The sequence below is a fragment of the Streptomyces sp. NPDC003284 genome (assembly GCF_053589675.1).
The window spans coordinates 115,344-173,014 of sequence record NZ_JBSFSI010000014.1; the positions used below are offsets into that span (position 1 = coordinate 115,344).

Here is a 57,671-nt window from a genome sequence, read left to right on the forward strand (position 1 = left end):
GCTCAAGGAATCGCTGCTGCCGTACATGTACACGTACGCGGCCGAGGCCAACCGCACCGGCGTCGGCGCCGTGCGTCCGCTGGCGCTGGAGTACCCCGACGACCCGAAGGCGGCGGGCGACGCCGCCAAGTACGAGTTCCTGACCGGCAAGGACTTCCTGGTCGCGCCGGTCTACAGCGACACCTCGGTCCGCGACGGCATCTACCTGCCCAAGGGCGACTGGGTCGACTACTGGACCGGCAGGACGTACCACGGGCCGGTCACCGTGAACGGCTACCAGGCGCCGCTGGACACCCTGCCGCTGTTCGTCAGGGCGGGCGCCACGATCCCGATGTGGCCGGGCGTCAACTCCTACCAGGACCGCACCGCCGGCTCCCCGCTGGCCTGGGACGTCTACCCGCAGGGCCGCAGCACCTTCACCCTGTACGAGGACGACGGCGTCACCCGGCAGCACCGCGCCGGGAAGTACGGCGAGCAGCCGGTGACGGTGACCGCTCCGCGCAGCGGCGCCGGTTCCGTGCGCATCGCGGTCGGCGCCGAGTCCGGTGACTTCACCGGCAAGCAGAAGAGCCGCCCGTACGCCTTCACCGTGCACACCGGTTCGGCCCCGGCCCAGGTGGGTCTGGACGGCCGGACGCTGCCCCGCCTGACCTCGAAGGCCGCCTTCGACGCGGCTGGCCAGGGCTGGTGGTACGACCCCTCCGACCGGGCCGGGGTCGTGCAGGTGAAGACCCGCGCGCTGAGCACCGCGCACGGCTTCCGGATCGACCTCGCCGGGGCGAGCGCGCTGGGCGGCAAGGTGCCCGGGGCCACCGGCGACCTCGCGGTCACCGCGCCCGAGGAGCTGGGCGCGGGGGTCTCCGCCGAGGTGAACGTGGACTTCACGGCGGGACGCACCGGCGCCACCGCGACCCGGCTGTCCCTGACCGCGCCCGAGGGCTGGACGGTGTCACCGGCCAAGGAGCTGGGCCGCGTCGCGCCGGGCCGCCGGGTGAGCGCGCGGTTCACCGTGACCGCCCCGGCCGGTGCCACGGCGGGCGAGGCCGTGCTGAGCGGCGGCGCGCGCTACCGGGCGGCGGGCGAGGAGCACACCGCCACCGCGCGGACCGCGCTGCGCACCATGCCCGCGCCGCCCAAGGGCGACAGCTGGGCCAGTGACCTGGCCTGGCTGGGCTCCACCAACGGCTACGGACCGGCCGAACGCGATCAGAGCAACGGCGAGTCGGCGGCGGGCGACGGCCGTCCGCTCACCCTGAACGGCACCACGTACGCCAAGGGCATCGGGGTGCACGCGGACTCCGACATCGAGTTCTGGCTCGGCGGGCAGTGCTCCTCCCTGACCGCGACCGCCGGTGTCGACGACGAGATCAACGGCTACGGCGGGGTGTCGTTCTCGGTGGTCGCCGACGGCAAGAAGGTGTGGTCCTCCCCCACCGTCAGCGGCGCCTCGGACCCGCTGCCGGTGAACGTGCCGCTGGCCGGGGCCCGCCATGTCCACCTGGTGGTGACCGACACGGACGGCACCAAGTCCGGTGACCACGGGGACTGGGCGGACGCGAAGTTCCACTGCGCGGGCTGACCGGTCCGCCGCGCTACGGTGCCCCGGCCCCCCGGGCCGGGGCACCGGCCTGTGCGGTGCTGGCCCGGACGATCAACTGCGGGTCCACCGAGGCCGGTTCGGGCACCGCGCCCGGGTCGGCGATCAGCCGCAGCAGATGCGCCACGGCGAGCGTGCCCATCTGGCTGAACGGCTGGGCGACGGTGGTCAGGGACGGCGAGCAGTACTCGGCCAGCTCGATGTCGTCGACCCCGACCACGGAGATGTCCTCGGGCACCCGGCGCCCCAGCTCGTGCAGGGCCCTGATGGCGCCGAAGGCCATCTCGTCGCTGGCGACGAACACCGCCGTGGCGTCCGGGATCCGGCCCAGGATCAGCCCGTTGCGGTAGCCGGAGGCCGGGGACCAGTCGCCCTCCAGCGGCGGCGGCACCGGGCGGCCCGCCTCCTGAAGGGTGCTGCGCCAGCCGTCGCGCCGCGCCGCGGCCTCCAGCCACTCCTCGGGGCCCGCGATGTGCCAGACCGTGTCATGGCCGAGGTCGAGCAGATGCCGGGTGGCCAGCCGGGCGGCCAGGCCCTGGTCGATGGCGACGACCTCGGTGGCGTCGGTGCGTGAGCCGTCGATGGTGATGGTGGGCGTGGCCCGGGTGAGCTGCTCGATGCGCGGGCTGCCGTGGATCAGCGGCACCGACAGGATGACGCCCTCCACGTCCTGGTCGGCCAGGCGGGACAGGGCGGCCTCGATGGCGGAGGTGTCCAGCGAGGTGGTGGTCGCGGTGCTGACCGCGTACCCGGCGGCCTCGGCGGCGTGCTCGATGCCCGAGGTGACCGCGGCCCGCGAGTAGAAGTTCGTCTGGAGCGTCACCACGCCGATGGTGCGGCTGCGGCCCGAGGAGAGCATGCGGGCCGCGTTGTTGCGGCGGTAGCCGAGCTGCTCCACCGCGGTCAGGACCTTGGCGCGCGTCTTCTCCTGCACATTGGGGTGGCCCGACAGCACCCGGGACACGGTCTGCGCCGACACCCCCGCCACCCGGGCCACGTCCGCCATCCCCGGCGGCCGTCCCCCGCCGTCCTTGAGCTTCGCCATGGGTTCCTTCCTCGTACCGGACGTCGATGATATCGCCCACACGGCCGTTCATCAGCTCTTTCACCGGGTCGGGGCTTTCTCTGGACCCCACTATTGGCATCGATAACATTCTCTGCCATAGTTTCGGCATTCAGCGCGCCGGCCCACGGCCGGGCCTCTGCCCCGTGCCGTGCGCCTGGCCTCGCGGAGGCACCTCCTCCGCACCACCCAAGCCCTTCAGGAGGAGCCGTGAAGCGATCCATTGCCCGAATTGCCGGGATAGCGGGAGCGTTGGGCCTCGCCCTCACCGCCACGGGATGCGGCGGATCCGACGGCGGCTCGTCCTCCGCCTCCGGCAAGGGATCGATCACATTCTGGGGCTGGGCGCCCGGTTACGAGGACGCCGTCGCCGCCTTCAACAAGAGCCACCCGGACCTCAAGGTCACCTACCAGGCCGTGCAGCCGGGCGCCAAGGGCGGCTACCAGAAGATGCTCAACGCGGTGAAGGCGGGCAACGCGCCCTGTCTGGCCCAGGTCGGCTACGAGACGCTGCCCAGCTTCGCCGCCCAGGGCGCCCTGAAGGACGTGACCAAGTACGCCTCCGCCGACCAGGGCGACTACCAGAGCGCGGCCTGGCAGTCCGTCTCCCTCGGCGGCGCCGTCTACGGCGCGCCCGTGGACACCGGCCCCATGGCGCTCTTCTACAACAAGAAGGTCTTCGACTCGCTCGGTCTGAAGCCGCCCGTCACCTGGGACGAGTACCGCAAGGACGCCAAGAGGATCCACGCCTCGGACCCGCACCGCTACATCTCCTCGCCCTACCTGGACTACGACTACGCGGGCCTCGCCTGGCAGACCGGCGCCGGGTGGTTCGGCGTCCAGGGCGACGCCTGGCAGGTGACCATGGCGTCCGCGGCCAACAAGCGGGTCGCCGACTACTGGCAGGGCCTCGCCGACGACAAACTGATCAGCGGCGCCCCGATGTACGACCAGGCCTGGTACACGGGCATCGGCAACGGTGACATCGCCACCGTCGTCGGCGCGGTCTGGCAGGCCGGTGTCATCAAGGGCGGTGCCAAGAGCGGCTCGGGCCAGTGGGCGGTGGCACCGCTGCCGCAGTGGAGCAAGGGAGCCGGCCAGGTGGGCAACGCGGGCGGGTCCGCGACCGCCGTCCTGAAGGGCTGCGACAACCCCGAGGGCGCCTGGGAGTTCGCGCACTGGCTCGGCACCGACCGCGACGCCTTCGGCGGCCTCGTCGAGAAGGCCGCGCTCTACCCGGCCGCCAAGAAGCTGCTCGACCTGCCCCAGCTGAAGGGCGGCGACCCGTACTTCGGCGGCCAGAAGATCTACGACGTGTTCGCCGCCGCCGCGCCGCAGGTCAACTCCAGCTGGACCTGGGGCCCGCTGATGACCAAGACCGCCGCCGACCTCGACGACGGCCTCGGCAAGGCCTGGGCGGGCAAGGGCACGATCGCCGGGGCGCTCAGCGGCGCGCAGGACAAGACCGTGTCGGAGATGAAGAAGCAGGGCCTGAAGGTCGCCGAGTGAACGAGTCCGTGATCGACGGGGCTCCCGCGGCGCCGGCCGTCGGCGGCGGCCGGCGCACCGCCGGCGCCGCCCGGCCGGCACCCGCCGCCGCGCCCGCGCGGGCGGCCCGCTCACGCCGCCTGCGGCCCCTGCTCTTCTGCGCCCCCTTCCTGGTCCTGTTCGCCGCGATGTACGTGGCGCCGATCGTCTACGCGGCGGTCAGCAGCCTGTTCACCGTGCACCGCTCCGGCCTCGGCCTGACCGCCCCGACCAAGGTCTTCGACCCGCTGGGCAACTACAGCAGGGCGTTCGGCGACGGCGCCTTCCTGTCCTCGCTCGGCCGGGTCGCGCTGTTCGGCGTGGTCCAGGTCCCGGTGATGCTCGGCACGGCCCTGGCCCTCGCCCTGCTGATCGACTCCCGCTCCGCGCGCGGCAAGGGCTTCTTCCGGCTCTCCAGCTTCCTGCCGTACGCCATCCCCGGCGTGAGCGCCGCGCTGGTCTGGTCGTTCATGTACTCCTCGCAGTCCAGCCCGATCAACCGGCTGCTGCACCCGGTCGGCTTCTCGATCCCGTTCTTCCACAGCGAGGTGGTGCTGTGGTCGGTGGCGAACATCGTCACCTGGAGCTGGGCCGGGTACAACATGATCATCATCTACGCGGCGCTCCAGTCGATCCCCGCGGAGGTGCTGGAGGCCGCCCGGATGGACGGCGCCTCGGCCCTGCGGATCGCCTGGAGCATCAAGATCCCGGCGGTGCGCGGCGCGCTGGTCCTCACCGCCGTGTTCTCCATCATCGGCTCGGCGCAGCTCTACAACGAGCCGACCGTGCTCCAGCCCGTCTCCGACGGCTCGATCTCCTCGGCGTTCACCCCGATCATGTCCGCGCAGAACGCGGTCGCGGCGGGCAACTACCCGTACGCCGCCGCGCAGTCCGTCCTCCTGGCCCTCCTGGTGGGTGTCGTGTCCTTCGTGTTCTTCAAGCTGACCCACCGCGGGGAGGAGCAGGCATGAGCGCACTGAGCACCCGGCCCGCGCCGGTCCGCTCGCGCCGGGAGAGCCGCCCGGCGAGCCGCGTCACCGTCATGGCGCTGCTGGGCCTGTCGGCCTTCTACTTCCTCTTCCCGCTGTGGTGGCTGCTGGTCTCGGCGACCAAGCCGTTCGGCGAGCAGTTCTCCGGCAACGGCCTGTGGTTCGACGGCTTCGGGCTGTTCGGCAACATCTCCCGGCTCAGCTCCCAGGACGGCGGCATCTTCTGGCGCTGGATGCTCAACAGCGTGCTGTACTGCGGGGTCGGCGCCCTGCTCGGCACCGCCTTCTCGGCGCTGGCCGGGTACGCGCTCGCCAAGTACGACTTCCCCGGGCGCGGCGCGGTGTTCGGCGCGGTCCTGGCGGCCGTGCTGGTGCCCAAGGTGCTGTTCACGCTGCCGCTGTACCTGATGTTCTCCGGGGTGCATCTGATCGACAACCCGCTGGCCGTGCTGCTGCCCAGCGTGGTCAGCCCGTTCGGCGTCTACCTCTCCCGGGTGTTCGCCGCGCAGACGGTGCCCGACGAGGTGCTGGAGGCCGGACGGCTGGACGGCGCGGGCGAGTTCCGCATCTTCCGTACCATCGGGGTGCGGATGATGCTGCCCGCGCTGGTGACGATCTTCCTGTTCCAGTTCGTGGAGATCTGGAACAACTACCTGCTGCCCGCGATGGTGCTCGGCGACGACCGGCTGCAACCGGTCACGGTCGGCCTGGTCGGCTGGAACGCCAGCCATGTCGCGGTGCCGCCCCCGCTGGTCGTCATCGGCTCGCTGGTGTCCGTAGTCCCGCTTCTGATCGCCTTCCTCGCGCTCCAGCGGTTCTGGCGCGCGGGCATGACCGCCGGAGCCGTCAAGTGACCACCTCAGCACCGCAGTCCGCGGACACCGCCGCCGTCCCGGAGGCGGCCCCGCCCCTGCTCACCCACGCGGACGGCACCCTGCTGCGGGCGGGCCGCCCGCACCGCGTCCTGGCCGGCTCGCTGCACTACTTCCGCGTCCACCCCGCCCAGTGGGCCGACCGGCTGCACCGGCTCGCCGCGCTCGGCCTCAACACCGTGGACACCTACGTCCCGTGGAACTTCCACGAACGCGTGCCGGGTGAGGCCGGGTTCGACGGCTGGCGGGACCTGCCGCGCTTCGCGGCCCTGGCACAGGAGGCGGGACTCGACGTCATCGTGCGCCCGGGTCCGTACATCTGCGCCGAATGGGACAACGGCGGTCTTCCGGCCTGGCTGACCGGTACCCCGGGCATGCTGCTGCGCACCTGCCACGGGCCCTTCCTGGACGCCGTCGCCCGCTGGTTCGACGAACTGGTCCCGCGCGTCGCCGCACTCCAGGCGGGCCGCGGCGGACCGGTCGTCGCGGTGCAGATCGAGAACGAGTACGGCAGCTACGGCGACGACCAGGACTATCTGCGCTGGGTGCGCGACGCCCTGGTGGCGCGCGGGATCACCGAGCTGCTGTACACGGCGGACGGGCCGACGGCACTGATGCAGGACGGCGGCAGCGTGCCCGGCGAGCTGGCGGCGGCGACGTTCGGCTCGCGTCCGGCCGAGGCGGCGGCCCTGCTCCGCTCGCGGCGCGCCGACGAGCCGTTCGTCTGCGCCGAGTTCTGGAACGGCTGGTTCGACCACTGGGGCGAGAAGCACCATGTGCGGTCCGCCGTCAGCGCGGCCGAGGACGTGGGCCAGATCCTCGAAGCGGGCGGTTCGGTGAGCCTGTACATGGCGCACGGCGGCACCAACTTCGGGCTGTGGGCCGGTGCCAACCACGACGGCGAGCGCCTCCAGCCGACGGTCACGAGCTACGACTCGGACGCGCCCGTCGCCGAACACGGCGCGCTCACCCCGAAGTTCCACGCCCTGCGGGAGAAGCTGGCCGCGCCCGGCGCCGGTGCGGTCCGGGAGCTTCCCGACCCGCCCGCCGACCCCCCGCTGCTCGCGCCGCGCACCCTGGAGGTCACCCGGCACCCCGGTCTGCTGAGCGCGCTGCGCGCGGTGGCCGAGCCGGTGCGCGCGCCGCTGCCGCTGAGCTTCGAGGAGCTGGGCCAGGCGTCCGGTCTGGTGCTGTACTCGGCCGAGCCGCTGCTGCCGCCGGGTCCCCAGGAGCTGACCGTCACCGGGCTGCACGACCGCGCCCAGGTGTTCGTCGACGGCGCCCCCGTGGCCGTGCTGGACCGCGAGACGGCCTCCTTCACGGTGCCCGGCGCCGGGGCCCGGGTGCGTCTCGAACTGCTGGTGGAGAACCAGGGCCGGATCAACTACGGGCCGCTGCTCGGCCAGGGCAAGGGCATCCTGGGCGGGGTCCGGGTGGAGCGGCGGCTGGTCCACGGCTGGACCATGCACCGGCTGCCGCTGGACGAGTGGGGGCGGCCGGAGACCGGCCGGGCGCTCGCGGCGGCGTCCGGCGAGGACCGGGCCGGATTCGCCACCGCCCGGCTCACCGTGACCGAGCCGGCCGACACCTTCCTGGCCCTGCCGGGCTTTTGCAAGGGCTTCGTCTGGGTCGGCGACACCCTGCTGGGCCGCTACTGGGAGACCGGCCCGCAGACCACGCTCTATCTGCCCGCTCCGCTGCTGAGGGCCGGGGAGAACACCCTCACCGTGCTGGAGCTGGAGCGCTTCGGCGACCGTCTCGCCCTGCTGGACGCTCCCGTGCTCGGACCGGCCGAGGAGTACGTCGAGACCTTCGACTGACCGCGCACCGCACAGGGGGGGCCACCGACCGGACCGGCACCGACACCGGTCCGCAGCACCGCACAGGAACCACACCCAGGGGCCGGCGCACCGCGCGCCGGCCCCCTCCCGAGAAGGAGAACCTGTGTCCACTCACCGCAAGAGACTGGCCGGAGCGCTGCTCGCCGCGGTCCTCGCCACGGCGACGGCCGTCACCGGCGGCGAAGCGCTCGCCGCACCGCGGGCACCGGCGGCCGCCGCCCCCTCCTACACCGTCACCGTCGGCGCGAAGGGCTCCTGGACCCACCCGGACGACACCCCGGCCGCCCCGTACCTCGACAAGGACGGCACGTTCCACTTCCAGCAGGCCCACTCCCTGTACGGCGCGAACGACGGCCGCGCGTGGACCTTCTTCACCGGCAAGGACCTGGACAGCGCCACCCGGGACGGCGCCCTGAGCGACGCGGTGGACCCGGCCGAGTCCCGCGACCGCAACAACGACACCACCTGGCGCTGCAACAACAGCCCCACCGGCCGGGAGTCGAGCTACGCGCCCTCCGGTTCGAGCTACGCGCAGAAGAACTACTGCGACCTGGCGGGCGTGTGGGTCGACCCGGACACCGGCGACTGGTACGGGCTGGTCCACAACGAGTTCACCCCGCAGCCCTTCGGCGACGGCCTGCACTACGACGCGATCGACTACGCCGTCTCCAAGGACCAGGGCCGGACCTGGACCGTCAAGGACCATGTGATCACCTCGCCGTACAGCACGAAGCGCGGTGACACGGCGGCCTTCCCGCAGCAGACCTTCGACTACGGCGACGGCGACCCGCGCCTGTTCGCGGACACCGCCTCCGGCTACTTCTACGTCTTCTACGGCTCGCGGATCGTGGACAAGGGCGGCAGCTGGAAGGCGTTCCACGCGCATGTCGCCCGCGCGCCGATCGCCTCCAAGATGGCGCCGACCTCGTGGCAGAAGTGGTACGACGGCGCCTGGTCCCAGCCCGGCACGGGCGGCCGGGAGAGCAACATGGTGCCGGTCGACTCCGCGCACCCCACGGGCTACACCCCGGCGGACAAGGAGTACGACCCGACGCGCACCGGCACGGTCGCCCAGCAGGTGGCGGCGGGCACCACGCCCCCGACCTCGCCCCTGTTCGTCATGGACATCACCTACAACGCCTATCTGGGGCTGTACATCGGAGAGCCCCAGGCGGTCGACCAGAGCGGCAGCGCGCCGCAGCAGTTCTACGCCACCGACGACCTGGCCTCGCAGAAGTGGCGGCTGATCGGTGACACCGGCGGGCACACCACCGCCTCCTGGTACCGCTGGTTCCTGGACCCGGCGAACCGGACCAGCTCGGCGGTGGTCGGCAAGTCGTTCCGCTCCTACTGCTCCTTCGGCTGCTCGGGCGGCTCGTCCGGCGAGTACGTGAACGTCACCATCGGCTCCTCGGCACCGGCCGCTCCCCTCGACACGAGCCGCGCCTACCGCGTCTCCAGCGGCGGCGGCCGGGTCCTCGCCCAGGTCACCGGAGGCTCGGCGGCCACCTCCGAGGCGAGCGCGAACGGCTCCGCCCTCCAGTCGTGGATCTTCACCGGCAACGGCGACGGCTCGTACCGCGTCGCCAACGCCTCCACCGGCGGCCTGCTGGGCGTGGACTCCTCCGCCACCGCCCAGCGCGCCTGGGGCACCCGGCCCACCGTCACCCCGGCGGGACCGGGCGGCGCCACCGTGGGACAGCAGTGGTGGGTCGTGCCCGGCACCTCGGCGGACGGCCGGGCGAACGGCACGTACCGGCTGGTCAACCGCTACAGCGGTCTGGTGGTCGGTCTGTCGGGCGAGTCGGCGCGGACCGCCGAGACCACCCCGGCCCGCTTCTGGAACGCCGGCGGCGGGGTCGGCGGCACCCGCACCGGGGCCGAGCAGACGCTGACGCTCACGGCGACCGGGGCGGCCCCGGCGCCGCTGGAGGGCACGCACACCCTCACCACCGGCCAGAAGGTGCTGGAGAGCCCCGGCCGCAGCACCAGCGCGGGCACGGCGCTCGGCATCTGGACGCCGAACGGCGGCGACCACCAGAAGTGGCGGTTCACCCGGCAGGACGACGGCTCCTACGAGCTGGTCAACCTCACCTCGGGGCTCTGCGCCGACGTGGAGAGCGGCTCCACCGCGTCGGGCGCCCGGGTGATCCAGTGGACCTGCACCGGCGGCACCAACCAGCGCTGGACGGTCGGTGCCGCGGCGGACGGCACCTCCACCCTGGCCTCGGTGCGCAGCGGGCTGCTGCTGACCGCCGGTTCGACGGCCGACGGCGCCGCGGTGACGCAGCGTCCCGCGGCGGACTCGCCGCTCCAGCGGTGGCTGATCGGCTGAGCGCGCCGCCCCGCGCCCGTCCGGTCCCCGGTCCTCCCGGGGGCCGGGCGGGCGCCGCCGTGTTTACGGGTGCCGTGTTCGCGCCAGTCGTGTTTATGGCTCGGAGCGTTTATGGCCCGGAGCGCCGGGTCACTCATCGGTACGACGGCAGGGAGCAGACATGATTCGTTCAGCGGACCTCCGCGAATGGCGCAACCACGACGTGGTCGACCAGGAGGGTCACAAGATCGGCGCGCTGGAAGCGGTCTATGTGGACACCAGCACCGACGAACCGGCCATGGTGACCGTCCGCGCGGGGCTGCCCACCCGGCAGCGCCTGTTCTTCGTCCCGGTCGACGACGCGGTCGTGGGGCCCGGCTACCTGAAGGTGGCCCAGCCCAAGGGGCTGGTCAAGAAGGCCCCCTCCATCGGCACCGACGACGTCCTGCCCGCCGAGCAGGAGGCCGCGATCTTCCAGCACTACGACCTGCCCTACCGCCCCGGCGCCGGCGGAGAGCGGCGGCTCGCCCGCCGCTGACCGGTGGGGCCGTGCCCCGAGGAGGAGCAGATGGCCATCGACACCGTCGAACGGTTCCTGATCGCCCTCGATCCGCGCCACCGGGAGCAGGTGCGGGGGCTGCCCCGAAAGGAGCGGGACCGGCTCGCCGCCACCTGGGAGGACGAGCTGCGCGAGGACACCGACCTCGACACCCTGAGCGAGCTGTCGCCCGCGGCGGCCGAGAGCGAGGCGGCGGCGCGGGTCGCCCGGAAGGTCCTCGACGGGCCTCGGGACTGAGGGCCGCGCCCCTCGCGCCCGGCGCCCGCCGCGCCTACAGTGCGCCCATGGTCAAGTCGCGCAGGGTACGGGAAGAGGACGCCTGGGACGGCGTCGTGGCGGACAAGACCCGGCGGTCGACCGACGGTTCCGGTCTCTACCACTACGTGGAGGTGCGCCTGTCCGGCGGCGGGACCGGGAGATTCCGTGTCGACAAGGCGCTGTGGGAGACCCTGTCCGTCGGTGACCGCCTGGTGAAGGAGGCGGGCGCCGCCGCCCCGGCCAGGGTGTGAGCGTGCGTCCGGGCCGGCCGCGGCGGGCCGGCCCGGAGGCGCGGGCGGTCAGGACAGGTCGAACCGGTCCAGGTTCATGACCTTGGTCCAGGCCGCGACGAAGTCGGCCACGAACTTCTCCTTCGCGTCGTCGCTCGCGTACACCTCGGCCAGCGCGCGCAGCTCGGAATGGGAGCCGAAGACCAGGTCGGCCCGGCTGCCGGTCCACCTGACCTCGCCGGTGGCCGGGTCGTAGCCCTCGAAGGTGCCCGCGTCGGCGGAGACCGCCCGCCACTGCGTGCCGAGGTCGAGCAGGTTGACGAAGAAGTCGTTGGTGAGGACGCCGGGCGTGGCGGTGAGGACGCCGAGCGACGACCGCTGGTGGTTGGCGCCCAGCACACGCAGGCCGCCGACCAGGACGGTCATCTCGGGGGCGCTGAGCGTCAGCAGGTTGGCCCGGTCGATCAGCAGGTACTCGGCGGGCAGCCGGTTGCCCTTGCCGAGGTGGTTGCGGAAGCCGTCGGCGGCCGGTTCCAGCGCGGCGAACGACTCGACGTCCGTCTGCTCCTGCGCGGCGTCCACCCGGCCGGGGGTGAAGGGGACCTCGATCTCGAACCCGGCCTGCGCGGCGGCCCGTTCGACGCCCACGCCGCCGGCCAGGACGATCAGGTCGGCCAGCGAGACGCCCTTGCCGTCGCTCCGCCCGGCGTTGAAGGACTCCTGGACGCCCTCCAGGGCGCGCAGCACGGCCGCCAGGCGGTCGGGGTCGTTGGCCTCCCAGCCGCGCTGCGGCTCCAGCCGGATACGGGCGCCGTCGGCGCCGCCGCGCTTGTCGCTGCCGCGGAAGGACGAGGCCGACGCCCAGGCGGTGAAGACCAGTTCGGACACCGGCAGGCCGGTCCCGGTGATCTCCGCCTTGAGGGCGGCGACGTCCTCGGCGTCCAGGAGCGCGTACGTCCGCTCGGGCAGCGGGTCCTGCCAGAGCAGGACCTCGGTGGGCACCTCGGGGCCGAGGTAGCGGGAGACCGGGCCCATGTCGCGGTGGGTCAGCTTGAACCAGGCCCGCGCGAAGGCGTCGGCGAACTCGTCGGGGTGCTCCAGGAAGCGCCGCGAGATCGGCTCGTAGACCGGGTCGAAGCGGAGCGAGAGGTCGGTGGTCAGCATGGTGGGGGCGTGCCGCCTGGACGGGTCGTGCGCGTCGGGGACCGTACCGGCGCCCGCGCCGTCCTTCGGCCGCCACTGCTGGGCGCCCGCGGGGGACTCGAACAGCTCCCACTCGTAGCCGAACAGGGTCTCGAAGAAGCTGTTGTCCCAGGTCGTCGGGGTGGCCGTCCAGGTCACCTCCAGACCGCTGGTGATGGCGTCGCCGCCCTTGCCGGTGCCGAAGGCGTTCTTCCAGCCGAGGCCCTGGTCCTCCAGGCCGGCGGCCTCCGGGTCGGGTCCGACGTGGTGGGCCGGTCCCGCGCCGTGCGTCTTGCCGAAGGTGTGGCCGCCCGCGATGAGCGCGACGGTCTCCTCGTCGTTCATCGCCATCCGGCGGAAGGTCTCGCGGATGTCGCGGGCCGCGGCGATCGGGTCCGGATTGCCGTTCGGGCCCTCGGGGTTGACGTAGATGAGTCCCATCTGCACGGCGCCGAGGGGGTTCTCCAGCTCGCGGTCGCCGGTGTAGCGCCGGTCGCCGAGCCAGGTGGTCTCGGGGCCCCAGTAGACGTCCTCCTCGGCCTCCCAGACGTCCGCGCGGCCGCCCGCGTAGCCGAACGTCTCGAAGCCCATGGTCTCCAGGGCGACGTTCCCGGCGAGGATCAGCAGGTCGGCCCAGGAGAGGTTGCGGCCGTACTTCTTCTTGACCGGCCACAGCAGGCGGCGCGCCTTGTCGAGGTTGGCGTTGTCCGGCCAGCTGTTGAGCGGGGCGAAGCGCTGCTGCCCGGCACCCGCGCCGCCACGGCCGTCGCTGATGCGGTAGGTGCCCGCGCTGTGCCAGGCCATCCGGATGATCAGCGGGCCGTAGTGCCCGAAGTCGGCGGGCCACCAGTCCTGGGAGGTGGTGAGCACCTCGGCGAGGTCGCGTTTGACGGCCGCCAGGTCGAGGCCGGCGAACGCCTCGGCGTAGTCGAAGTCCGCGCCGAGCGGGTTGGCCACGTCGGGGTTCTTGGCGAGGATCCTCAGGTTGAGCCGCTCCGGCCACCACTGGCGGTTTCCGCCGCCCTGCGTGGGGTGCGCGGCGCGCCCGTGCGCGACCGGGCAGCCGTCACCGGTGTCCTGAGTCTTCGGATCGGTGACGATGGCCTCGTGGTTCTCGGACATGGAAATCCTTCCGGGCTGGCGGATCACGGTGCTCAGGTGCGGGGCGCGCCGGAACAGGCCGGGCAGCGGCCCCAGTAGACGACCTCGGCCTCGTCGACGGTGAAGCCGTGGCCCGCGGACGCGGTGAGACAGGGCGCGCGTCCCGTCGCGCAGTCCACGTCGGCGACGGCACCGCACGAGCGGCACACGGCGTGGTGGTGGTTGTCCCCGACGCGGCCCTCGTAGCGGGCCGGGCCTCCGGCGGGGGCGATACGGCGTATCAGTCCGGCCGCGGTGAGGGCGTGCAGCGCCTCGTACACGGCCTGGAGGGAGATGTGGCCGACGCGGGCGCGCACCCCGGCGGCGGCGGCCTCCGCCGCGAGGTGGTCACCGGCGCGCACGGTCTCCAGGAGGGCGACGCGGGCGGCCGTCACACGCAGGCCGGCACCGCGCAGCTCCTCGGCGGTGGTCGGGGGCCGGGCTGCCGTCATGGCGCAGAACCTACCGCCGCAAAGACGAACCGTTCAAGAAAACGTACGGTCAAGATCCGGTCGGGCGGCGGGACCGGGCGGGGCCGCGGTGAGTCCGCGCTCCAGGTCGTCCAGGGCGCGCCGGGCCGCGCCGATCCGTTCCAGCAGGTCGCGGTGGTCCTCGGCGGGCGCGGGGACGCTCGGGGGTGCGGGCGGGTCGTCCCGTTCCATCTCCCGGGCCTCGTCCAGGGAGGTCAGGACCACGCCGATGAGGACGTTGACCAGGACGAAGGAGGCCAGGAGCACATAGGAGGCGTAGTAGAGCAGGCTCCAGCGCGACACCTCCAGACCGGCGTGCACCGCGTCGCCGATGCCGTCCAGGGTCATCAGCAGGAAGAGGGTGAGGACGGCGCGGCCGATGGAGCCGTAGTGCTGCGGGTCGGCGTGGCCGAAGAAGACCCAGCCGACCATGGCGTAGACGTACAGCAGGAGGGTGCCGACGAGCAGGAAGCTGAGGGTGCCGGGCAGGCTGCGGGCCACCGCGACGAGCACGACGCGCAGTTGGGGCAGGAAGCGGGCGGTGCGCAGTACGCGGGCCAGCCGCAGCAGCCGCAGCACGGTGGCGTTCTCGCGGACCAGGGGCAGGAAGGCGCAGAGCACCACGGCGAGGTCGAAGAGGTTCCACGGGTCCTTGAGGAAGTCCCGCGGCCGGTCGGCGTGGGCGGCCAGGCGCAGCAGGATCTCGGCGGTGAACACGGCCAGGCAGGCGTGTTCGGCCAGGCGTAACCCGTGGTGCCGGCGGGCGGCGAGTCCGGGGTAGGTCTCGACGCCCAGCAGGGCGGCGTTGAGGAGGATGACGGCGAAGACCGCGAGGGCGAACCACCGGGCCTCGGTGAGGTCGCGGCAGCGGTGTGCCAGCCGGGTGCGGGCGGTGTCCGGTGCGGTGACGGTCTCCCGGGGGTGCTGCTGCGGCATCTGACGCCGTCGCTCCTTCGCGCAGGGGTCGCCTGCGGGACCCGTGATGATCTTCTACAGCACTGTAGATGATCACGGGCGGGCCGGGTCCGCTCCCGGCCGGCGCCCGCACCCGCGGGGCACCGGCCGGGGACGCGGCGCGCGGTTCAGCCGCCGAGCGCCGCCAGGACGACCTGCTTGGCCTCGTCCTGGACCCGGCCGAGGTGGTCGGCGCCCCGGAAGGACTCCGCGTAGATCTTGTACACGTCCTCGGTGCCGGACGGGCGGGCCGCGAACCAGGCGTTCTCGGTGGCCACCTTGATGCCGCCGATGGCGGCGCCGTTGCCGGGCGCCTCGGTGAGCACGGCGGTGACCGGCTCGCCCGCGAGGGTGTCGGCGGTGACCTGGGCCGGGGACAGCCTGGCCAGGCGCGCCTTCTCCTCGCGGCTCGCCGGGGCGTCGATCCGGGCGTAGGCGGGCTCGCCGAAGCGCTCGGTGAGGGCGGCGTAGTGCTGGGAGGGCGTCCGGCCGGTGACGGCGGTGATCTCGGAGGCGAGCAGGGCCAGGATGATGCCGTCCTTGTCGGTGGTCCACACCGAGCCGTCGCGGCGCAGGAAGGACGCCCCGGCCGACTCCTCGCCGCCGAAGCCGAGCGAGCCGTCGGCCAGCCCGTCCACGAACCACTTGAAGCCGACGGGCACCTCCACCAGGGGCCGGCCCAGATCGGCGGCGACCCGGTCGATCATGCCGGAGGACACCAGCGTCTTGCCCACGCCCGCCGCCGACGGCCACTCGGTGCGGTGGGCGTAGAGGTAGGAGATGGCCGTGGCCAGGTAGTGGTTGGGGTTCATCAGACCGGCGTCCGGGGTGACGATGCCGTGCCGGTCGGCGTCGGCGTCGTTGCCGGTGGCGATCTGGAACCGGTCGCGCTGTCCGATGAGCGAGGCCATGGCGTACGGCGAGGAGCAGTCCATGCGGATCTTGCCGTCCCAGTCCAGCGTCATGAACCGCCAGGTGGGGTCGGTGAGCGGATTGACCACGGTCAGGTCGAGCCGGTGCTGCTCGGCGATCCGCCCCCAGTACGCCACCGAGGCGCCGCCCAGCGGGTCGGCGCCGATCCGCACCCCCGCGCCGCGGATCGCGTCCAGGTCCAGCACGCTCGGCAGGTCCGAGACATAGGCGCCGAGGAAGTCGTGGCGGCCGGTGGTCTCCGCGGCGAGCGCCCGGGTGTACGGGATGCGCCGTACGTCCTTCAGGCCGCCCGCGATGATCTCGTTGGCGCGGTCCTGGATCCAGGAGGTGGCCTCGGAGCCGGCCGGGCCGCCGCTGGGCGGGTTGTACTTGAAGCCGCCGTCGGCGGGCGGGTTGTGCGAGGGGGTGACGACGACGCCGTCCGCGAGGCCCGAGGAGCGGCCGCGGTTGTGGGTGAGGATGGCGTGCGAGACGGCCGGGGTGGGCGTGTAGCCGTCGGCCGCGTCGATGAGCACGGTGACGCCGCCCGCCGCGAACACCTCCAGGGCGGTGACCCGGGCGGGCTCGGACAGGGCGTGGGTGTCGGCGCCCAGGAAGAGCGGGCCGTCCGTGCCCTGGGCCGCGCGGTACTCGCAGATCGCCTGGCTGGTCGCGGCGATGTGGTCCTCGTTGAAGGCCGCCGCGAGGGAGGAGCCGCGGTGTCCCGAGGTGCCGAACGCCACCCGCTGGCCCGGCTCGGCCGGGTCCGGGTGCAGCGCGTAGTACGCGGTCACCAGGCGGGCCACGTCGATCAGGTCGTCCGGTGAGGCCGGCCCGCCCGGTGCGCCCGCTCGTTCCTGCTGCATGACTGCCACTCCTCGAATTCGGTGTACTCGCTGCACTCGCTGTCCGGTGACCTGGGGTCCAGGTGTTCCGGTGTTCGACGGCCCTGTGTCCACTCGCGATCTCCATCTTCCCCCGCTCGCGACCGGCCGACGCACCCGAGTCCGAGGAGCGGGACCCGGGTGCGGGACGGGCGGGGGCGGCGCACCCGGCCCCCGCCGGTCGTTCAGTGCCGCGCCACCAGATGGGAGAGGGCGATGTTGAGTTCGAGGACGTTCACCCGGGGTTCGCCCATGAAGCCCAGGGTGCGGCCCTCGGTGTGGTCCGCGACCAGCCGCTGCACCCGGGCGGGCGGCAGGCCGTTGCGCTCGGCGACCCGGTACACCTGGATCCGCGCGTACTGCGGGGAGATGTCGGGGTCGAGACCGGAGCCGGAGGAGGTGACCGCGTCGGCCGGGACGTCGGCGGGCGAGACGGGGTGGCCGGGCACCGAGTTGTCCTTGACGACGGCCGCCTGGGCCTCCCGTACCTGGTCGACGAGGGTCTTGTTGTCGGCGGCGAGGTTGGTGGCGCCGGACACCAGCAGCTTGTAGCGGGTGTTCAGGGTGTTGGTGGCCAGCCCGTTGGCGGGCCGGCCCTGGAACCACTTCAGGTCGGCGGCCGGTGTCCGCTGCCCCTGCTTGAGCGGGAGGTCGTAGGACTGGCCGATGAGGGCGGAGCCGACGACCCTGCCGTCCGAGCTGACCTCGGAGCCGTTGGCCTTGCCGGGGAACAGGCCCTGGGCGATGCCGGTGACCAGGAGCGGATAGAGGACGCCGGTGACCAGCGTCAGCACGAGCAGCGCGCGCAGGCCCGCGCCCAGCAGCCGGGCGGTGTTCGGGAGGGTGTTGTTCATGGCCGTCAGCCGATTCCGGGAATGAGGGACAGGACCAGGTCGATCAGCTTGATGCCGATGAAGGGGGCGATCAGCCCGCCGATGCCGTAGAGGCCGAGGTTGCGGCGGAGCATCCGGTCGGCGCTCATCGGCCGGTAGCGCACGCCCTTGAGGGCGAGCGGCACCAGCGCGACGATGATCAGCGCGTTGAAGACGACGGCGGACAGGATCGCCGAGCTGGGCGAGGACAGCTGCATGACGTTGAGCTTGTCCAGGCCCGGGTAGACCGCGGCGAACAGCGCCGGGATGATCGCGAAGTACTTCGCCACGTCGTTGGCGATGGAGAAGGTGGTGAGCGCGCCCCGGGTGATCAGGAGCTGCTTGCCGATCTCCACGATCTCGATGAGCTTGGTCGGGTTGGAGTCGAGGTCGACCATGTTGCCGGCCTCCTTGGCGGCCGACGTGCCGGTGTTCATCGCCACGCCGACGTCCGCCTGGGCGAGGGCCGGTGCGTCGTTGGTGCCGTCGCCGGTCATCGCGACCAGCTTGCCGCCCGCCTGCTCCCGCTTGATGAGGGCCATCTTGTCCTCGGGGGTGGCCTCGGCGAGGAAGTCGTCGACGCCCGCCTCCTCGGCGATCGCCTTGGCGGTCAGCGGGTTGTCGCCGGTGATCATGACGGTTCTGATGCCCATGCGGCGCAGCTCGGAGAATCGTTCCCGCATGCCGTCCTTGACGACGTCCTTGAGGTGGACGACGCCCAGCACCCGGGCCCCGCGCCCGTCCTCGACGGCGACCAGCAGCGGGGTGCCGCCCGCCTCCGAGATGCCCGCGACGATCGTGTCGGCGTCCTCGGCCACGGTGCCGCCGCGCCCGGTGACCCAGGCGGCGACCGAGCCGGCCGCGCCCTTGCGGATGCTGCGGCCGTCGACGTCCACCCCGGACATCCGGGTCTGCGCGGTGAACGCGACCCACTCGGCGCCGGCCAGTTCGCCCTGGTGGCGCTCCCTGAGCCCGTACCGCTCCTTGGCCAGGACGACGACGGAGCGGCCCTCGGGCGTCTCGTCGGCCAGCGAGGAGAGCTGGGCGGCGTCGGCGAGTTCGGCCTCGGTGGTGCCGCGCACCGGCACGAACGCGGCCGCCTGCCGGTTGCCCAGGGTGATGGTGCCGGTCTTGTCCAGCAGCAGCGTGGAGACGTCGCCCGCGGCCTCGACCGCCCGGCCGGACATGGCCAGCACATTGCGCTGCACCAGCCGGTCCATGCCCGCGATGCCGATGGCCGACAGCAGCGCGCCGATCGTGGTCGGGATCAGGCAGACCAGGAGCGCGACCAGCACCACGAGCGTCAGCTGGGTGCCCGCGTAGTGGGCGAAGGGCGGCAGGGTGGCGCAGGCCAGCAGGAACACGATGGTGAGCGAGGCCAGCAGGATGTTGAGCGCGATCTCGTTGGGCGTCCGCTGCCGTGCGGCGCCCTCGACCAGGCCGATCATCCGGTCGATGAAGGTCTCCCCCGGCCGGGTGGTGATCCGTACGACGATCCGGTCGGAGAGCACCTTGGTCCCGCCGGTCACCGCGGACCGGTCGCCGCCGGACTCCCGGATGACCGGCGCGGACTCGCCGGTGATCGCGGACTCGTCGACGCTCGCCACACCCTCGACGACGTCGCCGTCCCCGGGGATGATGTCACCGGCCTCGCAGACCACCCGGTCGCCGATGGCGAGGGCGGTCCCGGCGACCTGCTCCTCGGTGCCGTCGGCGGCCAGCCGCCGGGCCACGGTGTCGGACTTGGCCCGGCGCAGGGTGTCGGCCTGGGCCTTGCCGCGGCCCTCGGCGACGGCCTCGGCGAGATTGGCGAAGACCACGGTCAGCCACAGCCAGACGCTGATGGTCCAGCCGAACCAGTCGCCCGGGTGGACGCAGGAGAAGGCGGTGGTCAGCACCGAGCCGACCCAGACCACGAACATCACGGGCGACTTGACCTGCACCCGCGGGTCGAGCTTGCGGAAGGCGTCCGGCAGCGACCTGAGCAGCTGCGCCGGGTCGAACAGGCCCGCGCCGACCCGGCCCCGTTCCGGGGAGTGCCCGGTGGGCAGGTCGGGGTGCGGCGCACGGGCGGGGGTGACGGTGGACATGGAGTCCTCTTGGCTCTCGGAACGGCTTTCGGTACGCGGGGTCATCACGCCAGCCCTTCGGCGAGCGGGCCCAGCGCCAGGGCCGGGAAGTAGGTCAGCCCGGTGATGATGAGGATGGCGCCCACGAGCAGCCCGGCGAACAGCGGCTTCTCGGTGCGCAGGGTGCCCGCGGTGACCGGTACCGGCCGCTGCTCGGCCAGCGATCCGGCCAGCGCCAGGACGAACACCATCGGCAGGAAGCGGCCGAGCAGCATGGCCAGTCCGGTGGTGACGTTGAACCAGTCCGTGTTCGCGTTCAGACCGGCGAAGGCCGAGCCGTTGTTGTTGGCCGCCGAGGTGAAGGCGTACAGGACCTCGGAGAAGCCGTGCGCGCCCGGGTTGAGCATCGAGTGCGGCGGGGTCGGCAGCGCCATGGACAGCGCGGTGAAGACCAGGACGAGCGTCGGGGTGACCAGGATGTAGCAGGCGGCGAGCTTGATCTCGCGGGCGCCGATCTTCCGGCCCAGGTACTCGGGGGTGCGGCCGACCATGAGGCCCGCGATGAACACCGCGATCACGGCCATGATCAGCATGCCGTAGAGGCCGGATCCGGTGCCGCCGGGCGCGATCTCGCCGAGCATCATCCCGAGCAGGGTGATGCCGCCGCCCAGCCCGGTGAAGGAGGAGTGGAAGGAGTCCACCGCGCCGGTCGAGGTGAGGGTGGTGGCCACCGCGAAGATCGAGGAGGCGCCCACACCGAAGCGGGTCTCCTTGCCCTCCATGGCGCCGCCCGCGAGTTGCAGGGCGCCCTCGTGGTGGGCGAACTCGGTCCACATCATCAGGGCCGTGAAGCCGAGCCAGATGGTGGCCATGGTCGCCAGGATCGCGTAGCCCTGGCGCACCGAGCCGACCATCAGGCCGAAGGTGCGGGTCAGCGAGAACGGGATGACCAGGATCAGGAAGATCTCGAACAGGTTGGTGAACGGCGTGGGGTTCTCGAAGGGGTGGGCGCTGTTGGCGTTGAAGTAGCCGCCGCCGTTGGTGCCCAGCTCCTTGATGGCCTCCTGCGAGGCGACCGCGCCGCCGTTCCACTGCTGCGAGCCCCCCATGAACTGACCGACCTCATGGATCCCGGAGAAGTTCTGGATCGCACCGCACGCCACCAGCACGACCGCGGCGAGCGCGGCGATCGGCACGAGGATGCGCACGGTGCCGCGCACCAGGTCCACCCAGAAGTTGCCCAGCTCACCGGTGCGGGACCGGGAGAAGCCGCGGACCAGGGCGATGGCCACGGCGATGCCGACCGCGGCCGACACGAAGTTCTGCACGGCCAGACCCGCGGTCTGCACCACATGCCCCATCGTCTGCTCACCGGCGTACGACTGCCAGTTGGTGTTGGTGACGAAGGACGCCGCGGTGTCGAACGCCTGCGCGGGCTCGACGGAGCGGAAGCCGAGGGAGAGCGGCAGCACCCCCTGGATCCGCTGGAGCAGGTACAGGAACAGCACACCGGCCGCGGAGAAGGCGAGGACCGCGCGCAGATAGGCGGGCCAGCGCATCCGCGCGCCGGGGTCGGCACCGATCCCCCGGTAGATCCACCGCTCGACACGCCAGTGCCGCTCGGTGGTGTAGACCCGGGCCATGTAGGAGCCGAGGGGTATGTAGGCCAGTGCCAGTGCGCCCATCAGGGCGAGCAGCTGGAGCACACCGGCAAGTACGGGACTCATGGCGGGGCTCAGAACCTCTCCGGGAAGATCAGGGCGAGGACGAGATAGCCCAGCAGGGCGACGGCCACGATCAGGCCGACGACGTTCTCGGCGGTCACAGCTTCGTCACCCCCTTGGCGACGAGGGCCACCAGCGCGAAGACCGCGAGTGTGGTGACGACGAAGGCCAGATCGGCCATCGTGAGCTCCTGGAATGGTGCGGATGCTTCGGACCCCTAGAGGAAATCCCCTCTCCGGCCGGATCCGACCGTCCGTTGACGCCTCTCATACGGCGCCCGCCCCGGCCTTGACGCCGCCCTGACGTGGCCCTGACGCACCCCTGACACCGGCCGTCACCTCGGCGTTTCCCCGGACCACCGGCCGGGTCCGCGGCGAGGCGGGCGGGGTCACGTCTGGGTGACGGCCGCGGCCAGCAGGACGGCCGCGGCGACCACGGTGAGTCCGGCGATCGAGAAGGCCAGGCAGCGGGCGCGGAGCCGCTGGTAGCGCTCCTCGTACTCACCGCGCAGGGCCCGGCAGCGGTCGGCGACGCGGTGCAGATCGGCCCGCGCCCGGGTGAGGCTGTCGCGGACGTAGTGCTCCTCGATCTCCTCGCGCTGGGCGGTGGTCAGCCACGGCAGCGGCTCGGTGAAGGCGCGGGCCCGCTCCTCGGCCTCGGCGACCCGGGCCTGCCACAGCAGATAGCCCTCCACCTGGTCGGCCAGGTGGGCGGGGGCGAGCGGCTCCTCGCCCGTGCGTCCCGCCGCGTCGGTCATGCCGGCAGGCCCAGATTCTCCTGCCGGTCCGCCAGCGACACCTCCGGGTGGTTCAGGTCGAACGCCGGGGACTCGCTGCGGATCACGGGCAGGGTGACGAAGTTGTGCCGCGGCGGCGGGCAGGACGTCGCCCACTCCAGCGACCGGCCGTAGCCCCACGGGTCGTCGACCTCGACCTTGCGGCCGTACTTCGCCGTCTTCCAGATGTTGTAGAGGAACGGCAGCATCGACAGGCCCAGCAGGAAGGAGCCGATGGTGGAGACCATGTTCAGGCCGGTGAAGCCGTCGGCCGCCAGATAGTCGGCGTAGCGGCGGGGCATGCCCTCCGCGCCCAGCCAGTGCTGCACCAGGAAGGTGGTGTGGAAGCCGACGAACAGCATCCAGAAGGTCATCTTGCCCAGCCGCTCGTCGAGCATCTTGCCGGTCCACTTCGGCCACCAGAAGTGGAATCCGGCGAACATCGCGAAGACGACCGTGCCGAAGACGACGTAGTGGAAGTGGGCCACCACGAAATAGCTGTCGGAGACATGGAAGTCCAGCGGCGGGGAGGCCAGGAGGACACCGGTGAGACCGCCGAAGAGGAAGGTCACCAGGAAGCCGGCCGACCACAGCATGGGGGTCTCGAAGGAGATCGACCCCTTCCACATGGTGCCGATCCAGTTGAAGAACTTCACCCCGGTCGGGACGGCGATGAGGAAGCTCATGAAGGAGAAGAACGGCAGCAGCACCCCGCCGGTGACGAACATATGGTGCGCCCACACCGTCACGGAGAGCCCGGCGATGGAGATGGTGGCGCCGACCAGGCCCATGTATCCGAAGATCGGTTTGCGGGAGAAGACCGGGATGATCTCCGTGACGATGCCGAAGAACGGCAGCGCGATGATGTACACCTCGGGATGCCCGAAGAACCAGAAGAGGTGCTGCCACAGCAGCGCTCCGCCGTTGGCCGCGTCGAAGACATGGGCACCGAACTTGCGGTCCGCCTCCAGGGCGAGCAGCGCGCCCGCGAGGACGGGGAAGGCGAGCAGCACCAGGACACTGGTGAGCAGCACGTTCCATACGAAGATCGGCATGCGGAACATGGTCAGGCCCGGGGCACGCATGCAGACGATCGTGGTGACGAAGTTGACCGAGCCCATGATGGTGCCGAAGCCGGACAGCGCGAGACCCATGATCCACAGGTCGCCGCCGATGCCCGGTGAGTGCACCGCGTCGGTCAGCGGGGAGTAGGCGAACCAGCCGAAGTCGGCGGCGCCGCCGGGGGTGAGGAAGCTGCTCACCGCGATCAGCGAGCCGAGCAGGTAGAGCCAGTAGGCCAGCATGTTCAGCCGGGGGAAGGCCACGTCCGGCGCGCCGATCTGGAGCGGCATGATCCAGTTCGTGAATCCGGCGAACAGCGGCGTCGCGAACATCAGCAGCATGACCGTGCCATGCATGGTGAACGCCTGGTTGAACTGCTCGGTGGACACGATCTGGAGACCCGGCCGGGCCAGCTCCGCGCGCATCACCAGCGCCAGGACGCCGCCGAACAGGAAGAACACGAACGAGGTGACCAGGTACAGCGATCCGATCGTCTTGTGATCGGTCGTCGTGACCCACTTGACCACGACGGCTCCGGGTCGCAGGCGACGACGGGGACCGGTGGTTTCCGGTGTGATCTGCTGAACGTCTGTCATGCGGCCCGTGACACGCTTTCTCTCAAGACATGGATGCGTGGGTTCCGCCCCGCAGGGCTCGTCCTCATCCTCGCGTCTTGCGCGCGCGAAGCGCCGTCCGTCGTCGCCGGGATGGCCCAACACCCGGCGGAATGCACTCGGTCGGCCTACTCCCCCGGTTCCCCGGCCGACGGCGCGGGGGGCTGCGACCGGTCGGTGGCCACGGCGTAGGGCGGGAGTTGGGCGGGGCTCACCCGCTCGCCCAGCACCTCGGCCATGAACCGCACCAGCCAGCGCTGGGCGGGGGTGCGCGAGGACTCGTGCCGGGCGTAGAGCGCCACCTCGGTCGGCTCGGTCTCGAACGGCAGGCGGACCAGGCGCACCCGGTGGGAGGCGGTGAAGACCTCGCCGACGTACTCGGGGACGATCGCGATGAGGTCGGTCTGCTCCAGCAGATAGGGCAGCATCGAGAAGCGGGTGGCGTCCACCGCGACCCGGTCCAGGAGGTCGTGCGCGGCGAGCACGGCCCGCGGCACGACGTGTCCGCTGGGGCCGAAGACCGTGGCGTGGTGCTCGGTGGCCAGGTCCGCGAGCGTGACCGCGTCGCCGCGGATGCGCGGGTGGTCGGCGGCGACCATGCCGACGTAGCGCTCGTGGAAGAGCGGGATCCGCACGGTCCGGTGGGAGGTCAGCACCGGGGTGGCCACGAACGCGTCGAGGTCGCCGCGGCGCAGTTGCTGCTCGGCGTCGTCCACGTCCAGCGCCCGTACGGTGAAGGAGACCCCGGGCGCGCGCTCGCGGGCCGCGGCCAGCAGCCGGGGCAGCAGGGTGGCCTCGCCGAGGTCGGACAGGGCCACGGTGAAGCAGCCCGCCATGACCTTCGGCTCGAAGGTGTCGGCCTGGCGGACGGTGCCGTCGATCTCGGCGAGGGCGCGGCGCAGCGGCTCGTACAGCCGCCGGGCGCCCGCGGTGGGGCTCAGCCCGCGTCCGGTGCGCCGGAACAGCTCGTCGTCGAAGTGCCGGCGCAGCTTGCCCAGGCTGTAGCTGACGGTCGGCTGGGTGACGTGGAGGGTCTCGGCGGTGGCCGTGACGCTGCCGGTCTCGTACAGCAGGACGAAGACCCGCGCGAGGTTGAGATCGAAGGTCTTCATATCGACCAACTCTATAACGCGGGCCCACAACATCTATTGGTGTTCATGTCGGAGCGTTGCCTAGCGTGCGTTGCGTCACTCCGAAAGGAACTTCCGGTGTCCTCCGTACGTCGTGTCTCCCACGAGTTCCTGAAGCGTCAGGGCCTCACCACCGTGTTCGGCAACCCCGGCTCCAACGAGCTGCCGTTCCTCGCCGGCCTGCCCGCCGGTTTCCGTTACGTCCTCGGTCTGCACGAGGGTGCCGTCGTCGGCATGGCGGACGGCTACGCGCAGGCCACCGGCCGGCCGGTGCTGGTCAACCTGCACGCCGCCTCCGGCTCCGGGAACGCCATGGGCGCGCTCACCAACGCCGTCTCCGCCCGCACCCCGCTGGTGATCGTCGCCGGGCAGCAGGTGCGCCCGGCCGTCGGCCCGGAGGCGAACCTCGCCAACGTCGACGCCCCGGCCCTGATGAAGCCGCTGGTCGGCTGGGCGGCGGAGCCGGCGTGCGCCGAGGACGTGCCGCGCGCCCTCGCCCAGGCCGTCTTCGAGGCGCGGCTCCAGCGGCGGCCGACGTACCTGTCGGTGCCGTACGACGACTGGGCGGCCGAGGCCGGTGACAACACCCTGGCGGTGCTGGACCGGCGGGTCGAGCGCGGTGCCGTGCCGACCGCCGGACAGGGCCGCCGGCTGGCGGAGCTGGTCGCCTCGGCGCGGCGGCCCGCGCTGGTGCTGGGCGGCGACATCGACGCGGCCGGGCTCTTCGACGGCGCGGTGCGGCTGGCCGAGCGGCTGGGCGGTCCGGTGTGGGCGGCGCCCTCGCAGTTCCGGCTGCCCTTCCCCAACCGGCACCCGCTGTTCCGCGGTGTGCTGCCCGCCGGGATCGCCCCCGTGTGCGCGGCGCTGGAGGGCCACGACCTGGTGCTGGTGCTGGGCGCTCCGGTGTTCCGCTACCACGAGTACCTGCCCGGCCGGTATCTGCCCGAGGGCACCCGGCTGATCCAGGTGACCGAGGACGCGGCAGCGGCGGCACGGGCCCCGATGGGCGAGGCGCTGGTCGCCGACCCGGGCGCGGTCATCGACCTGCTGACCGAACAGCTCGGCGCGCCCGCCGCGCCCCGCGCCCCGTACCGGCCCGTGCCCGACCCGGCCGCCGGTGAGGGCGGACGCCTGCACCCCGAGCAGGTCTTCGCCGCGCTCCGCGACGAGCAGCCCGAGGACACCGCGTACGTCGTCGAGTCGACCTCCACGAGCGCCGCGTGGTGGCGCCAGATGGACCTGCGCCGCCCCGGCTCCTACTACTTCCCCGCGGCCGGGGGGCTCGGTTTCGGGCTGCCCGGCGCCGTCGGGGTCGCCCTGGCGCAGCCGGACCGGCCGGTCGTCGGCGTGATCGGGGACGGCTCGGCGAACTACGGCATCACCGCCCTGTGGACGGCCGCCCAGCACCGGGTCCCGCTGACCGTCGTCCTGCTGCGCAACGGGACGTACGGCGCGCTGCGCTGGTTCGGTGACCTGCTCGGGGTGCCCGACGCGCCGGGCCTGGACATCCCCGGCCTGGACTTCACCAGGATCGCCGAGGGCTACGGCGTCGCCGCCCGGCAGGCCGCGGACGCCGACGAGCTGCGGGCCCTGCTCGCCGAGCGCCCGGACGGACCGCGGCTGATCCAGGTGGACACGGTGCTCACGACGCCCTCCTGACGGGGAACAACGCCCACAGCGCCGCACGGACGCGGCACCTCACGCCCGCCTCCCGCGCGGCCACCCACGGAAACGAGAGGGAACCTTCGATGACACTCCTGGACAGCGACGTCTGGGCCGGAAAGCTCTTCGGCGACGGCTGGACGGACGCCGGCACGACGCGGCCGGTCACCGAACCGGCCACCGGCGACCGGCTGGGCACCGTGGGCCTCGCCACGGCCGAGGACGCGGCGCGCGCCGCCGCACGGGCGGCCGAGGCGCAGCGCGGGTGGGCGGACCTGCCGCCGGCCCGCCGGGCGGCCGTCCTGCGCCGGGCGGGCGAGCTGCTCACCGCACACGCCGCCGAGGCCGAGGAGTGGCTGGTGCGCGAGGCCGGGTCGGTGCGCGCCAAGGCGGCCTTCGAGGTGGGGCTCACGGTCGGCGAGTTCTTCGAGTGCGCGGGCCTGCCCACGCATCCGCAGGGCGAGGTGCTCACCTCCGAGGAGGCCCGCTGGTCCCTGGCCCGGCGCCGACCGGCCGGGGTCGTGAGCGTCATCGCGCCGTTCAACTTCCCGCTGCTGCTCGCGCTGCGCTCGGTGGCGCCCGCGCTCGCCCTGGGCAACGCGGTGCTGCTCAAGCCGGATCCGCGGACCGCGGTCAGCGGCGGGGTCGTCCTCGCACGGCTCTTCGAGGAGGCGGGGCTTCCCCCGGGCGTGCTGCACCTGCTGCCGGGGGACGGCGAGGTCGGCCGGGCCGTCGTCGAGGCCCCGCAGGTGCGGGTGATCTCGTTCACCGGGTCCACTCCCGTCGGCCGGGCCATCGGCGAGCAGGCGGGCCGTCTGCTCAAGCGGGCCCATCTGGAACTGGGCGGGAACAACGCCCTGGTGGTGCTGCCCGGCGCGGACGTGGGCAAGGCGGCTTCGGCGGGTGCCTTCGGCTCCTATCTGCACCAGGGGCAGATCTGCATGACGACCGGCCGGCACATCGTCCACGAGTCGCTGCTGGAGGAGTACACGGCCGCGCTCGCCGCGAAGGCCGCCGCGCTGCCGGTGGGCGACCCGGCCCGCGCGGACGTGGCGCTCGGTCCGCTCATCGACCGCGGCCAGTTGGAGCGGGTGCACCGCATCGTCACCGAGTCGGTCGCGGCGGGCGCCACGCTCGCGGCGGGCGGCGAGACCGACGGCGCCTGCTACCGCGCGACCGTGCTGTCCGGCGTCACCACGGACATGCCCGCCTGGCGGGAGGAGATCTTCGGCCCGGTCGCGCCGGTCGTCGGCTTCGCCACGCTGGAGGAGGCCGCGCGGATCGTCGACGACTGCGAGTACGGCCTGTCGGTCGGCATCCTCGGCGACGTCGGTACGGCGATGAAGCTCGCCGACCGGATCGAGTCGGGCAAGGTCCACATCAACGAGCAGACGGTCGGCGACGAGCCGAACGCGCCCTTCGGCGGGGTCAAGGCGTCGGGCACCGGCTCCCGCTTCGGCGGCGCGAGGGCCAACGCCGAGGCGTTCACCGAGACCCAGTGGGTCACGATCCGCCCGGACATCGCCGACTACCCGTTCTGACCCCGACCACCTGTTCCGAGCCGACCACCTGTTCCGAGCCGACCACCCGTTCTGAGCGGCCCGCCGTCCGTCCGCGGACGGCCGCCCGCCGCTCCGTCCCCGACCACCGGCAGCCCGTTCCCTTGCGCGATCCTCCGCTCCGTCCCCGCTCCGCCCGCACCCGCTCCCCAGGGGGTATGTCCGATGACATCCACCGTCCCGTCCCACGCCCCGGCCCGGACCACCGCCTCCGGACGCAACGTCTGGACCGTGGTCCTGTGCTGGATCACCGTCATGCTGGAGGGCTACGACCTCGTCGTCCTCGGTGCCATCATCCCGACCCTGCTCAAGACCCACCATCTCGGCATGACCGCCGGGGACGCGACCACGATCGCGACCCTCTCGCTCGTCGGTGTGGCCATCGGCGCGGTGTGCGTGGGACCGCTGGCCGACCGGCTGGGGCGGCGGCTGCTGCTCATCGCCTCGGTGCTGCTGTTCTCCGTCTTCACGCTGCTGGTGCCGCTGGCCGGCTCGGTGACGGTGTTCGCGCTGCTGCGGCTGGCGGCCGGGCTGGGACTGGGCGCCTGCATGCCGGTGTCGCTGACGATGATGGCCGAGCACATGCCCGCGCACCGGCGGGCACGGGCCAGCACCCTGACGATGACCGGCTACCACACCGGTGCGGTGATCACCTCGCTGCTGGCCCTCCAGGTGACCGACAATTGGAAGATCCTCTTCTATGTGCTCGGCGCCGCCGGTCTCGTCATCGCGGCCGTCCAGTGGTTCCGGCTGCCGGAGTCGGAGGCGTTCGTCCGCACCCGGGAGACGGACGGCGACGGTGCCGCGCGGGTGCCGTTCACCGAACTGCTCAAGCCGGCGTACCTGCGCGCGGGCATCGGGGTCTGGGTGGCCTCGTTCATGGGGCTGCTGCTGGTCTACGGCCTCAACACCTGGCTGCCCAAGCTGATGAACGACGCCGGATACCCGGTGCCCACGGCCGTCACCCAGCTCCTGGTGCTCAACGTCGGCGGTGTCATCGGTCTGCTCGTGGGCGGGTGGGTCGCCGACCGCCGGGGCATCAAGGGCACCACGGTCGCCTGGTTCGCGGTCTCGGTGCTGATGCTGGCCTGTCTGAGCGTCAGGATGCACAACGACCTGCTGCTCGACCTGGTCGTCCTCCTCACCGGTGTGTTCGTCTTCTCGGCCCAGGTGCTGGTCTACGCCTACGTGACCGACTTCTACCCGGCGGCCGTGCGCGGCACCGCCCTCGGTTCGGCGTCCGGGATCGGCCGGATCGGTTCGATCGTGGGTCCGTCGGTCACCGGCGCCCTGGTCACCGCCGGGATAGGCCACCCGTGGGGCTTCTACTTCTTCGCGATGGTCGCCGTCCTCGGCTGCGCCGCGGTGCTGACCCTGCCGCGCGCCGCGGCGAAGGCCGGGTGAGGGATCTCGGGGCCGGACCCTGACACGGCGTCAGGGTCCGGTCAGGGTGGCGCCGGGGTTGTCACGGATAGTGACCGACCGGTGCGGTTCGGCAGGCTGGGGGCATGCCGAAGACCACTGCGCGCAGCCCTCACTCCCGTCCCCACTGCCGTACCCGCTCCCGTTTCCGTCCCCGTGCTCTCGCCGCCGGGGCCCTGGCCGGTGCGGTCGCCCTGGTGGGCCTCGCGGGCGCGCTGCCCGCGAGTGCCGCACAGCCGGGCGCTCCGTCCTTCTCGTCCGTCTCCGCCCCCTCCTCCGGCCCGGGTCCGTCGGGTTCCGCTCCCTCGGGTTCCGGCCGGTCCGGCTCCGTCACCGCCTCCGTGGCCGTGCCGACGGACTTCCGCGACTGCCCCGCCCTCCCGGCCGGTGCCGACCCGGCCGCCTGGCGCTGCGAAGTGCACGCCGCCGCACCGCGGTTGTCGATGGGCGGCCTCGCGGTGACGCTCGCGCCGATCACCATGACCCATGCCGAGGGCCCGCTGCCCGACGGGACACCGGGCCAGGTGTGGGGGGCGATGCACAGCGCGGCCACCCCCGTCCCGGGCGGACTCACCGGCACCGCGCAAGCCGGGCCGGCACCGCTGACGGGCCTGTCGCTCCAGCCCGAGTACGGCGGCCGGTCCGACTTCTACACGGGCCGGTTCAGCCTCCGCTTCCGGCTGGTGAGCCCGCTGCTGCCCCGCAGTTGCGTGATCGGGGCCGACGCGCCGGTCGACTTCGCCCTGAAGCGGCCGAGCCCCTCGGAATGGCTGTCCACCAACCCGCCCGTGATCCGGTTCTCCGCGTACGACGACACGTTCGCCGCCCCGGCCGCCGGGCACTGCGGTCCCCTGACCCGCATACTCGGCCGCCGGCTCGGCCTCCCGGCACCGACCGGCAACCTGATGAGCTACGACGCGATCTACACGTTCCGGACCTACGACACCCTGCCCGCCCGCTGACGCGCCCCCGGAACGGGTGACCCCGCCGTTCGAACGCCGCCCGGCGACCCGCAACCCCCCGTGCCCGTACGCAGTTGCTTCCCTGGTACCCCCTCTGCGACGGAGGCTTCTCTTGCGTATGACCGACATCCAGCGCTGCGAGGTCCGGCCCGGACGGCTGGTCGAGTGGACACTCGACCCGGCGGCCGTCCGGACCGCATCGGATCTCCCGGACGATGCCCGACCGCCGGCGTACATCCAGGAGTCGCACATCAGGACGGCCAGGACCGTCCGCGAGAGCGGGCTGTTCGTGCCGACCTGGCTGGGCACCGCGTTCGACGTCCCCGGCCGAGTCGATCTCGACGCGCTCGGGGAGGCCCTGCGCGGCTGGATGCTCCGGCACGAGACGCTGCGCAGCGGCTTCCGCTGGACCGGCGACGACATGCGCCGCTTCACGCTCGACGCCGCCGACGTGGCACTGCGCCGCGAGACGATCGGTGACTTCGACGACCCGGGCGTGCTGGTCCAGCATCTGCAGGACCGTTTCGACCACACCGCGGACGCGCTGCGCTGGCCGAACTTCCTGTTCACTGCGGTCGTCCGGGAGGACGGCGCCAGTGTGTACATGGCGTTCGACCACAGCAACGTGGACTCCTACTCGGTGCAGCGGCTCCCGGCGGAGATCCATGAGCTGTACCGTGCCGGTGCCGGGGGGAGCCGCCCGCAGCCCCGGCCGGTCAGCAGCTATGTCGACTTCTGCCGCACCGAGCGGGCCGACGCGGACGGGATCGACCGCACGGACGCCGTCGTCGAGCGCTGGCGGGACTTCATCGGCCGCTGCGGCGGCCGGCTGCCGAACTTCCCCCTGGACCTCGGTCTGGAGCCGGGCGGTGCGCTGCCCCGCCAGAAGCTGATGAACGAGATGCTCGTGGACGCCGGTGACGCGGCCGCCTTCGAGGCGTACTGCCGGCCCTACGGCGGCAGTCTGGTCGGCATCCTGGCGGCCACCGCCCTGATCGTCCATGAGATCGGCGGGGAGCCGGTCTACCGCACGGTGGTCCCCTTCCACACCCGGCACAAGTCGCAGTGGCGGGACTCGGTCGGCTGGTACGTGGGCGGCGCGCCGATCGAGGTCGAGACCGCGCGGGCGGCCGACTTCCCGGCTCTGCTGCGGATGGTGAGCGACCGGCTGCGTGCCGCCAGGCCCCTGTCCAGGATGCCGCTGGCGCGGGTGCTGCGGCTGCTGGGGACCGACTTCCGGCCGACCTCCCCGGACCTGTACTCGATCGTCTCGTTCGTCGACGCCCGGGACATCCCCGGCTCCGGCGACTGGGCGGGGCTGAAGGCGTACGGCCTGATCAGGGTCTCCTACGGCGACCAGGTGTGCGCGTGGATCAACCGGCTGCACGAGGGGCTCCAGTTCGCGAGCCGCTATCCGGACACCGACATCGCGTACAAGAACATGCGGCTGTACGTGGAGCAACTGCGGGAGGTGATCGTCTCGGTGGGCCGTCCTCAGGTCTCCTGAGGGGGCTCGGGCAGCGCCAGTTCCGCCCAGATCACCTTGCCCTCGGGGGTGTACCGGGTGCCCCAGCGCTCGGTCGTGCGCGCCACCAGGAACAGGCCCCGGCCGCCCTCCTCGGTGGTCGCCGCGTAGCGCAGATGCGGGGAGGCGCTGGTGCCGTCGGAGACCTCGCAGATCAGGGTGCGGTCATGGATCAGCCGGACGTGGATCGGTGCCGATCCGTAGCGGATGGCGTTGGTGACCAGTTCGCTGAGGACCAGTTCCAGGACGAAGCCCAGTTCGGCCAGGCCCCATGCGTCGAGCTGCGCGCCGGCGGCGACCCGGATGCCGGCGACGGCGGCCGGGTCGGGCGGCACGTCCCAGTCGGCGATCCGCTCCGGCGGCAGTGCGCGGGTGCGGGCCACGAGCAGGGCGACGTCGTCGCGCGGCCGGGCGGGCAGCAGGGCGCCGAGCACGGCCCGGCAGTGTTCCTCCGGGTCCCGCTCGGGGTGTCCGGCCAGCGCCCGGCGCAGCAGTTCCATCCCCTCGTCCAGGTCGCGGCGGCGGTCCTCGATGAGGCCGTCGGTGTACAGGACGAGCTGGGTGCCCTCCTCCAGTTCCAGTTCGGCGGTGCGGAAGGGCATGCCGCCGAGGCCGAGCGGCGGTCCGGAGGGCAGGTCGGGGAAGGTGACGGTGCCGTCCGGGCGCACCAGCGCGGGGGCGAGGTGTCCGGCGCGGGCCATGGCACAGCGGCGGGAGACGGGGTCGTAGATCGCGTACAGGCAGGTGGCGCCGACGACGTTGGCCGCGGTCTCGGGGCAGTCCTCGTCCTGGTCGATGCGGCCGACCAGGTCGTCGAGGTGGCTCAGCAGTTCGTCGGGGGGCAGGTCGAGGGTGGAGAAGTTGTGCACCGCGGTGCGCAGCCGGCCCATGGTGGCGGCGGCGTGCAGGCCGTGGCCGACCACGTCCCCGACGACGAGGGCCACCCGGCCGCCGGGCAGCGGGATCACGTCGAACCAGTCGCCGCTGACGCCGGACTGGGCGGGCAGGTAGCGGTAGCCGGCCTCGACGGCGCCGTGCTCGGGCAGGGCCCGCGGCAGCAGGCTGCGCTGGAGGGTGACGGCGAGGGCGTGCTCGCGGGTGAAGCGGCGGGCGTTGTCGATGCTGACGGCGGCGCGGGCCACGAGTTCCTCGGCCAGCGACAGTTCCTCCTCCTCGAAGGGGCCGTGCTCCTTGGAGCGCCAGAAGTTGGCCACGCCCAGCACCGCGCCGCGGGCCCGGATCGGTGCGGTGATCAGCGAGTTGATGCCGTAGTCGACGATCCGCCCGGCGCGCTCGGGGTCCTGTGCCTGCCAGCCGGCCGCCGAGGCCAGGTCGGGCAGCCGTTCGGACACTCCGGTGCCGTAGCCGCGGGCCTGCGGGGTGGAGGGCACGAAGTCGATCAGCCGGCCCCGCTCGTAGAGGGGGTGGTCGTCCCGTACGCCGCGCACGGCGACGCGGCGCATCCCGGCGGAGGCGGGCTCCGGCTCCTCGCCGCACAGGACGGCGTCGTCGAGATCGACGGTGACGAAGTCGGCGAAGCGGTCCACGGTGACCTGGGCGAGTTCGTCGGCGGTGCGGGCGATGTCGAGGGTGGTGCCGATGCCGAGCCCGGCGTCGTAGAGGAGGTTGAGCCGTTCCCGGGCGACCTCGGCGCGGCCGGACAGCGCCTGGAGTTCGGTGGAGTCGCGCAGGGTGACGACGGTGCCCGCGGGGCCTCCGGCGCGGTCGGTGGGGCGCTGGTTGACGGCGAGCAGCAGCCCGCCGGCGAGATGGACCTCGTCGGTGGCCTCCCGGCCGGACGCGAGCAGCGCCGCGGTCTCGGGCTCCAGTTTCGGGAGCTTGGCCACCGGCCGGCCCTCGGCGTCGGGCGGGAGGTCCAGGAGCCGCCGGGCCTCGTCGTTGGCCAGCAGCAGCCGGCCGTCGCCGCCGACGATGAGCACGCCTTCGCGCACGGAGTGCAGGACCGCGTCGTGGTGGTCGTACATGCGGGTCATCTCGTCCGGGCCGAGGCTGTGGGTCTGGCGGCGCAGCCGCCTGCCGACCAGGGCGGTCACGGCGGTGGCCAGGCCCAGGGCGACGGCTCCGGCGGTGAGGATGATCGGGATCTGGTGGTAGACCTGCCCGGTGACGTTCTTGACCTTCAGCCCGGCGGAGACCAGGCCGACCACATGGCCGCCGGTGTCCTCGACGGGGACGATGGCCTGGACCTCCTGCCCGAGCGGCCCGTGCACGCTCTCGGTGCGGACCTGACCGGCCAGCGACGGGCCGATGGTGCCGACGAAGCGCCGGCCGATGCGGTCGGGAAGGGGGTGGGTGTAGCGGATGCCGTGGGTGTCCATGACGACGATGAAGTCGACGCCCGCGGTCCGGCGGCCCGCCTCCGCCAGGGGCTGGAGCACGGCCGAGGGGCTGGGCCCGCGCAGCGCGGCGACGACACCGGGGGCGTGGGCGAAGGTCTGGGCGACGGCGACGGAGCGGCGTCTGGCCTCGGCGCTGGTGTCCCGCTGCGACTGGAGGAGGAGGGCGAGGACGGCGCCGATCACCAGCAGTACCACGAGGGCCACCTGGAGAACGAACACCTGTCCGGCGACGCTTCGCGGACTCTTTCCCGCCAGCGACCGCCCCGGTATCCGTCGAAGACGGGCAAAACGGTCTGCCATGCGGCCTTTGTAGCACCGACACGCCCGAGTCGTCACGGGTTGGGCGGATGTTCGTCGGCCGGTACCGCTCCTTGAGACGGTGGTATCAGTGGGTGGCGGGGTCGCGGAGCAGCGCGTCCAGCCGGTCCAGGATCCAGGACCAGGTCTGGCCGGAGTCGGGCGCGCTGTGGCTGAAACCGCCGGCCAGCTCCAGGCTCACATAGCCGTGGAACACGCTGCCGAGCAGCCGGACCGCGTGGGTCTCCTGCGGTTCCGCCAGGTCGTAGCCGCGCAGGATGGCCCGCGTCATCTGGGCGTGCCGCACGCCCGCGCTCGCGGCGGCCGTCTCCGCGTCGAGCGGGAGCCGGGCGGCGGTGTAGCGGCCGGGGTGCTCCCGGGCGTACCGGCGCAGGACGTCGGCGTAGGCGGCCAGCGCCTCCTTGCCCGCCCGCCCGGCCAGCGCCTCGGCGGCCCGGTCGGCCAGTTCCTCCAGGGCGAGCAGGGCGATGCGGGTCTTGAGATCCTGGGAGCTCGTCAGATGCGAGTACAGGCTCGCGACCTTGACGTCGAACCGTCTGGCGACCGCCGAGACGGTCACCTGTTCGAAGCCGACCTCGTCGGCCAGTTCCGCCCCGGCCCGGACCAGGCGGTCGGTGGTGAGTCCCGCGCGTGGCACAGCGTTCCCTTCCGTTCCCTGAAGGGATTGTGCCCGTGCCTAAAGATGTTAGGCAAATGGCCGTCATGGGACGTCACGGCGTCCCGGTGCCCGAGGTGCTGCTCCACGGCCGCCGGAAGGGCCCCGTCCGCCCGAGTGGTGTCCCGGGCGGACGGGGCCCTCCTGCCACGGACCCGGACCGCTAGTGGTCCGTGCGGGCGGGAGAACCGACGGCCGGCGGAGCGGTCATCAGCTTCCCGAACAGGGCCATGCACGAGGAACAGTGACCGGCCCGCTGCGCGTTCGCCCCGTCGACGCGCCGGCCGAGCCGCCGCCCGCAGAGCGTGGTCACCGTGTTCTTGGCCATGACATGCCACACCGGCGCACCGCCCGGTTCCTCGGCTCCTGCACACATCTCATACATGATCGGCTCCCTTGATGGACGCCTCTCTGACTCCAGGAGACACCCGATCAGCCGTAGGCACGCAGTCACGGAGGGCCATTCGGGTGACACGCCGGGTGGGGGCCCGCGGGCCGGTGCGGGCGGGCGCGGTGCCATCATGGGCGCCATGCGGAAGAGCGGTGCGATACGGACGGCTGCCGCGACGGTGGTCTGCGGAGCCCTGGCGATGTCCCTGACCGGCTGCGGCGGCTCGGGCCACCCGAGAGCGAAGGGCGGCGGGAACGGCGGCGCGGGCGGGACGGCCGCCGCTCCGCACGGCACGGCACCGGACCGGGTGCCCGGCATCGGCGACCGGCTCTGGCGGCAGGTCCCGGCCGCCACCCGCCAGGTCGTCGCCGTCTACGGCGCCGGGCCGAACTCCCCGGACGCGACGGTGCGGCTCTTCACCCGGCAGGGCTCCGGCTGGCGGCAGGAGCGCTCCTGGCCCGCGCACAACGGCCGCAACGGCTGGACGGCCGATCACCACGAGGGCGACCAGCGCACCCCGGTGGGCGTCTTCACACTGAGCGACGCGGGCGGGGTGCTGGCCGATCCGGGGGCCCGGCTGCCGTACACGCGGTCCGCCTCCTTCCAGGCGCCGCACTCCTGGAACAAGAACTCCTGGCACGACTTCGACTACGTCATCGCCATCGACTACAACCGGGTGCGGGGCACCTCGCCGGAGGACCCCACCCGGCCCGAGGGACAGCACAAGGGCGGCAGCATCTGGCTGCACATGGACCACGGCAGCGGCACCTCCGCCTGCGTGAGCCAGTCCGAGGACGCCATGCGCTACCTGCTGCGCACCCTCGATCCGCGCCTGCACCCGGTCGTGGTCATGGGCGACGCCCGGGATCTCGCCGCCTGAGACGGCGTCCACGCACCGGACGGACCGGCGACAAGGTGCCGGATGCATCTACTGTCTGTCGTGCCGACGGACGGGGACCGCACGCACCGAAGGGGAGCCCTGGGATGGCCGAGGAGACAACCGAACGCACAGCGCCGCACGGACCGGAGGCCGTCGTGGCGCTCCGCGAGGTGGGCGTACGCCGCTTCACCACCGACCAGGTGATCCTCGACGGCGTCGACTGGACGGTCCGGCCCGGCGAGCACTGGGCACTGCTGGGCGCCAACGGCGCGGGCAAGACCACGCTGCTGCGGCTGCTGGGCGCACTCATGCACCCCACCTCCGGCAGCGTCGAGGTGCTCGGCGCCCGGCTCGGCCGGGTCGACGTGCGGGAGCTGCGGGCCCGGATCGGACATGTCACCTCCGCGCAGCGCGTACCGCAGGACCTCGACGCCCACACGGTGGTGCTCACCGGCCACACCGGCACGGTGCAGCCGCTGTGGCGGTCCTACGACGACGAGGTGCGCGAGCGCGCCCACGCGCTCCTGGCCGAGCTGGAGATCAAGGAGCTGGCCGACCGGCCGTACGGTGTCTGCTCGGGCGGGCAGCGGGCCCGGATCCTGATCGCCAGGGCGCTGATGGCGGAGCCCGCGCTGCTGCTCCTGGACGAGCCGTTCAACGCCCTCGACCTGCCCTCCCGGGAGGACCTGGTGGAGGCCATGCACCGGCTGGCCGAGGGGCGTCCGCGGCTCGCGACCGTGACGGTCACCCATCATCTGGAGGAGCTGTCCCCCGCCGTCAGCCACACGCTGCTGCTGCGCGAGGGCCGCATCCTGACCAGCGGGCCGGTGGCGGAGGTGCTCACCGGCGACCGGCTGACGTCCTGCTTCGGCCGGCCGATCGCGGTGAACCGGCACGAGGGCCGCTGGTGGGCGTACTCCGGGCGGCAGAGCGGCTAGGACCTCCCGTCCGGGTCCGGCCGATCATGGGGTTCGGCGTGGCGCAGCGTGGCCTGATGCCGCTTTCCCCTACCGGCAGTAACGTGATCAACTTTGGCTCCAGGTGCTCCGTACAGCCGAGTTGAGCGCCGTTCGCCGTCCGAACCCCCCGTGCGAGGATCCTCATGCCGCCCCAGGGCGATGCTCTGCCGCAAGCGCATTCTGACTACCGCAACCATCTGGAGACGTGCCGCCAGTGCCGCGCCGACGCCGCGCCCTGCCCCGTGGCGAAGCATCTGCTGCGCCTGTACAACAACACGCGCAGGGCGGCGGCACGCGTCAACTGACGTGACAGCGGCGGCGGCAGGACCTCGGACCCGGTTCCCGCCGCCGCTCCGTCGTACCGGGCGGCGCCGCATGGGACCGGCGAGCGGCCGGTTCCGGCCAACTTGCCCAGGGGGACGGCAGGTTGACGTACGCGGTCCGGCCGGTGCCGGACGGTCGCCGGACCGGCGCCCGCCGTGCCGCCGGGCGCGGGACCGGCTGCCGCGCGCACTGCCGCGCGCCCCCTTCGGCCGACCGGGTGACCACCCCCCGAGGCGGAGGCCGCGGCACGGAAAATGACCGTCGAGATCAGCGGACGCGCCGCCCCAGTTCTCCCACATATCGCCATAAAACGTGTGTTATTCATTCATGCACACACCTACGCGGCGCACCTTGCTCAGTGCCTCGATCATGGCTGCCGGCTCGGGTCTCCTGGGAGCCTGCTCGGGGTCCGGCTCCTCCTCGGAGACGGGTCCGCACCCGGGAACCGCCCAGGACTCCGGCACCGCGGACGGCGGCCACCGCCCCTTCGTCCCCAAAGGCCCCAAGGGGTACGTGAACCCGTCCGACCCCGAGGTGCTGGCCGCCGAGCGCAAGCGCGGCACGGGACCGGTGCGCACCTTCCGCCTCACCGCCGCCGAGGCCACGTGCGACGTGGGCGGACGCTCGTTCCGGACGTGGGCGTACAGCGACGGGCTGCCCGGCCGGGAAATCCGGGTGACACAGGGCGACATCCTGGACCTCACGCTCGCCAACCGGCTGCCCGTCGCGACGACGCTGCACTCGCACGGGGTCCGGCTGCGCTGCGACATGGACGGTGTGCCCGGCCTCACCCAGCCCGGGATCAAGCCCGGCGAGGAGTTCCGCTACCGCTTCGCGGTGTCCTACCCGGGCACGTACCTGCTCCACTCCCACGAGGGCATGCAGCCCGACCGGGGGCTGTACGCGCCGCTGATCGTGGACGACCCCAAGGAACCGCTGTCCTACGACAAGGAGTGGGTCGTCGTCCTGGACGACTGGGTGGACGGGGTGGAGGGCTCCACCCCGGACGGCGTGCTGGCGCAGCTGCACGGCGGCAAGCATCCGGCGATGAGCATGGAGATGGGCGGCGACCCTCAGCAGGAAGGTTCCGGCAGTCCGCGTCCGTCCGGCGGCCGGAGCGCGCCGCTGCGCAGGGCGGCGGGCGGCCCGTCCCGCATCCTGCGGCAGTCCCACAGCCGTCTCCTGGACGGCATGGGCGGCAATGTGGACTTCCCGTACTACCTGATCAACGGGCGGCTGCCGCAGTCCGCGCAGGTGTTCCGGGCCAAGCCCGGGGACCGGGTGCGGCTGCGGCTCATCAACGCGGGCGCCGACACCGCCTTCCGGGTGGCACTGGGCGGCCACCGGATGACGGTCACACACACCGACGGCTACCCGGTCGAGCACCGCGACACCGACGCGCTGCTCATCGGCATGGCCGAGCGCTACGACGTGCTCGTCACCGTCAAGGACGGCACCTTCCCGCTGGTCGCGCTGGCCGAGGGCAAGGGCGACCGGGCGAAGGCGCTGGCTGTGCTCCGCACCGACCAGGGCAAGGGCCTGCCCGCGCCCTCCGTCCACCCGGACGAGCTGGACGGCCGCCTGCTCCCGGCCCACAGTCTCAAGCCGCACGAGTCGGTGGCCCTGAGCGACGAGAAGCCGGACCGGGAGATCCGCATCCGGCTGACCGGCAACATGAAGGACTACAACTGGGCCTTCGACCACCAGCCCTACTCCACCGAGCACCGCCACGCCGTCCGCCAGGACGAACGGGTCCGGCTCACCCTGATCAACGCCACCGACATGTGGCACCCGCTGCATCTGCACGGCCACACGTTCGCGCTGACCGGCCTCAACGACATCGGCACACGCAAGGACACGGCGATCGTGCTGCCGCACCGCAAGCTGGTCGCCGACTTCTACGCCGACAACCCGGGCCTGTGGATGCTGCACTGCCACAACCAGTACCACTCGGAGTCCGGCATGATGACGATTCTCGGCTACCGCAGGTGACGACCGGTGCGGGCACACCGGCCCGGCGGGCGCTGCGCACCCCGCGCGCGGCCGGGCTGGCCGGGGTGCTGTTCGCGCTGCTGCTCGCGGCGGCGATCGTGCTGATCCGGCTGGGGATCCCGGAGGGCGCGGACGCGGCGACGGCGCCGGTCCGCACCGATCCCGCGCGGCGGGACGCGGTCCGGGCGGCCCTCGCCCTGGTGCCGCTGGCCGGGATCCTCTTCCTGTGGTTCACCGGCGTCGTGCGCACCCATGTGGGGGCGGCCGAGGACAAGTTCCTGGCGACCGTGTTCCTGGGCAGCGGGCTCGTCTTCGTGGCGACCATGTTCGGGGCAGCGGCGGCGGCGGGCGCCGTCGTGGCTGCCCCGCACCCGTCCTCCGGCGCGGTGGCCTCCCCCGCCGCCTGGGAGTTCGGCCGCCGGCTGGCCCACGAGCTGATGACCGGGTACGCGATGCGGATGGCGGCGGTCTTCACCTGCTCGCTGTCGGTGATGGGACACCGGCTGCGGATCCTGCCCCGCTGGCTGACCGTGCTCGGACTGCTCGCCGCGCTGACCCTGCTGTTCGCCTCCTCGACCGTGCCCTGGGCCGAGCTGGTCTTCCCGGCCTGGGCGCTGGTGCTGAGCGCGTACATCCTCGCGGTGGCCGGGCGCGCCGGGCCGGTCGCCGCGACGGCGGACTGAGCGCGGCGGCCCGTCACTCCGACGGACGGTTCCGGCGCGCGGACCGGCCGCCGGGCCCGCGATGCTGTCCGAGGGGAGATGACCGCCGTCCGAGGGCGCCCGCCGAACGGGTGGTCCCCGAGGACCTGGCCGCCGGAAGGGCGGGTCACCGATGAGGCTTGTCGTCGATCTCAACAGATGCCAGGGCTACGCTCAGTGCGCGTTCCTCGCGCCGGACGTGTTCACGATGCACGGCGAGGAGTCACTCGTCTACAGCCCCTGGGCCGACGACGAACAGCGGGAGAAGGTGGCCCGCGCGGTCGCCGCCTGCCCGGTGCAGGCGATCACCGCCGACGGTCTCGGCGGTCCGGCCGAGCCGGCGGCCGCGGCGGGACAGGGGGCACCCGATGCCCGCTGAGCAGTTCCACGAGTGGCTGCGCCGCGAGGGCCGCATCGTCGTCGTGGGTGCCTCGCTGGCCGGTCTGCGGGCCGCCGAGACCCTGCGCGCCGAGGGCTTCCGCGGCTCGCTGACCATGATCGGCGACGAACCGTACCAGCCGTACGACCGGCCGCCGCTGTCCAAGGCGGTCCTGCTGGGCAAGGCGGCGCCGGACCGCACCGACCTCCCCGGGCGCCGCGACGTCGACGCCGTCTGGCGGCTGGGCACGGCCGCGACCGGGCTCGACCTGGCCGCCCAGCGGGTGCGGCTCGCCGACGGCGACGAGGTGCCCTACGACCGGCTGCTGATCGCGACCGGGGTGCGCGCCCGGCCCTGGCCCAAGGAGGAGGAGGCCCAGCTCGACGGGGTCTTCGTGCTCCGCACCCGGGACGACGCCGTCCGGCTGCACCGGCGGCTGAAGGCCGGTCCGCGCCGGGTGTTCGTGATCGGCGCCGGGTTCACCGGTTCGGAGATCGCCTCCGCCTGCCGGGACCAGGACATTCCCGTCACCGTGGCCGAGCGGGCGGACGCGCCGCTGGTGGGCGCCCTCGGCGGGGTGGTCGGCGCGGTCGCCGCGGAACTCCACCACGACCACGGGGTGGATCTGCGCACCGGCGTCATGGTCACCGGCCTGGAGGGCAGCCCGGTCGGCCGGGTGCGGGCCGCGCACCTGTCCGACGGCAGCGTCGTCGAGACGGACCTCGTGGTGGTCTGCCTGGGCGCGACCCGCAACACCGAGTGGCTGACCGGCTCCGGGCTCGGCGCCGGGCCGCGCGGTATCGCCTGCGACGCGGGCTGCCGGGCCTTCGACTTCCGGGGCATCGTCACCGACGACGTGTACGTGGCCGGGGACGTGGCGCGCTCCCCGCATCCGCTGTTCAGCTACCAGTTCCTGTCGCTGGAGCACTGGGGCAACGCCGTCGCCCAGGCGGAGGTGGCCGCGCACAACATGATCAGCGCCAGTTCGGACCGGATCCCGCACATGTGGGTGCCCGCCTTCTGGTCGTCGCAGTTCGGCGTGAACATCAAGTCCGTGGGCGTGCCGTCCATGGGCGAGCAGATCATGATCACGCAGGGCTCGCTCACCGAGCGGCGCTTCGTCGGCGTCTACGGCTACCAGGGCCGCGTCATCGCCGCCGTGAGCTTCGACAACACGCGCTGGCTGGAGTTCTACGAGCGGCAGATCGAGACGGGCGCCCCGTTCCCGGTGGAGTACCCGACGATGGACCGCCGCCCCGAGGGCCGCAAGGCGATGCCGGCCGACTTCCCCGACCCGTCCCTGCCGACGCACGGCCCGACGGTGACGCTCAGCGGCTACTCCCCCACCGACCGGCGCCTGGTGTTCACCCCGGCCCGCCACTGACCGCCGCACGGCCCGAGCCCCGCCCCTCCCTCCCCACCCGAGGACCCCCCATGACGCAACCGTCGCTGCTGCGCCGGATCACCGACTACTCCAGCCGTGCCGACCCCTACCCGCTCTACGCGGAACTGCGCAGGACACCGGTGCTGCACGAGGAGGAGGGCGGTCCGTACGTCGTCAGCTCCTACTACGACATCCTGGGACTGCTGCACGACCCCCGGATCAGCTCGGACGCCGGCAATCTCACCGCTCCGGGCGCCGACGAGCTGTCGGAGCCGGAGGCCACGGGGCTGCCGCCGAGCTTCATCCGGCTCGACCCGCCCGAGCACGACCGGCTGCGCCGGATCGCCAACAGCTCGTTCGGGCCGCCGCACCGGCCGCACCGGATCGACGACATGCGCGGGGAGCTCGGCCGGATCGTCGCCGAACTCCTCGACGAGCTGGGCGACGAGCGGGAGATCGACCTCGTCGACCAGTTCGCCTACCCCTTCCCGGTGACCGTCATCTGCCGCCTCCTCGGGGTGCCGCGCGAGGACGAACCGCGCTTCCGCGCCTGGGTCGACCCGATCGTCGCCGGTCTGGACCCGGACTCGCGCAACGACCCCGGGGCCCCGGTCCAGCGCGCCGCGCAGGAGGCCCGGGTCCAGCTCGGCATGTACCTGGCCGGTCTGGCGGAGCAGCGCGCCAAGGAGCCCCGCGACGACATGCTGTCCGACCTGATGTCCGGTCACGGCCCGGACGGCGCCATGTCCACGATGGAGGTGCTCAGCACGGCCGTGCTGCTGCTGATCGCGGGCCACGAGACGACGGTCAACCTGATCACCAACGGCATGCTGACGCTGCTGCGGTACCCGGAGCACCTGCGGCGGCTGCGCGAGGACCCCGGGCTGTCGGCCGGCATCGTCGAGGAACTGCTGCGCTACGAGCCGCCGGTCCAGCTGGTGCCCTCGCGCACCTGCATCACCGACATCGAGCTGCGCGGGGTGACCATCCCCAAGGGTTCGCGGATCTGGCTGGTCCTGGGCGCGGGCAACCGGGACCCGGAGCGCTTCACCGACCCCGACCGGTTCGACCCGGACCGCGGCGACATCCAGCACCTCGGGTTCGGCAGCGGCATCCACGTCTGCTTCGGCGCCCCGCTGGCCCGGCTGGAGACACAGATCGCGCTCACCGCGCTGGCCCGGCGCCTGGACAACCCCCGGCTCGTCGAGGACCCGCCGCCGTACCGGCAGAACGCGGTGCTGCGCGGCCCGCGGCATCTGAACATCGCGATCGACGGCGTACTGCCCTGACCGGTGCCTGAGGAAACTTCTGGACAACTCGAAAAAATCAGACAAAATAGTCAACGTTGTCATCGCAACGCACCGCGACTCACCGCGATCCCGAGGAGCCGCCCCCGCATGGCGTACGGAGCCCACCACAGCCCCACCCCGCCGCCCCGTCCCGACCTGGGCCCCGCCCGCGACTGCGAGCACTGCCTGGGCTGGGGGACGGTCGTCACCCATGACGGCCGGCACGAACTGTGCGGCACCTGTCAGGCCGTCCCGGACGGCGGCCCGCCCTTCGGCGCGGCCGCGCCCCGGCACGCACCGGACTGAGCGGCCGTCCGCCTCCTCCGTCCGGGTGATGTCCGTCCCCCGTGCGAGTGGTGGTGCTGCTCCGTCCGAGTGGTGCGTCCCCCCACCCCGTCGTAGCGTCATTGGAAGGTTCTGACGTCGTCGCCGGGAGCGGAACATGGGCGGACACACAGTGCGGACAGCAGTCACACTCGGTGCAGCCGTAGTGCTCAGCGCGGCTCTGGGAACGGTCTCCGCGGCCGCCGCGGCACCGGCAACCCCGACAGCGGCCGGACACACATGGCACCGGCAGCCCATCTTCGTGGACTGCCTGTGGAAGCCGCGGACGCGGCCCGAGGCGTTCATCCTGGCCTGCGGTGACGGCAACAGCCGTCTGTCCTCGCTGCACTGGACGCGGTGGAACGGCCGCTCCGCGGTCGCCCGCGGCGTCAACGTCGTCAACGACTGCAAGCCGTACTGCGCGGCGGGCACCTTCCACTCGTACCCGGTGGTCGTGCGGCTCGACCGCGCGGAGCCCTGGAAGAAGCACCCACGGGTCCAGCACTTCACGCAGCTCACCCTCGTCTTCCCCGGCGCGCGGCCGGCCGGGTACGAGCGCACGGTGACCTATCCCCTGTGGAACTGAGCGGAGGGCCGGGACCCCCTCCGGACTGAGCGGGGTTCCGGGACCCGGTCGTCCCCGACCGGCGGTCCGGTGGCGGGCGCGCGCATCACGCGGGCGCTCCCCCGGCCGCCGGTCGCGTGGCGCCCAGGGCTTTTCTCGCAGGTCCGACACTGTTTCGCCGCGCCCACGGGGGAACCCGGGGTGTCTGCCGAGCAAGGGAGCAGCCGGGATGCACTCGATCACCAAGGGCCTGCTGGCGGGTGCCGCGGGCACGCTCGCCCTCGACCTGGTCTCCTACGGCGACATGCTGCTGCGCGGACGCGCGGCCAGCACCGTCCCGGCGCAGGTCGCGGGGCGGCTGGCCGGCCGCGCCGGGGTGCCGCTGGGGCAGGGCGAGGAGCGCGAGAACCGCAGCCAGGCCGCGGGGGCGCTCATGGGGTACGCGACCGGGATCGGCGCGGGCGTGGCCTACGGCCTGCTGCGGCCCCGGCGGCGGCCGCTGCCGGTGCTGGTGGCGGGGCCGCTGCTGGGCGCCGCCGTCATGGCGGGCGCCAACGCGCCCGCGACCGCGCTCCGGCTGACCGATCCGGGCTCCTGGGACCTGGCGTCCTGGGTGTCCGACATCGTCCCGCACCTGGTGTACGGCCTGACGACCGCGGCGGCCTACCACGCCATGCGCTGACCGGCGGGGCGAGCAAGGCGAAGAAAGCGGAGGCACAGTGACGCTGCGCATCGGTGCCGAGGAGGAGTTCCACCTCGTCGACGCGGAGACGGGCCGCCTGGTGCCCCGGGCGGGCGCCGTGCTCGAACGGCTGGGCGGGTCCGGGTACGCGCCGGAGCTCCAGCGGTCCGTCGTGGAGAGCAACAGCGGGGTGCACGCCACCCTCGAAGGGCTGCTGGCCGACCTCACCGCGTCCCGGCGGCGGCTGGCCGCCGCGGCGTCCGCCCTCGGGCTGACCGCGGTGGCCGCCGGCACCGTCCCGCTGGCCGCCCCGGCCCGGGGCGACGTCACCGCCGACCCGCGCTATCTGCGCATGGCCGACCAGTACCGGCGGCTCGCCGACGAGCAGTTGATCTGTAGTGCGCAGGTGCATGTCGACGTGCCCGACCGGGACACCGCCGTACGCGCCATGTGCCTGGTCGGGCCGTGGCTCGCCCCGCTGCTGGCGCTCTCCGCCAGTTCCCCGTACTGGCTGGGCGCGGACACCGGGTACGCGAGCTGGCGGACGATGCTGTGGCAGCGCTGGCCGACCGCGGGCCCGGCGGGCTGCCACTCCGGCGCCGCCTCCTACGACGCCCTGCTGGCGGACCTCATCCGCTCGGGCGTCATCAGTGACCCCGGGATGGTCTACTACGACGTCCGCCCCTCCGCGCACCAGCGCACGCTGGAGCTGAGGATCTGCGACGCCTGCCCGCGCGTGACGACGGTGGTGCTGGTGGCCGGTCTCTTCCGGGCCCTCGTCCACGACGCCTGCGCCCGGCTCACCCGGCGCGAGCACCCCGGCTGCGACGGGCGGCACGAGTGGCTGCGGGCCGCCGCCTGGCAGGCGGCGCGCTGCGGTCTCGAAGGGCCGCTCACCGATCCCGTCACCCTGCGCCCCGCCCCCGCCCGCACCGTCCTGCACACCCTGCTGGCCCGGCTCCGGCCGGTGCTGGAGGCCTACGGCGACTGGGACGCCGTCCGGGAGCTGCTGGAGCTCGCCCTGGCCGACGGCAGCGCGGCCCGGCGGCTGCGGGGCGTGTACGAACGCCGGGGCCCGGCCGCGGCCGTCGCCGCCCTGGCCGCCGAGACGGCGGCGGGCGCGCCCACGGCCGCCGCGCGGCCGGCGGACGCGGCGGCCGGATCCGGTGCGGCGCGTTCCGCACCGGTCGAGGCAGCCGGCGGTTTCGGCACCGGCCGGGCGGGCAACCCCTTGTCCTGACCGAGCCATGTGCGGGAGCCGCCATGTGGAAGCGCAGGAAGTGCACGGGGGACGCGAGGGGCACGAGGGGCGGCAGGGGCAGGTGGCGGGCGCGGCACGCCGGGCCCGTCGCACCGGAGCTGTGCGATCTGTGCGGGCTCACCTTCCCCGCGTGCGAGGCGGTGCGGGAACGGGTGCCCGACTCCTCGGCCGTCCATCCCACCGACGACTGGTTCGACGGGCTGCGCCTCGTCACCGCGTGCAGCGAGGCGCACCTGGCCGTCGTCCGTGAACGCTACCGGCACCGGCCCTTCGTGCAGGAGGAGCTGTGGGCCGCGAAGATCGAGCGTGCGCTGAGCGGCGGCACTCCGGTGCTCACCATGGAACGGCTCGGCTGCCGCACCGGCCTGCACGCACCGGAGATCCGGCGCGCCATCGCCTGGCACAACGCGCACCTGCCGCCGGATCCGCCACCCGGAGCCTGACCGTCCGCGGGGGCGGGGGGGACGGCGGTTTCGGCCGTACGGTCCCCGGGCACCCGTCGCGCGCCCGTCCGCGAGCACCGGGTGTGTGCCGAGCGAGGAGGCCACAGATGCCGCAGAGGCCACAGACGACCGCGCACCACGCGGACCAGCTGTCCGCGCACCACGCCAATCAGCTCTACGGCCCGCAGCCGGACGTGGCGCGGGCGGCGGGCTATCCGGACGCCCCGCCGCGCGTGGGCTTCTTCACCGACACCTCCGTCTGCATCGGCTGCAAGGCGTGCGAGGTGGCGTGCAAGGAGTGGAACTCGGTCCCCGAGGACGGCCTGGAACTGACCGGCATGTCCTACGACAACACGCGCGGCCTGGGCGCGGACACCTGGCGGCACGTGGCCTTCGTCGAGCAGCAGCGCCCCGCCGGTCACGGTGCCGCCGGGCAGGGCGGCGGCCACGGCGGTTTCGACGCCTTCGAGGCCGCCCGCGCGCTCGACGACCCCGCGCGCTCCCCCGCCGCGCCGCCCGCCCCCGAGGGGCGCACCGAACTGCGCTGGCTCATGTCCTCCGACGTGTGCAAGCACTGCACCCACGCGGCCTGTCTCGACGTGTGCCCCACCGGGGCGCTGTTCCGCACCGAGTTCGGCACGGTCGTGGTCCAGCAGGACGTGTGCAACGGCTGCGGCTACTGCGTGCCGGCCTGCCCGTACGGGGTGATCGACCAGCGCAAGGAGGACGGCCGGGTCTGGAAGTGCACCCTGTGCTACGACCGGCTCGGCGCCGGGACGGAACCGGCGTGCGCCAAGGCGTGCCCCACCGACTCCATCCAGTTCGGCCCGCTGGAGGAGCTGCGCGAGCGGGCCGCCGCCCGGGTGGCGCGGCTGCACACGGCCGGTGTCACCGAGGCCCGGCTCTACGGCGAGGACCCCGAGGACGGGGTCGGCGGCGACGGGGCGTTCTTCCTGCTGCTCGACGAGCCCGAGGTCTACGGTCTGCCGCCCGACCCGGTGGTCACCACCCGGGACCTGACCGCGATGTGGAGGCACGCGGCGACGGCCGCCGCCTCGCTCGCCCTGCTGGGCGCCGCCGCCTTCGCCCGGAGGCCGCGGTGAACGGGCGGGACCGGCCCGAGCGGCGGTCGGACGTCACCGGGGAGGGCGTGGAGGGCGCGCGCCCCGGACGCGACGCGCTCGCGCCCGCCCCCTCCGGGAGAGCGGCGGGCGGACGCCGCGGCGGCGGGCGGCGGCGCGGGCGCGGGGAGCGGTCGATGGTCCCCGAGGCCGCGTTCACCTCGTACTACGGCGAGCCGGTCCTGAAGGCCCCCACGTGGAAGCCGGTCGACATCGCCGGATACCTCTGCCTCGGCGGGCTGGCCGGCGGATCGTCCCTGCTGGCGGCGGGCGGGCACGCCACCGGGCGGCCCGCACTGGCGCGGGTGGCGAAGGCGGGCGCGGCGGGTGCCATCACGCTCTCCCTGGGCACGCTGGTGCACGACCTCGGCCGGCCCGCCCGGTTCCTCAACATGCTGCGCGTGGTCAAGCCGACCTCGCCGATGAACACCGGTTCCTGGCTGCTGGCCGGGTACGCGCCGCTGGCCCTGGCCGCCGTCGCCGCCGACGTCACCGGCCGCCTGCGGCTCCTCGGCGCGGGCGCCACCGCCGGGGCGGCCGTGCTGGGCCCGGCCGTCGTCACGTACACCGCGGTCCTGCTGTCGGACACGGCGGTGCCGGCCTGGCACGAGGGGTACCGCACGCTGCCGTTCGTCTTCGCGGGTTCCGGGGCGAGCGCGGCGGCCGGTCTCGCCCTGGCCTGCGCGCCCCTCGGGGAGACCGGACCGGCGCGCCGGGCGGCCGTGCTGGGCGCCGCGCTGGAGCTGGGCGCCTTCCGGCTGATGACACGCCGGATGGGGCTGGTGGCGGAGGTCTTCGAGCGGGGCCGGGCGCACCGGCTGCTGCGGGCCGCCGAGCTGCTGACCGCGGGCGGCGCCGTGCTGGCGGCGTACGCGGGCACGGGTACGGATGCGGGTGCGCGCGGGCGGCGGAGGCGCGGCCGGTGGCCGGGGTGCGGTCGTGGTCGCGGTGCGGCGGTGGCCGCGGGGGCGGCTCTGCTGACCGGATCGGCCGCGCTGCGCTTCGGGGTGTTCCACGCGGGCGTGGCGTCGGCCGAGGATCCCCGGTACACCGTCGTACCGCAGCGCGAGCGGCTGCGGGCCCGCGCGGGCTGACCCACCGGCGGCACGGCCGTTTTCCCCGGGGGCGCCGGGGGTACTCCGCAGCCACCGCGCCACCGCGCGCCGTACCGGGGCCGAGCGCCGTACCGGAGAGGAGGCCCCCGTCATGGGTGTACGCACCTGGATCGACTCCTGGCCGGTCTACCGCCAGCTGACGGGCACCGACCCGCTGGGCCGCGGGGCCGCCGCCAGGAGCGGGCCGAGCGAGCGGCTCACGCCCCGGGTGTCCACCGCGGACGGGGTGGTCAAGTCGATCTGCCCCTACTGCGCCGTGGGCTGCGGCCAGAACGTGTACGTGCAGGACGGGCGGGTCACGCAGATCGAGGGCGACCCCGACTCCCCGATCTCGCGCGGGCGGCTGTGCCCCAAGGGCTCGGCCAGCCTCCAGCTGACCACCGGGGACGCCCGCGAGCACCACGTCCTGTACCGGCGGCCGTATGGCACCGGCTGGGAGCGGCTCGACCTGGACACGGCGATGGACATGATCGCCGACCGGGCGCTCGCGGCCCGGCGGGCGGGCTGGCAGTGGGAGGCCGACGGCGCGCGCACCCGGCGCACCATGGGTATCGCGAGCCTGGGCGGCGCCACGCTGGACAACGAGGAGAACTACCTGATCAAGAAGCTCTTCACCGCGCTGGGCGCGATCCAGATCGAGAACCAGGCGCGTGTTTGACACTCCTCCACCGTTCCCGGTCTGGGAACCTCGTTCGGCCGCGGCGGCGCGACCACCTTCCAGCAGGACCTCCAGAACTCGGACTGCATCGTCATCCAGGGCTCGAACATGGCCGAGTGCCATCCGGTCGGGTTCCAGTGGGTGATGGAGGCCAAGGCCCGGGGCGCGAAGGTGATCCACGTCGATCCGCGCTTCACCCGCACCAGCGCGCTGGCCGATGTGCACGTGCCGCTGCGCGCGGGCTCGGACATCGCCTTCCTCGGCGGGATCATCAACCACGTCCTGAGCACCGGGGCGTACTTCCGCGACTACGTGGCGGCCTACACCAACGGCCCGGTGGTGCTGCGCGAGGACTTCCGGGACACCGAGGACCTGGGCGGCGTGTTCTCCGGGCTGGACCCGGACACCCGCAGCTACGACAACAGCACCTGGCAGTACGCGGGCACCGAGACGCAGGCGGCCTCGGGGGAACGCGACCTGGAGTACGAGGAGCGCACCGGCGGCGGCGCCTCGGTGAGCGAGGCGGCGCGCGGCGAGTCCCACGGATCGGGCGGCGCCGGGATCGGCGAGGGCGAGCCCGAGCGCGACGAGAGCATGACGCATCCGCGGTGCGTGCTCCAACTGCTCAGGCGGCACTACGCCCGCTACACGCCGGAGCTGGTCGAACAGGTCTGCGGGGTGCCGCAGGAGCTGTTCCGCCAGGTGTGCGCGCTGGTCACGGAGAACTCCGGGCGGGAGCGGACCACCGCGTTCGCCTACGCGGTCGGCTGGACCCAGCACACCGTGGGCGTCCAGTACATCCGGGCCGCGTCGGTGCTGCAAAGCCTGCTCGGCAACATCGGGCGGCCGGGCGGCGGCATCCTGGCGCTGCGCGGGCACGCCTCCATCCAGGGGTCCACGGACATCCCCACCCTCTTCAACCTGCTGCCCGGCTACATCCCGATGCCCCACGCCCACCGGCAGGAGGACCTGGACGCCTTCGTGCGCGGCGCGGCGGCCCGCAAGGGCTACTGGGGCAACATGCGCGCGTACCTGGTCAGCCTGCTCAAGGCGTACTGGGGCGAGGCGGCCACCGAGGGCAACGACTACTGCTTCGACTATCTGCCGCGGCTGACCGGCTCGCACTCCACGTACGAGACGGTGATGGCGCAGCTGGAGGGCGTCTGCAAGGGCTACTTCCTGATGGGGGAGAATCCGGCGGTCGGCTCCGCCAACGCCAAGCTCCAGCGGCTGGGCATGGCGAACCTGGACTGGCTGGTCGTGCGCGACTTCTCGCTGATCGAGTCGGCCACCTGGTGGCAGGACGGCCCGGAGATCGAGTCCGGTGAGCTGCGCACCGAGGACATCGGCACCGAGGTGTTCTTCCTCCCGGCCGCCGCGCACACCGAGAAGGACGGCAGTTTCACCAACACGCAGCGGCTGCTCCAGTGGCACCACAAGGCCGTCGACCCGCCCGGCGAGGCGCGCAGCGACCTGTGGTTCACCTACCACCTCGGGCGGCTCGTCCGGGAGAAGCTGGCCGGTTCCCCGGAGCCCATGGACCGGCCGGTGCTCGATCTGGCCTGGGACTACGCCGCGCGGGGCGAGTGGGGCGAGCCGGACGCGGAGTCGGTGCTCGCCGAGATCAACGGCCGGGACGCCGAGGGCCGGCCGCTGTCCTCGTACGAGCAGTTGCGCGACGACGGTTCGACCGCCTGCGGCTGCTGGATCTACTGCGGGGTCCAGGCCGACGGCGTCAACCGGGCGGCCCTCCGCAGGCCGGGCCGGGAGCAGGACTGGGTGGCCGCCGAGTGGGGCTGGGCGTGGCCCGCCAACCGCCGGATCCTCTACAACCGGGCCTCGGCGGACCCCGACGGCAGGCCGTGGAGCGCGCGCAAGGCGCTGGTGTGGTGGGACGCGGACCGGCGGGAGTGGACCGGCCACGATGTCGCCGACTTCAAGAAGGACAAGTCTCCCGGTCACCGGCCGCCGCCGGACGCGACCGGCCCCGAGGCGCTGTCGGGCACCGACCCGTTCATCATGCAGGCCGACGGCAAGGCGTGGCTGTACGTGCCTTCAGGGCTCACCGACGGCCCGCTGCCCACGCACTACGAACCGCAGGACTCGCCCTTCGAGAACCTGCTGTACGGGCAGCAGCGCAATCCGGTGCGGCAGGTGATGCCGTCGGTGCCGGACAACCGCTACCAGCCCAGCGGCGGCGAGCCGGGCACGGAGGTCTTCCCCTACGTGGCCACCACCTACCGGCTCACCGAGCACCACACGGCGGGCGGCATGTCCCGCTGGCAGCCGTATCTGGCGGAGCTGCAACCGGAGTTCTTCTGCGAGGTGTCCCCGGAGCTGGCCGCCGAACGCGGGCTCGGACACACCGGCTGGGCGACGATCGTCAGCGCCCGGGGCGTGATCGAGGCACGGGTGCTGGTCACCGACCGGATGGCGCCGCTGCGGGTGCACGGCCGGACCCTGCACCAGGTGGGCCTGCCCTACCACTGGGGTCCCAACGGCTACAGCACCGGTGACGCCGCCAACGAGCTGGTGCACCTGTCCCTGGACCCGAACACCCACATCCAGGAGACGAAGGCGTTCGCCGTGGACATCCGGCCCGGCCGCCGCCCACGGGGCCCGGCGGCCCCGGCGCTGGTGCGCGCCTACCGGGCGCGGGCGGGCATCGACGACCGGACGGGCACGGAGCTGTGAGCCGCGCCCGGCCCGGTCTGTGTGCCGCCGGTCCCGGGCTGTCCGAGTCCGGGGGTCATCTGAGGACGAGCGCGTGCGTGCCGCGCGGTCGCAGTTCGCCGATCACCGGGGCGCCGGGGATCTCCCCGGCCACCAGCAGACCGCCGGAGGTCTGGGCGTCGGCCAGGAGCAGCCGGGTGTCCTCGTCGGCGGTGCCGAAGTCGGTGACCGGGGTCACCCACTCCAGGTTGCGCCGGGTGCCGCCGCTGACGTAGCCGTCCCGCACCGCCTGCCGGGCCCCGTCCAGATACGGCACGGCGGCGGTGTCGAGGACGGCGGTCACGTCGGAGGCGCGGGCCAGTTCGTACAGATGGCCGAGGAGTCCGAAGCCCGTCACGTCGGTCGCGCAGGTGGCGCCCGCGGCGAGCGCCGCCTCGGACGCCGCCCGGTTGAGCGCCACCATGGTGGCCACCGCCTGCTCGAACCGCTCTCCGGTGGCCTTGTGCCGGTTGTTCAGCACCCCGAGGCCGAGGGGTTTGGTCAGGGACAGCGGCACTCCGGGGCGGCCGGTGTCGTTGCGCAGCAACCGGGCCGGGTCGGCGAGTCCGGTGACGGCCATGCCGTACTTCGGCTCCGGGTCGTCCACGCTGTGTCCGCCGCCGACGTGGCAGCCCGCCTCGGCGGCGATGTCCAGGCCGCCGCGCAGCACCTCGCGGGCCAGCGCGAAGGGCAGCACCTCGCGCGGCCAGGCGAGGAGGTTCACGGCGAGGACCGGGCGGCCGCCCATCGCGTAGACGTCCGAGAGGGCGTTCGCCGCGGCGATGCGCCCCCAGTCGTAGGGGTCGTCGACGACCGGTGTGAAGAAGTCGGCCGTGCACACCATGGCCATGCCCTGCGTGCCGCCGTCCGCCGCCGCGGGCAGCCGTACGACCGCCGCGTCGTCCCCGGTGGCCGCCCCCACCAGCAGCGGAGCCCTGCTGGGCACCGGCGGCGCCGCCGTCAGCGACCCGAGCACCTCCTCCAGTTCGCCCGGCGGGATCTTGCAGGCGCAGCCGCCTCCGTGGGCGAACTGCGTGAGCCGTACGGGCGTTTCGCCGGTCGTCGTCATGCGGGTCCCTTCCGGTAGCCTGAGCGGGCGGTGGAGGCGTGTGGGTGCCTGGTGGCCCTCCCGGTCTTCAAAACCGAGGTGCCCGAGGATCTCGGGCAGGCGGGTTCGATTCCCGTCCGCCTCCGTCCCCAACTTCGTCTTACCGCCTCTCCCGTCTCTCTTGCCCCTCCCGCCCCTCTTGCCCCTTGTGTCCCTGCGGGCGGCAGCGGCGGTGCCGGTCGTCCAGGCGTTCGGTGTGGCCGCGGACGTCGAGGAGTTCCAGGAGGGGGACGGCGACCCGGCGCGTGGTGTCCAGGGCCCGGCGGGCCTCGCTGAGGGTGAAGGGCTGCGGCAGCCGGCGCAGCACGGCGGCGGCTTCGGTGTCGGCGCCCGGCAGCAGGACCACGCCCTCGGCGAGCCGCAGCAGGGCGCCGGAGCGGACGGCCGCCGCCAGCTCCTTGCGGTGGAGGCCGAGTTCGGTGAGGCGGTCGGCCTCGGGTGCGCGGAAGGGCGTCTTCTCCAGTTGCCCGCGCAGGGCGTCGACGGCGGCTGCCAGCGGTGGGGGCAGCGCCGGGCGGAGGCTGCCCCGGGCGTACAACCGGCCTTGTTCGGAGACGAGTCCGCGCTCGCCCGGGGTGCGGACGAGGGCGTCGACCAGAGTCCGGTCGGGCAGGCCGAGGAGGTGGCGGGCCGCCTCGGCGGGCAGGCCCGGTTGCATGGGGTGCTGTCGCGCGTGCCGTTCGACCTCGGCGGTCAGCCGTGCGCGCAGGCCGGTCCAGTGCTCCGGGTCGGCCAGCCAGTCGCCGGTGCCCGGCGCGGCCGGTGCGGGTACGCCCATCGCCAGCAGCTCGGCGCGGCGCACGAGCCCGCGGCGGCGCAGTTCCGCCGCGCCGTCCGGCTCGCCGGTCGTGCGGGCGAGGTCCGCCGCGCGGGCCCGGCCCGCGCCGCGCCGTGCCAGGCGCGGCGGGCGGACGTCGAGGACGGTCACGGCGCAGGGCGGGCGGGTGCCGCCCGGCTCGCGCAGCACCGCGCGGTCCCCGACGCGCAGCGGCAGTCGCCGGCCCAGCGTCAGCCGCGCGGTGTCCTCGCCCAGCGGGCGCACGGTCACCGGGACGGCCGCCGTGCCGAGGTGCAGCTGGACCTCCCGGGGCAGTTCACCGGCCGGGACGCCGCCGATCCGGACGTCGGCGACCTCGGTGAGCAGCCAGCGGTCCGGGGTCAGCAGCACCTCGCCGCGGCGGAGCGCGCCGTCCGGGGCGCCGTGCACGTTGACCGCCACCCGGGCGACGCCGCTGACGTCCGTGCGCTGTTCCTGGAGGCATTGCAGGCCGCGCACCCGCAGCGCGGTCGTGCCGTCCGAGGTGACCAGGCGGTCCCCGACGCGCAGGGTGCCCGCGCCGAGCGTGCCGGTCACGACGGTGCCGTGGCCGCGCATCGTGAAGGCGCGGTCCAGCCACAGCCGTACGTCGGCGTCGGCCGGCGGCACCGGCAGGGCGCGGGCGAGGCGGGTCAGCTCGGTGCGCAGCGTGTCCAGACCGGCACCGGTGACCGCGCTCACCGCGACGGACGGCACGGTGCCCAGCGAGGTGGCGGCCAGCCGCCGCAGGGCGTCGGCGCGCACCGGAGCGGGATCGGCGAGGTCGCCGCGGGTCACGGCGAGCACGGCGTGCCGCACGCCGAGCGCGTCGAGGATCGCCAGGTGTTCGGCGGACTGGGCCTGCCAGCCCTGGTCGGCGGCGACCACGAAGAGCACGGCGGGCACCGGGCCGACCCCGGCGAGCATGGTGGCGACGAACTTCTCGTGTCCGGGCACGTCGACGAAGGCCAGGTGCTCGCCGTCCGGCCCGGCGGGCGTCCACACGAAGCCGAGGTCGAGGGTGAGCCCGCGGCGGCGCTCCTCCTCGTGGCGGTCGGGTTCCATCCCGGTCAGGGCCCGCACCAGGGCGGACTTGCCGTGGTCGACGTGCCCGGCGGTGGCCAGGACCCGCATGGCCGCCCCGCCTACCTTTCTGCGGCCCGGCGTGCGGTCCGGGCCCGGCGTACGGCCTCGGCCAGCGGTTCGTCGTCCTCGGGCGGCACCGCCCGCAGGTCCAGCAGGCAGCGCCCGGCCTCGACGCGTCCCACGACGGGCCGCGGACCGGCGCGCAGCGCGGCGGCGTACGGCTCCGGCAGGGACAGGGCCGCACTGGGCAGCTCCACTCCGGGAGCACCGCCGCCACCGACCGCGGCCGCGCAGGCGACGGCCCGTACGTCGACGCCGGTGCCGTGCAGCGCGTCGGCGAGCCGTTCGGCGCGGCGCGTCAGTTCGCCCGCGTCGGCGGTGAGGGCTGTCTCGGTCGGGGTGGCGGGGCCCGTCAGGGTCGCCTCCAGCGCGGCCAGGGTCAGTTTGTCGACCCGCAGGGCGCGGGCCAGGGGATGGCGGGCGAGGGTGCCGACCAGGCCGGCGTCGCCGAGGAGGAGGCCGCACTGCGGTCCGCCGAGGAGTTTGTCGCCGCTCGCGGTGACCAGCGCCGCTCCGGCCCGCAGCTCGGTCGCGGCATCGGGTTCCCCGGGCAGCAGCGGGTGCGGGGCGAGCAGTCCGGAGCCGATGTCCACGACGACGGGGACGCCCAGCGCCGCCAGCTCCCGGGTCCGCGCGGCGCGGGTGAAGCCGGTGACGCGGAAGTTGGACGGGTGGACCTTCAGGACGCAGCCCGTGCCGGGGCCGACGGCGGCGGCGTAGTCGGCCGCGTCCGTACGGTTGGTGGTGCCGACCTCGCGCAGCCGGGCGCCGGTGGAGACCAGCAGGTCGGGCAGGCGGAAGCCGTCGCCGATCTCCACCATCTCACCGCGGCTGATGACGATCTCCCGGCCCGCGGCGAGCGCGGTGGCGGCGAGGACGAGGGCGGCGGCGCCGTTGTTGACGACGTGCGCCGCGGCGGCGTCCGGCACCCGGGCGCGCAGCGCGGCCAGCGCGGAGCGGCCGCGACGGGCCCGGGTGCCGGTGGCCAGGTCGAGTTCGACGTCGGTGGGTCCGGCGGCGTCCCGCACCGCCCGCCGGGCCGCCTCGGACAGGGGCGCCCGGCCGAGGTTGGTGTGCAGCAGGACGCCGGTGGCGTTGATCACCGGGCGCAGTCCCCCGGCGGTGGGCGGCAGCAGCGCGACCGCCGCGTCCGGTACGTCCTCGGGCGCCAGGGTGCCGTGCCGTGCCCGGTCCTGGGCCTGCCGGACGGCGGCCTTCACGGGGTCCGGTCCGAGCCGCTGCGCTGCCCGGACCAGGCGGGGATCGCGCAGTACGGCGTCGGTGCGGGGCACGCGCCGCCGTACGTCGCCGTCACCGGGGCCGGAGCCGGGGCCGGGGCCCGTGGCCGCTGCCTCCCCCGGGCCGGACGGGTCCGAGGTGCCGAGCCGCTCGGGCTGTTCGGGCTGTTCGGAGGGGCTGGGCCGTTCGGGTCGGCCGGGTCCTTCTTGGCCGCGCCGGTTGCGCCGTCCCGCGACCCGCTGGTCCACGCCGTCCCTCCGTTCCGGGCCGCGCCCGTTCTCCGGCCGTCCGAGCGGCCCATCGTCCCTCAACGGCCGCGGTCCTCCGCACGACACGCCGGAACCCGGCGGCGGCGGAGGACACGCGCGGACGCGGTGGCGGGAGCGTCAGGTGCTGAGCAGGCGGTTGAAGAACGATCGGTAGTGGCGCAGCGCCTTGCGCAGGTCCTCCGTGTCGACCCGTTCGCCCTGGCTCCACTGGCTCTCCAGCTCCTGCTTGTGCCGGGAGAAGGTCGCGGCCAGGGTCTGCATGACGTCGGCCACCAGGGCGTCGGCGGTGTGCACGGCCTCCCTCGGGTCGTCCACGAACTGGCTCTGGATCTCGTGCCAGCGCTCACGGAAGCCCTGCTCGTCCTCCGGGGTGAGCAGCCGGGGGGCCGCCTCTCCCTCGTCGGCGGCCGCGCCGGTGCTCCCGGCGGCCGC

48 protein-coding genes and 1 tRNA gene (2 of these 49 cut by a window edge) are annotated in these 57,671 nt (G+C 73.4%); 30 read left to right on the forward strand and 19 right to left on the reverse strand.

The features are described from left to right. Positions 1–1,579: the 3' portion of an NPCBM/NEW2 domain-containing protein gene (locus ACWDYF_RS26490; RefSeq protein ID WP_389471526.1), read on the forward strand. 1,508 nt of this gene lie to the left of the window's left edge; 1,579 of the gene's 3,087 nt are visible here — the last part of the coding sequence; its start codon lies beyond the left edge, outside the window; its stop codon occupies positions 1,577–1,579. A gap of 13 nt (positions 1,580–1,592) precedes the next feature. Here ACWDYF_RS26490 and ACWDYF_RS26495 read toward each other — a convergent pair whose 3' ends face one another. Next, positions 1,593–2,642, reverse strand: a complete 1,050-nt coding sequence (locus ACWDYF_RS26495) for a LacI family DNA-binding transcriptional regulator (protein ID WP_381744735.1) — start codon at positions 2,640–2,642, stop codon at positions 1,593–1,595. A 228-nt stretch (positions 2,643–2,870) separates the two neighbouring features. On the opposite strand from ACWDYF_RS26495, the gene ACWDYF_RS26500 reads away from it, so the two are divergent. The 8 genes from ACWDYF_RS26500 to ACWDYF_RS26535 all read left to right on the forward strand — a co-directional run bounded on the left by ACWDYF_RS26500 (position 2,871) and on the right by ACWDYF_RS26535 (position 11,271). Next, positions 2,871–4,169 (forward strand): ABC transporter substrate-binding protein, encoded by a 1,299-nt coding sequence (locus ACWDYF_RS26500; protein ID WP_389471533.1) that lies wholly within the window; start codon positions 2,871–2,873, stop codon positions 4,167–4,169. Continuing rightward, complete coding sequence (locus ACWDYF_RS26505) at positions 4,166–5,158, forward strand: carbohydrate ABC transporter permease (RefSeq protein ID WP_381744733.1); 993 nt, start codon at positions 4,166–4,168, stop codon at positions 5,156–5,158. The genes ACWDYF_RS26500 and ACWDYF_RS26505 overlap by 4 nt, the downstream gene beginning before the upstream one ends. Then, on the forward strand, positions 5,155–6,030 hold the full coding sequence (locus tag ACWDYF_RS26510) for a carbohydrate ABC transporter permease (protein ID WP_381744732.1): 876 nt from the start codon (positions 5,155–5,157) through the stop codon (positions 6,028–6,030). The genes ACWDYF_RS26505 and ACWDYF_RS26510 overlap by 4 nt, the downstream gene beginning before the upstream one ends. Continuing rightward, positions 6,027–7,868 carry a glycoside hydrolase family 35 protein gene (locus tag ACWDYF_RS26515; protein WP_389472183.1) on the forward strand — a complete coding sequence of 614 codons (1,842 nt, stop codon included), beginning with the start codon at positions 6,027–6,029 and terminating at the stop codon, positions 7,866–7,868. Before ACWDYF_RS26510 ends, ACWDYF_RS26515 begins: the two co-directional genes overlap by 4 nt. Before the next feature lie 124 nt (positions 7,869–7,992). After that, entirely contained in the window at positions 7,993–10,224 is a 2,232-nt protein-coding gene (locus ACWDYF_RS26520; protein WP_389472180.1) for an RICIN domain-containing protein, read from the forward strand. 160 nt (positions 10,225–10,384) lie between these two features. Continuing rightward, positions 10,385–10,741: a PRC-barrel domain-containing protein gene (locus ACWDYF_RS26525; protein ID WP_381744729.1), complete on the forward strand. Its 357-nt coding sequence runs from the start codon at positions 10,385–10,387 to the stop codon at positions 10,739–10,741. A 30-nt stretch (positions 10,742–10,771) separates the two neighbouring features. Beyond that, a complete protein-coding gene (locus ACWDYF_RS26530; protein WP_381744728.1) occupies positions 10,772–10,999 on the forward strand; it encodes a hypothetical protein in 228 nt (75 codons plus the stop codon). 47 nt (positions 11,000–11,046) lie between these two features. Further along, positions 11,047–11,271: a DUF7489 domain-containing protein gene (locus tag ACWDYF_RS26535; RefSeq protein ID WP_389472176.1), complete on the forward strand. Its 225-nt coding sequence runs from the start codon at positions 11,047–11,049 to the stop codon at positions 11,269–11,271. A gap of 48 nt (positions 11,272–11,319) precedes the next feature. On the opposite strand, the gene katG is transcribed toward ACWDYF_RS26535, so the two are convergent. The 11 genes from katG to ACWDYF_RS26590 form a co-directional block, all read right to left on the reverse strand. Beyond that, positions 11,320–13,554 (reverse strand): catalase/peroxidase HPI, encoded by a 2,235-nt coding sequence (gene katG / locus ACWDYF_RS26540; protein WP_389472173.1) that lies wholly within the window; start codon positions 13,552–13,554, stop codon positions 11,320–11,322. 32 nt (positions 13,555–13,586) lie between these two features. Next, positions 13,587–14,024 (reverse strand): Fur family transcriptional regulator, encoded by a 438-nt coding sequence (locus ACWDYF_RS26545; RefSeq protein ID WP_389472169.1) that lies wholly within the window; start codon positions 14,022–14,024, stop codon positions 13,587–13,589. A 33-nt stretch (positions 14,025–14,057) separates the two neighbouring features. Continuing rightward, a complete protein-coding gene (locus ACWDYF_RS26550) occupies positions 14,058–14,978 on the reverse strand; it encodes an ion transporter (protein ID WP_389472167.1) in 921 nt (306 codons plus the stop codon). Between the two features lie 146 nt (positions 14,979–15,124). Then, positions 15,125–16,774 (reverse strand): phosphoglucomutase (alpha-D-glucose-1,6-bisphosphate-dependent), encoded by a 1,650-nt coding sequence (gene pgm, locus ACWDYF_RS26555; protein ID WP_389472164.1) that lies wholly within the window; start codon positions 16,772–16,774, stop codon positions 15,125–15,127. A 203-nt stretch (positions 16,775–16,977) separates the two neighbouring features. After that, a complete protein-coding gene (locus ACWDYF_RS26560) occupies positions 16,978–17,646 on the reverse strand; it encodes a potassium-transporting ATPase subunit C (protein ID WP_389472161.1) in 669 nt (222 codons plus the stop codon). 5 nt (positions 17,647–17,651) lie between these two features. Continuing rightward, positions 17,652–19,754, reverse strand: coding sequence for a potassium-transporting ATPase subunit KdpB (kdpB, locus tag ACWDYF_RS26565; RefSeq protein ID WP_381744721.1), 2,103 nt, complete (start codon positions 19,752–19,754; stop codon positions 17,652–17,654). A gap of 44 nt (positions 19,755–19,798) precedes the next feature. Continuing rightward, positions 19,799–21,460, reverse strand: coding sequence for a potassium-transporting ATPase subunit KdpA (gene kdpA / locus ACWDYF_RS26570; RefSeq protein ID WP_381744720.1), 1,662 nt, complete (start codon positions 21,458–21,460; stop codon positions 19,799–19,801). An 8-nt stretch (positions 21,461–21,468) separates the two neighbouring features. Further along, on the reverse strand, positions 21,469–21,558 hold the full coding sequence (gene kdpF / locus ACWDYF_RS26575) for a K(+)-transporting ATPase subunit F (RefSeq protein ID WP_018566520.1): 90 nt from the start codon (positions 21,556–21,558) through the stop codon (positions 21,469–21,471). Positions 21,559–21,845: 287 nt separating this feature from the next. Next, positions 21,846–22,214, reverse strand: a complete 369-nt coding sequence (locus ACWDYF_RS26580; RefSeq protein ID WP_018566518.1) for a hypothetical protein — start codon at positions 22,212–22,214, stop codon at positions 21,846–21,848. After that, positions 22,211–23,890, reverse strand: a complete 1,680-nt coding sequence (ctaD, locus tag ACWDYF_RS26585) for an aa3-type cytochrome oxidase subunit I (RefSeq protein ID WP_381744719.1) — start codon at positions 23,888–23,890, stop codon at positions 22,211–22,213. Before ctaD ends, ACWDYF_RS26580 begins: the two co-directional genes overlap by 4 nt. A gap of 146 nt (positions 23,891–24,036) precedes the next feature. Continuing rightward, positions 24,037–25,020, reverse strand: coding sequence for a LysR family transcriptional regulator (locus tag ACWDYF_RS26590; RefSeq protein WP_018566516.1), 984 nt, complete (start codon positions 25,018–25,020; stop codon positions 24,037–24,039). Between the two features lie 96 nt (positions 25,021–25,116). Between ACWDYF_RS26590 and mdlC the strand changes: the two genes are divergently transcribed. The 5 genes from mdlC (at position 25,117) to ACWDYF_RS26615 (ending at position 32,150) form a co-directional block, all read left to right on the forward strand. Continuing rightward, a complete protein-coding gene (gene mdlC / locus ACWDYF_RS26595) occupies positions 25,117–26,697 on the forward strand; it encodes a benzoylformate decarboxylase (RefSeq protein ID WP_389472156.1) in 1,581 nt (526 codons plus the stop codon). Between the two features lie 89 nt (positions 26,698–26,786). Further along, a complete protein-coding gene (locus ACWDYF_RS26600; RefSeq protein WP_389472154.1) occupies positions 26,787–28,241 on the forward strand; it encodes an aldehyde dehydrogenase family protein in 1,455 nt (484 codons plus the stop codon). Between the two features lie 183 nt (positions 28,242–28,424). Beyond that, complete coding sequence (locus tag ACWDYF_RS26605) at positions 28,425–29,663, forward strand: MFS transporter (RefSeq protein WP_389472151.1); 1,239 nt, start codon at positions 28,425–28,427, stop codon at positions 29,661–29,663. A gap of 104 nt (positions 29,664–29,767) precedes the next feature. Continuing rightward, positions 29,768–30,643: a hypothetical protein gene (locus ACWDYF_RS26610; RefSeq protein WP_389472148.1), complete on the forward strand. Its 876-nt coding sequence runs from the start codon at positions 29,768–29,770 to the stop codon at positions 30,641–30,643. A gap of 112 nt (positions 30,644–30,755) precedes the next feature. After that, the gene (locus ACWDYF_RS26615; RefSeq protein WP_389472146.1) at positions 30,756–32,150 is read left to right on the forward strand and encodes a condensation domain-containing protein; all 1,395 of its coding nucleotides are present in this window, start codon (positions 30,756–30,758) and stop codon (positions 32,148–32,150) included. On the opposite strand, the gene ACWDYF_RS26620 is transcribed toward ACWDYF_RS26615, so the two are convergent. The 3 genes from ACWDYF_RS26620 to ACWDYF_RS26630 form a co-directional block, all read right to left on the reverse strand. After that, entirely contained in the window at positions 32,138–34,828 is a 2,691-nt protein-coding gene (locus ACWDYF_RS26620) for a SpoIIE family protein phosphatase (protein WP_389472143.1), read from the reverse strand. The genes ACWDYF_RS26615 and ACWDYF_RS26620 overlap by 13 nt on opposite strands. Before the next feature lie 85 nt (positions 34,829–34,913). After that, a complete protein-coding gene (locus tag ACWDYF_RS26625; protein ID WP_389472141.1) occupies positions 34,914–35,483 on the reverse strand; it encodes a TetR/AcrR family transcriptional regulator in 570 nt (189 codons plus the stop codon). Positions 35,484–35,664: 181 nt separating this feature from the next. Next, positions 35,665–35,877: a hypothetical protein gene (locus ACWDYF_RS26630; protein ID WP_381744712.1), complete on the reverse strand. Its 213-nt coding sequence runs from the start codon at positions 35,875–35,877 to the stop codon at positions 35,665–35,667. 154 nt (positions 35,878–36,031) lie between these two features. On the opposite strand from ACWDYF_RS26630, the gene ACWDYF_RS26635 reads away from it, so the two are divergent. The 15 genes from ACWDYF_RS26635 to fdh all read left to right on the forward strand — a co-directional run bounded on the left by ACWDYF_RS26635 (position 36,032) and on the right by fdh (position 52,663). Further along, positions 36,032–36,772, forward strand: coding sequence for a L,D-transpeptidase family protein (locus tag ACWDYF_RS26635; protein WP_389472137.1), 741 nt, complete (start codon positions 36,032–36,034; stop codon positions 36,770–36,772). A gap of 104 nt (positions 36,773–36,876) precedes the next feature. After that, complete coding sequence (locus ACWDYF_RS26640; protein ID WP_389472134.1) at positions 36,877–37,710, forward strand: ABC transporter ATP-binding protein; 834 nt, start codon at positions 36,877–36,879, stop codon at positions 37,708–37,710. A gap of 672 nt (positions 37,711–38,382) precedes the next feature. Then, the gene (locus ACWDYF_RS26645; protein WP_389472132.1) at positions 38,383–40,047 is read left to right on the forward strand and encodes a multicopper oxidase family protein; all 1,665 of its coding nucleotides are present in this window, start codon (positions 38,383–38,385) and stop codon (positions 40,045–40,047) included. Then, on the forward strand, positions 40,044–40,730 hold the full coding sequence (locus ACWDYF_RS26650; RefSeq protein WP_389472129.1) for a hypothetical protein: 687 nt from the start codon (positions 40,044–40,046) through the stop codon (positions 40,728–40,730). The genes ACWDYF_RS26645 and ACWDYF_RS26650 overlap by 4 nt, the downstream gene beginning before the upstream one ends. Positions 40,731–40,881: 151 nt before the next feature. Further along, positions 40,882–41,127, forward strand: a complete 246-nt coding sequence (locus tag ACWDYF_RS26655; protein ID WP_389472126.1) for a ferredoxin — start codon at positions 40,882–40,884, stop codon at positions 41,125–41,127. Further along, positions 41,117–42,511 (forward strand): NAD(P)/FAD-dependent oxidoreductase, encoded by a 1,395-nt coding sequence (locus ACWDYF_RS26660; protein ID WP_381744707.1) that lies wholly within the window; start codon positions 41,117–41,119, stop codon positions 42,509–42,511. Before ACWDYF_RS26655 ends, ACWDYF_RS26660 begins: the two co-directional genes overlap by 11 nt. Positions 42,512–42,561: 50 nt before the next feature. After that, positions 42,562–43,800 (forward strand): cytochrome P450, encoded by a 1,239-nt coding sequence (locus tag ACWDYF_RS26665; RefSeq protein WP_381744706.1) that lies wholly within the window; start codon positions 42,562–42,564, stop codon positions 43,798–43,800. 108 nt (positions 43,801–43,908) lie between these two features. Continuing rightward, complete coding sequence (locus ACWDYF_RS26670) at positions 43,909–44,106, forward strand: hypothetical protein (protein ID WP_381744705.1); 198 nt, start codon at positions 43,909–43,911, stop codon at positions 44,104–44,106. Between the two features lie 280 nt (positions 44,107–44,386). Further along, entirely contained in the window at positions 44,387–44,710 is a 324-nt protein-coding gene (locus tag ACWDYF_RS26675; RefSeq protein WP_381744704.1) for a hypothetical protein, read from the forward strand. A gap of 208 nt (positions 44,711–44,918) precedes the next feature. Next, on the forward strand, positions 44,919–45,371 hold the full coding sequence (locus tag ACWDYF_RS26680) for a hypothetical protein (protein WP_381744703.1): 453 nt from the start codon (positions 44,919–44,921) through the stop codon (positions 45,369–45,371). Between the two features lie 37 nt (positions 45,372–45,408). Continuing rightward, positions 45,409–46,611, forward strand: coding sequence for a carboxylate-amine ligase (locus ACWDYF_RS26685; RefSeq protein ID WP_389472120.1), 1,203 nt, complete (start codon positions 45,409–45,411; stop codon positions 46,609–46,611). A 23-nt stretch (positions 46,612–46,634) separates the two neighbouring features. Then, complete coding sequence (locus tag ACWDYF_RS26690; protein WP_018566496.1) at positions 46,635–47,075, forward strand: hypothetical protein; 441 nt, start codon at positions 46,635–46,637, stop codon at positions 47,073–47,075. 107 nt (positions 47,076–47,182) lie between these two features. After that, on the forward strand, positions 47,183–48,178 hold the full coding sequence (locus ACWDYF_RS26695) for a 4Fe-4S dicluster domain-containing protein (RefSeq protein ID WP_389472117.1): 996 nt from the start codon (positions 47,183–47,185) through the stop codon (positions 48,176–48,178). A gap of 155 nt (positions 48,179–48,333) precedes the next feature. Continuing rightward, positions 48,334–49,290 carry an NrfD/PsrC family molybdoenzyme membrane anchor subunit gene (gene nrfD / locus ACWDYF_RS26700; protein WP_389472196.1) on the forward strand — a complete coding sequence of 319 codons (957 nt, stop codon included), beginning with the start codon at positions 48,334–48,336 and terminating at the stop codon, positions 49,288–49,290. 112 nt (positions 49,291–49,402) lie between these two features. Further along, complete coding sequence (gene fdh / locus ACWDYF_RS26705; protein ID WP_389472114.1) at positions 49,403–52,663, forward strand: formate dehydrogenase; 3,261 nt, start codon at positions 49,403–49,405, stop codon at positions 52,661–52,663. A 55-nt stretch (positions 52,664–52,718) separates the two neighbouring features. Here fdh and selD read toward each other — a convergent pair whose 3' ends face one another. Continuing rightward, on the reverse strand, positions 52,719–53,750 hold the full coding sequence (gene selD, locus ACWDYF_RS26710; RefSeq protein WP_018566491.1) for a selenide, water dikinase SelD: 1,032 nt from the start codon (positions 53,748–53,750) through the stop codon (positions 52,719–52,721). A 32-nt stretch (positions 53,751–53,782) separates the two neighbouring features. Between selD and ACWDYF_RS26715 the strand changes: the two genes are divergently transcribed. After that, a tRNA-Sec gene (locus ACWDYF_RS26715) sits at positions 53,783–53,875 on the forward strand. Between the two features lie 14 nt (positions 53,876–53,889). On the opposite strand, the gene ACWDYF_RS26720 is transcribed toward ACWDYF_RS26715, so the two are convergent. From ACWDYF_RS26720 to ACWDYF_RS26730, 3 genes are all read right to left on the reverse strand, one after another. Then, positions 53,890–55,719, reverse strand: a complete 1,830-nt coding sequence (locus tag ACWDYF_RS26720) for a SelB domain-containing protein (RefSeq protein WP_389472110.1) — start codon at positions 55,717–55,719, stop codon at positions 53,890–53,892. Positions 55,720–55,730: 11 nt separating this feature from the next. Further along, on the reverse strand, positions 55,731–57,023 hold the full coding sequence (gene selA, locus ACWDYF_RS26725; protein ID WP_389472194.1) for an L-seryl-tRNA(Sec) selenium transferase: 1,293 nt from the start codon (positions 57,021–57,023) through the stop codon (positions 55,731–55,733). Between the two features lie 333 nt (positions 57,024–57,356). Continuing rightward, positions 57,357–57,671 carry the end of a hypothetical protein gene (locus tag ACWDYF_RS26730; protein ID WP_389472107.1) on the reverse strand. It continues 321 nt past the right edge of the window, so only the last 315 of its 636 coding nucleotides appear in the window; its start codon lies off the right edge, out of view; its stop codon occupies positions 57,357–57,359.

What these genes read in the sequence shown, in the direction of transcription:
- ACWDYF_RS26495 (WP_381744735.1), bottom strand. Translation starts at nt 2,642, where the DNA reads ATGGCGAAGCTCAAGGACGGCGGGGGACGGCCGCCGGGGATGGCGGAC.
- ACWDYF_RS26510 (WP_381744732.1), top strand. Translation starts at nt 5,155, where the DNA reads ATGAGCGCACTGAGCACCCGGCCCGCGCCGGTCCGCTCGCGCCGGGAG.
- ACWDYF_RS26525 (WP_381744729.1), top strand. Translation starts at nt 10,385, where the DNA reads ATGATTCGTTCAGCGGACCTCCGCGAATGGCGCAACCACGACGTGGTC.
- ACWDYF_RS26530 (WP_381744728.1), top strand. Translation starts at nt 10,772, where the DNA reads ATGGCCATCGACACCGTCGAACGGTTCCTGATCGCCCTCGATCCGCGC.
- ACWDYF_RS26535 (WP_389472176.1), top strand. Translation starts at nt 11,047, where the DNA reads ATGGTCAAGTCGCGCAGGGTACGGGAAGAGGACGCCTGGGACGGCGTC.
- katG (WP_389472173.1), bottom strand. Translation starts at nt 13,554, where the DNA reads ATGTCCGAGAACCACGAGGCCATCGTCACCGATCCGAAGACTCAGGAC.
- ACWDYF_RS26545 (WP_389472169.1), bottom strand. Translation starts at nt 14,024, where the DNA reads ATGACGGCAGCCCGGCCCCCGACCACCGCCGAGGAGCTGCGCGGTGCC.
- ACWDYF_RS26550 (WP_389472167.1), bottom strand. Translation starts at nt 14,978, where the DNA reads ATGCCGCAGCAGCACCCCCGGGAGACCGTCACCGCACCGGACACCGCC.
- pgm (WP_389472164.1), bottom strand. Translation starts at nt 16,774, where the DNA reads ATGCAGCAGGAACGAGCGGGCGCACCGGGCGGGCCGGCCTCACCGGAC.
- ACWDYF_RS26560 (WP_389472161.1), bottom strand. Translation starts at nt 17,646, where the DNA reads ATGAACAACACCCTCCCGAACACCGCCCGGCTGCTGGGCGCGGGCCTG.
- kdpB (WP_381744721.1), bottom strand. Translation starts at nt 19,754, where the DNA reads ATGTCCACCGTCACCCCCGCCCGTGCGCCGCACCCCGACCTGCCCACC.
- kdpA (WP_381744720.1), bottom strand. Translation starts at nt 21,460, where the DNA reads ATGAGTCCCGTACTTGCCGGTGTGCTCCAGCTGCTCGCCCTGATGGGC.
- ACWDYF_RS26580 (WP_018566518.1), bottom strand. Translation starts at nt 22,214, where the DNA reads ATGACCGACGCGGCGGGACGCACGGGCGAGGAGCCGCTCGCCCCCGCC.
- ctaD (WP_381744719.1), bottom strand. Translation starts at nt 23,890, where the DNA reads ATGACAGACGTTCAGCAGATCACACCGGAAACCACCGGTCCCCGTCGT.
- ACWDYF_RS26590 (WP_018566516.1), bottom strand. Translation starts at nt 25,020, where the DNA reads ATGAAGACCTTCGATCTCAACCTCGCGCGGGTCTTCGTCCTGCTGTAC.
- ACWDYF_RS26600 (WP_389472154.1), top strand. Translation starts at nt 26,787, where the DNA reads ATGACACTCCTGGACAGCGACGTCTGGGCCGGAAAGCTCTTCGGCGAC.
- ACWDYF_RS26605 (WP_389472151.1), top strand. Translation starts at nt 28,425, where the DNA reads ATGACATCCACCGTCCCGTCCCACGCCCCGGCCCGGACCACCGCCTCC.
- ACWDYF_RS26610 (WP_389472148.1), top strand. Translation starts at nt 29,768, where the DNA reads ATGCCGAAGACCACTGCGCGCAGCCCTCACTCCCGTCCCCACTGCCGT.
- ACWDYF_RS26620 (WP_389472143.1), bottom strand. Translation starts at nt 34,828, where the DNA reads ATGGCAGACCGTTTTGCCCGTCTTCGACGGATACCGGGGCGGTCGCTG.
- ACWDYF_RS26630 (WP_381744712.1), bottom strand. Translation starts at nt 35,877, where the DNA reads ATGTGTGCAGGAGCCGAGGAACCGGGCGGTGCGCCGGTGTGGCATGTC.
- ACWDYF_RS26635 (WP_389472137.1), top strand. Translation starts at nt 36,032, where the DNA reads ATGCGGAAGAGCGGTGCGATACGGACGGCTGCCGCGACGGTGGTCTGC.
- ACWDYF_RS26640 (WP_389472134.1), top strand. Translation starts at nt 36,877, where the DNA reads ATGGCCGAGGAGACAACCGAACGCACAGCGCCGCACGGACCGGAGGCC.
- ACWDYF_RS26645 (WP_389472132.1), top strand. Translation starts at nt 38,383, where the DNA reads ATGCACACACCTACGCGGCGCACCTTGCTCAGTGCCTCGATCATGGCT.
- ACWDYF_RS26655 (WP_389472126.1), top strand. Translation starts at nt 40,882, where the DNA reads ATGAGGCTTGTCGTCGATCTCAACAGATGCCAGGGCTACGCTCAGTGC.
- ACWDYF_RS26660 (WP_381744707.1), top strand. Translation starts at nt 41,117, where the DNA reads ATGCCCGCTGAGCAGTTCCACGAGTGGCTGCGCCGCGAGGGCCGCATC.
- ACWDYF_RS26665 (WP_381744706.1), top strand. Translation starts at nt 42,562, where the DNA reads ATGACGCAACCGTCGCTGCTGCGCCGGATCACCGACTACTCCAGCCGT.
- ACWDYF_RS26670 (WP_381744705.1), top strand. Translation starts at nt 43,909, where the DNA reads ATGGCGTACGGAGCCCACCACAGCCCCACCCCGCCGCCCCGTCCCGAC.
- ACWDYF_RS26680 (WP_381744703.1), top strand. Translation starts at nt 44,919, where the DNA reads ATGCACTCGATCACCAAGGGCCTGCTGGCGGGTGCCGCGGGCACGCTC.
- ACWDYF_RS26690 (WP_018566496.1), top strand. Translation starts at nt 46,635, where the DNA reads ATGTGGAAGCGCAGGAAGTGCACGGGGGACGCGAGGGGCACGAGGGGC.
- ACWDYF_RS26695 (WP_389472117.1), top strand. Translation starts at nt 47,183, where the DNA reads ATGCCGCAGAGGCCACAGACGACCGCGCACCACGCGGACCAGCTGTCC.
- nrfD (WP_389472196.1), top strand. Translation starts at nt 48,334, where the DNA reads ATGGTCCCCGAGGCCGCGTTCACCTCGTACTACGGCGAGCCGGTCCTG.
- selD (WP_018566491.1), bottom strand. Translation starts at nt 53,750, where the DNA reads ATGACGACGACCGGCGAAACGCCCGTACGGCTCACGCAGTTCGCCCAC.
- ACWDYF_RS26720 (WP_389472110.1), bottom strand. Translation starts at nt 55,719, where the DNA reads ATGCGGGTCCTGGCCACCGCCGGGCACGTCGACCACGGCAAGTCCGCC.